This is a genomic window from Sulfuricurvum sp. (genome assembly GCF_049587615.1).
In the GTDB taxonomy this organism is placed as follows: Bacteria; Campylobacterota; Campylobacteria; order Campylobacterales; family Sulfurimonadaceae; genus Sulfuricurvum.
Genome location: NZ_JBAVEF010000036.1, coordinates 57,672 through 104,946, shown reverse-complemented (window position 1 = coordinate 104,946; position 47,275 = coordinate 57,672). Strand labels below are relative to the sequence as shown.

At 45.5% G+C, this 47,275-nt stretch carries 44 protein-coding genes, 1 tRNA gene and 1 other RNA gene (1 of these 46 running past the window's edge); 16 read left to right on the top strand and 30 right to left on the bottom strand.

The window, feature by feature from the left end; translation table 11 throughout:
* Positions 1–224: 224 nt before the first annotated feature.
* Together WB308_RS07195 and WB308_RS07190 are read right to left on the bottom strand one after the other, a co-directional pair.
* A complete protein-coding gene (locus tag WB308_RS07195; protein ID WP_424190408.1) occupies positions 225–2,318 on the bottom strand; it encodes a hypothetical protein in 2,094 nt (697 codons plus the stop codon).
* Positions 2,319–2,320: 2 nt separating this feature from the next.
* The gene (locus WB308_RS07190; protein WP_424190406.1) at positions 2,321–2,818 is read right to left on the bottom strand and encodes a hypothetical protein; all 498 of its coding nucleotides are present in this window, start codon (positions 2,816–2,818) and stop codon (positions 2,321–2,323) included.
* Between the two features lie 144 nt (positions 2,819–2,962).
* Here WB308_RS07190 and WB308_RS07185 point away from each other — a divergent pair, with 144 nt between their 5' ends.
* The 3 genes from WB308_RS07185 to WB308_RS07175 all read left to right on the top strand — a co-directional run bounded on the left by WB308_RS07185 (position 2,963) and on the right by WB308_RS07175 (position 4,544).
* A complete protein-coding gene (locus WB308_RS07185) occupies positions 2,963–3,748 on the top strand; it encodes an MBL fold metallo-hydrolase (RefSeq protein ID WP_424190404.1) in 786 nt (261 codons plus the stop codon).
* A gap of 114 nt (positions 3,749–3,862) precedes the next feature.
* A complete protein-coding gene (locus WB308_RS07180) occupies positions 3,863–4,432 on the top strand; it encodes a PhnA domain-containing protein (protein ID WP_424190402.1) in 570 nt (189 codons plus the stop codon).
* A 35-nt stretch (positions 4,433–4,467) separates the two neighbouring features.
* Positions 4,468–4,544 (top strand) — tRNA-Arg (locus tag WB308_RS07175).
* Between the two features lie 8 nt (positions 4,545–4,552).
* Here WB308_RS07175 and WB308_RS07170 read toward each other — a convergent pair.
* From WB308_RS07170 to WB308_RS07135, 8 genes are all read right to left on the bottom strand, one after another.
* Positions 4,553–5,362, bottom strand: a complete 810-nt coding sequence (locus WB308_RS07170; RefSeq protein WP_424190400.1) for a hypothetical protein — start codon at positions 5,360–5,362, stop codon at positions 4,553–4,555.
* Positions 5,359–5,613, bottom strand: coding sequence for a ribbon-helix-helix protein, CopG family (locus WB308_RS07165; RefSeq protein ID WP_424190398.1), 255 nt, complete (start codon positions 5,611–5,613; stop codon positions 5,359–5,361). The genes WB308_RS07170 and WB308_RS07165 overlap by 4 nt, the downstream gene beginning before the upstream one ends.
* 31 nt (positions 5,614–5,644) lie before the next feature.
* Complete coding sequence (locus tag WB308_RS07160; protein ID WP_424190396.1) at positions 5,645–6,235, bottom strand: ParA family protein; 591 nt, start codon at positions 6,233–6,235, stop codon at positions 5,645–5,647.
* Between the two features lie 116 nt (positions 6,236–6,351).
* Positions 6,352–7,563 carry an EAL and HDOD domain-containing protein gene (locus WB308_RS07155; protein ID WP_424190393.1) on the bottom strand — a complete coding sequence of 404 codons (1,212 nt, stop codon included), beginning with the start codon at positions 7,561–7,563 and terminating at the stop codon, positions 6,352–6,354.
* Between the two features lie 247 nt (positions 7,564–7,810).
* Positions 7,811–8,182, bottom strand: a transfer-messenger RNA (tmRNA) gene (ssrA, locus tag WB308_RS07150).
* Between the two features lie 91 nt (positions 8,183–8,273).
* Positions 8,274–9,158 (bottom strand): DUF3943 domain-containing protein, encoded by an 885-nt coding sequence (locus tag WB308_RS07145; RefSeq protein ID WP_424190391.1) that lies wholly within the window; start codon positions 9,156–9,158, stop codon positions 8,274–8,276.
* Positions 9,159–9,217: 59 nt separating this feature from the next.
* Positions 9,218–9,958, bottom strand: a complete 741-nt coding sequence (trpA, locus tag WB308_RS07140) for a tryptophan synthase subunit alpha (RefSeq protein ID WP_424190389.1) — start codon at positions 9,956–9,958, stop codon at positions 9,218–9,220.
* Complete coding sequence (locus WB308_RS07135) at positions 9,955–10,359, bottom strand: Hpt domain-containing protein (protein WP_424190387.1); 405 nt, start codon at positions 10,357–10,359, stop codon at positions 9,955–9,957. The genes trpA and WB308_RS07135 overlap by 4 nt, the downstream gene beginning before the upstream one ends.
* 134 nt (positions 10,360–10,493) lie before the next feature.
* Between WB308_RS07135 and panB the strand changes: the two genes are divergently transcribed.
* The 6 genes from panB to WB308_RS07105 all read left to right on the top strand — a co-directional run bounded on the left by panB (position 10,494) and on the right by WB308_RS07105 (position 15,733).
* Positions 10,494–11,282, top strand: coding sequence for a 3-methyl-2-oxobutanoate hydroxymethyltransferase (gene panB, locus WB308_RS07130; RefSeq protein WP_424190385.1), 789 nt, complete (start codon positions 10,494–10,496; stop codon positions 11,280–11,282).
* A gap of 11 nt (positions 11,283–11,293) precedes the next feature.
* Positions 11,294–12,301, top strand: a complete 1,008-nt coding sequence (ruvB, locus tag WB308_RS07125) for a Holliday junction branch migration DNA helicase RuvB (protein ID WP_424190383.1) — start codon at positions 11,294–11,296, stop codon at positions 12,299–12,301.
* Between the two features lie 10 nt (positions 12,302–12,311).
* On the top strand, positions 12,312–13,349 hold the full coding sequence (locus WB308_RS07120) for an AI-2E family transporter (protein ID WP_424190381.1): 1,038 nt from the start codon (positions 12,312–12,314) through the stop codon (positions 13,347–13,349).
* An 82-nt stretch (positions 13,350–13,431) separates the two neighbouring features.
* Positions 13,432–13,854: a hypothetical protein gene (locus WB308_RS07115; RefSeq protein ID WP_424190379.1), complete on the top strand. Its 423-nt coding sequence runs from the start codon at positions 13,432–13,434 to the stop codon at positions 13,852–13,854.
* A gap of 2 nt (positions 13,855–13,856) precedes the next feature.
* Positions 13,857–14,519, top strand: a complete 663-nt coding sequence (locus tag WB308_RS07110; protein WP_424190377.1) for a response regulator transcription factor — start codon at positions 13,857–13,859, stop codon at positions 14,517–14,519.
* The gene (locus tag WB308_RS07105; RefSeq protein ID WP_424190375.1) at positions 14,516–15,733 is read left to right on the top strand and encodes an ArsS family sensor histidine kinase; all 1,218 of its coding nucleotides are present in this window, start codon (positions 14,516–14,518) and stop codon (positions 15,731–15,733) included. Before WB308_RS07110 ends, WB308_RS07105 begins: the two co-directional genes overlap by 4 nt.
* On the opposite strand, the gene lgt is transcribed toward WB308_RS07105, so the two are convergent.
* Genes lgt through hemN form a run of 5 tightly spaced genes read right to left on the bottom strand, consistent with a single transcriptional unit; the run spans position 15,697 to position 19,991 of the window.
* Positions 15,697–16,521 (bottom strand): prolipoprotein diacylglyceryl transferase, encoded by an 825-nt coding sequence (gene lgt / locus WB308_RS07100; RefSeq protein WP_424190373.1) that lies wholly within the window; start codon positions 16,519–16,521, stop codon positions 15,697–15,699. The two genes, WB308_RS07105 and lgt, sit on opposite strands and share 37 nt — an antisense overlap.
* The gene (locus WB308_RS07095) at positions 16,521–16,856 is read right to left on the bottom strand and encodes a DsrE family protein (RefSeq protein ID WP_424190371.1); all 336 of its coding nucleotides are present in this window, start codon (positions 16,854–16,856) and stop codon (positions 16,521–16,523) included. Before WB308_RS07095 ends, lgt begins: the two co-directional genes overlap by 1 nt.
* The gene (locus WB308_RS07090; protein ID WP_424190369.1) at positions 16,849–17,346 is read right to left on the bottom strand and encodes a HugZ family protein; all 498 of its coding nucleotides are present in this window, start codon (positions 17,344–17,346) and stop codon (positions 16,849–16,851) included. Before WB308_RS07090 ends, WB308_RS07095 begins: the two co-directional genes overlap by 8 nt.
* Positions 17,343–18,620: a (Fe-S)-binding protein gene (locus WB308_RS07085; protein WP_424190367.1), complete on the bottom strand. Its 1,278-nt coding sequence runs from the start codon at positions 18,618–18,620 to the stop codon at positions 17,343–17,345. Before WB308_RS07085 ends, WB308_RS07090 begins: the two co-directional genes overlap by 4 nt.
* 3 nt (positions 18,621–18,623) lie before the next feature.
* Positions 18,624–19,991: an oxygen-independent coproporphyrinogen III oxidase gene (gene hemN, locus WB308_RS07080; protein WP_424190365.1), complete on the bottom strand. Its 1,368-nt coding sequence runs from the start codon at positions 19,989–19,991 to the stop codon at positions 18,624–18,626.
* A gap of 183 nt (positions 19,992–20,174) precedes the next feature.
* Here hemN and WB308_RS07075 point away from each other — a divergent pair, with 183 nt between their 5' ends.
* Positions 20,175–20,924 carry a response regulator transcription factor gene (locus WB308_RS07075; protein ID WP_424190363.1) on the top strand — a complete coding sequence of 250 codons (750 nt, stop codon included), beginning with the start codon at positions 20,175–20,177 and terminating at the stop codon, positions 20,922–20,924.
* On the opposite strand, the gene WB308_RS07070 is transcribed toward WB308_RS07075, so the two are convergent.
* The 4 genes from WB308_RS07070 to WB308_RS07055 all read right to left on the bottom strand — a co-directional run bounded on the left by WB308_RS07070 (position 20,925) and on the right by WB308_RS07055 (position 25,836).
* Positions 20,925–23,201 (bottom strand): ATP-binding protein, encoded by a 2,277-nt coding sequence (locus tag WB308_RS07070; protein WP_424190361.1) that lies wholly within the window; start codon positions 23,199–23,201, stop codon positions 20,925–20,927.
* A gap of 71 nt (positions 23,202–23,272) precedes the next feature.
* Positions 23,273–24,079, bottom strand: coding sequence for a peptide deformylase (locus WB308_RS07065; protein ID WP_424190359.1), 807 nt, complete (start codon positions 24,077–24,079; stop codon positions 23,273–23,275).
* An 87-nt stretch (positions 24,080–24,166) separates the two neighbouring features.
* A complete protein-coding gene (locus WB308_RS07060) occupies positions 24,167–24,334 on the bottom strand; it encodes a hypothetical protein (protein ID WP_424190357.1) in 168 nt (55 codons plus the stop codon).
* A 32-nt stretch (positions 24,335–24,366) separates the two neighbouring features.
* A complete protein-coding gene (locus WB308_RS07055) occupies positions 24,367–25,836 on the bottom strand; it encodes an NAD(P)/FAD-dependent oxidoreductase (RefSeq protein ID WP_424190355.1) in 1,470 nt (489 codons plus the stop codon).
* A gap of 340 nt (positions 25,837–26,176) precedes the next feature.
* Here WB308_RS07055 and WB308_RS07050 point away from each other — a divergent pair, with 340 nt between their 5' ends.
* Positions 26,177–27,346 (top strand): NAD(P)/FAD-dependent oxidoreductase, encoded by a 1,170-nt coding sequence (locus tag WB308_RS07050; protein ID WP_424190353.1) that lies wholly within the window; start codon positions 26,177–26,179, stop codon positions 27,344–27,346.
* A gap of 27 nt (positions 27,347–27,373) precedes the next feature.
* Here the strand turns inward: WB308_RS07050 and WB308_RS07045 are convergent, their stop codons facing one another.
* The 3 genes from WB308_RS07045 to pepN form a co-directional block, all read right to left on the bottom strand.
* Positions 27,374–28,294 carry a GGDEF domain-containing response regulator gene (locus WB308_RS07045; protein ID WP_424190351.1) on the bottom strand — a complete coding sequence of 307 codons (921 nt, stop codon included), beginning with the start codon at positions 28,292–28,294 and terminating at the stop codon, positions 27,374–27,376.
* Complete coding sequence (locus tag WB308_RS07040; RefSeq protein ID WP_424190349.1) at positions 28,282–32,979, bottom strand: PAS domain S-box protein; 4,698 nt, start codon at positions 32,977–32,979, stop codon at positions 28,282–28,284. The genes WB308_RS07045 and WB308_RS07040 overlap by 13 nt, the downstream gene beginning before the upstream one ends.
* A gap of 124 nt (positions 32,980–33,103) precedes the next feature.
* Positions 33,104–35,704: an aminopeptidase N gene (pepN, locus tag WB308_RS07035; protein WP_424190347.1), complete on the bottom strand. Its 2,601-nt coding sequence runs from the start codon at positions 35,702–35,704 to the stop codon at positions 33,104–33,106.
* An 82-nt stretch (positions 35,705–35,786) separates the two neighbouring features.
* Between pepN and WB308_RS07030 the strand changes: the two genes are divergently transcribed.
* Entirely contained in the window at positions 35,787–36,977 is a 1,191-nt protein-coding gene (locus tag WB308_RS07030) for an EAL and HDOD domain-containing protein (protein ID WP_424190345.1), read from the top strand.
* Here WB308_RS07030 and WB308_RS07025 read toward each other — a convergent pair.
* Both WB308_RS07025 and WB308_RS07020 read right to left on the bottom strand, forming a co-directional pair.
* Positions 36,967–37,386, bottom strand: a complete 420-nt coding sequence (locus tag WB308_RS07025) for a methyl-accepting chemotaxis protein (protein ID WP_424190412.1) — start codon at positions 37,384–37,386, stop codon at positions 36,967–36,969. The two genes, WB308_RS07030 and WB308_RS07025, sit on opposite strands and share 11 nt — an antisense overlap.
* A 700-nt stretch (positions 37,387–38,086) precedes the next feature.
* Positions 38,087–38,473, bottom strand: coding sequence for a PAS domain-containing protein (locus tag WB308_RS07020; RefSeq protein ID WP_424190343.1), 387 nt, complete (start codon positions 38,471–38,473; stop codon positions 38,087–38,089).
* Between the two features lie 265 nt (positions 38,474–38,738).
* On the opposite strand from WB308_RS07020, the gene WB308_RS07015 reads away from it, so the two are divergent.
* Genes WB308_RS07015 through WB308_RS07000 form a run of 4 tightly spaced genes read left to right on the top strand, consistent with a single transcriptional unit; the run spans position 38,739 to position 41,689 of the window.
* Positions 38,739–39,371, top strand: a complete 633-nt coding sequence (locus WB308_RS07015) for a response regulator transcription factor (RefSeq protein WP_424190341.1) — start codon at positions 38,739–38,741, stop codon at positions 39,369–39,371.
* Positions 39,358–40,413 (top strand): sensor histidine kinase, encoded by a 1,056-nt coding sequence (locus WB308_RS07010; RefSeq protein WP_424190339.1) that lies wholly within the window; start codon positions 39,358–39,360, stop codon positions 40,411–40,413. Before WB308_RS07015 ends, WB308_RS07010 begins: the two co-directional genes overlap by 14 nt.
* A 43-nt stretch (positions 40,414–40,456) precedes the next feature.
* Positions 40,457–40,837 carry a hypothetical protein gene (locus tag WB308_RS07005; protein ID WP_424190337.1) on the top strand — a complete coding sequence of 127 codons (381 nt, stop codon included), beginning with the start codon at positions 40,457–40,459 and terminating at the stop codon, positions 40,835–40,837.
* A 57-nt stretch (positions 40,838–40,894) separates the two neighbouring features.
* Positions 40,895–41,689: a DUF3187 domain-containing protein gene (locus WB308_RS07000; protein WP_424190335.1), complete on the top strand. Its 795-nt coding sequence runs from the start codon at positions 40,895–40,897 to the stop codon at positions 41,687–41,689.
* An 18-nt stretch (positions 41,690–41,707) separates the two neighbouring features.
* On the opposite strand, the gene WB308_RS06995 is transcribed toward WB308_RS07000, so the two are convergent.
* From WB308_RS06995 to hypD, 6 genes are all read right to left on the bottom strand, one after another.
* Positions 41,708–43,120 (bottom strand): NAD(P)/FAD-dependent oxidoreductase, encoded by a 1,413-nt coding sequence (locus WB308_RS06995; protein WP_424190333.1) that lies wholly within the window; start codon positions 43,118–43,120, stop codon positions 41,708–41,710.
* Between the two features lie 65 nt (positions 43,121–43,185).
* Positions 43,186–43,332, bottom strand: a complete 147-nt coding sequence (locus tag WB308_RS06990) for a hypothetical protein (RefSeq protein WP_424190331.1) — start codon at positions 43,330–43,332, stop codon at positions 43,186–43,188.
* 3 nt (positions 43,333–43,335) lie between these two features.
* A complete protein-coding gene (gene hypA / locus WB308_RS06985) occupies positions 43,336–43,677 on the bottom strand; it encodes a hydrogenase maturation nickel metallochaperone HypA (RefSeq protein ID WP_424190329.1) in 342 nt (113 codons plus the stop codon).
* Positions 43,677–44,669 (bottom strand): hydrogenase expression/formation protein HypE, encoded by a 993-nt coding sequence (hypE, locus tag WB308_RS06980; protein WP_424190327.1) that lies wholly within the window; start codon positions 44,667–44,669, stop codon positions 43,677–43,679. Before hypE ends, hypA begins: the two co-directional genes overlap by 1 nt.
* Positions 44,670–45,896, bottom strand: coding sequence for a P-loop NTPase fold protein (locus WB308_RS06975; protein WP_424190325.1), 1,227 nt, complete (start codon positions 45,894–45,896; stop codon positions 44,670–44,672). It lies immediately after the preceding gene.
* A gap of 304 nt (positions 45,897–46,200) precedes the next feature.
* Positions 46,201–47,275: the 3' portion of a hydrogenase formation protein HypD gene (gene hypD / locus WB308_RS06970; protein WP_424190410.1), read on the bottom strand. Its footprint extends 44 nt past the window's final position; 1,075 of the gene's 1,119 nt are visible here — the last part of the coding sequence; the start codon falls outside the window, past its right edge — the gene reads right to left on this strand; its stop codon occupies positions 46,201–46,203.

Here is a 47,275-nt window from a genome sequence, read left to right as displayed (position 1 = left end):
TTTGACCTACTTAGTTTTCAATGATCTCAAACTCAAACTTAACCCTTCTTTCGAAGCGTCTCATCGTTTGTGGACGGGAATTATAGGGGAAATCAATAAAGATGTCAAGAGGTTTTCGAAAGAAATTGCAAAATATTTATTTACTATTATTTTTAGTAATAACGTTTTACATTATATATAGACAAATCCTCTTTTTTCCCCTTTTACTCGATTGATTTTCTATTTTAATGCCGCTGTGTTTGCCCAATTGATTTATTATCCACTACGAGTAACAGTACGGGAAGGATAAATAAATCGCTCATTAAGGATATAAACATCAAAATCGCTCCATACGCACCGATCAATTGCAGTGATTGCAGCTGGGTCAAGGTCAAAAGTGCAAAAACAGTCATTAATACTATGGCGCTGGTAATCGCGGGAACACCTGAATAAAAGAACATTATCTCCAATGCATGTTTTTGGGTTCTACCGAAATATCGGCTTCTAAAATATTTGTAACCGAAATGAATAATCGTATCGGATGTCAATCCGACAGATATCGTCATGGCGATCAGTGCTTCAATACTCAGCTCGAAATCAAATACCATCATAAACAGCGTGAACCATATGATAGGCACCGCATTCGCAACAAAACCGACAAAACCGATTCTAGCCGAGCGAAAAATAATCCCCATGATCAGGCCGATCATCAAAAGAGCGGAAAGTGAAGACAACGCCAAGAGAAGCGTTTTATCCATTTTTGAACTCTCCGACAGACTTTCGATATCAGTAAAATAAATCGTAATCCCCTTATACTCTTCCAGCCATCGGATAACCGCTGACTGATCCGTGTTATGAAGAGTAATCGAGATATTCAAGGCATTCTTATCGATGTAGGCTTGCTGAAGATCGTAGAGTTCAAGAAAAAAGAGTGCTTGCAATAACCGCTGTTCATCAAAAGGAGTTTGCGGTTTATTCGCCATATCCAACCGTTTTAAAATTGCGACAATCGAATCGACCTTCTCTATGCCATCGTTATGGGTACGCAGTTCGCGCTCAAAAATTTCGATTTTATGCAGAGTATCCAGATCGATTTCTTCGAACGGAACTTTTAGAGTAATGGTATTTTGGGCAACATGCTTATCAAAAAATCCATCAGGAGCCATTGTAAGACGGATAACAATGGTCAAAAGTATGATCACGGTTAAACCCATAAACCCTTTTAACACTTTAGGACTGTAATGAATTTCACGATTTGCAAACCAATAACATATACGCGCGAATCCTATTCTTGGGTGGCTGACCGAAAAATAGCTCAACAATGCAGGAAGAAAGACTATATTGATAATATAGGCTACCGCCGATGAAACCATCAGACTCAAACTCAGCATCGTCACAATCTTCGAATCGGCAAAAAGCAACGACCCTAAACTCAGTATCAAAACCGGCAATGTCCAAACAGCTGGATGGAGATTTCGATTTATACTTTTTTCAAGTGCACGATTCGGATCACTTTTAAATTGAGAGACATGCCATCGATAATAAAAATAAAGATAGTGCCCGATCGAAATACTGACGACCATCAAGCTCATGGCAATATGTATTTGTTTACTTCCGGTCAACAGATACATAATAGAGAACGTCCATATCAATGTCAATAAGGTGACGATGATAGCCCCAAGTGCCGCAATATAGTTGCGAAATAAAATCCGCGACATCAGCATAATAACCAAGACTATCACACCGACATACCAAAGGTAATGCCCCAACTCCGCTTCAACAATCGGTTCAGAGTAATGGTATTCAAACGGAATGGTCATTCGATCAAAATGGATAGGACTTTGTGAATGGATGATGAAATGGAACTCCGTGAAATCATCACTCACAAACTGCGTATACGGTTCCGGGAATGATTTCACAAAGGCCATCATCTTCGGTGCTGTTAACTGCCCGATAGGCAATGCTTTGACAATCGCAGATTCTTCTGATGTTTGATCGTTGTAGACCATATGTGCAGCAAATAGCGATTCCACTTGCTCAACATCCGGTTGATTTTCAAGCTCGGCTTGCAGCGATTGCAATTGAAATTTTGTCGCCTCGCTGAATGCAGCTGTCTTGACACTCAGTCGCCCGATATAGGTCGTAGCGTATTCGCGCTGTGTTGTTTTTTCAAATTGTTTGGACTCGCTCAGCCAAAAAAAAGTATCCGAAGAAATCAATTCGGGCTTAATCAATGCAAAAGCAGCAATGGAAAGCACTACAAACAACGCAATGATCAACGCCCGAATCCGTCGGATAAACAGAACAAATTTTGAAGTATTTGGCGTATGGTAATACATAATTAATCCCACTCTTTTGCAATAATAAGATATGGACGTTTGGATACGCCGATCTGTTCGGCCACACGTTCAATATCATGAATCTTTTCTTCGATTCTAGGCTCAACACTAGGAAGAGTATCAATAACTTTTTTTCCGACCATTACTTCCAGCATCCGTTGTAACGGCGAAGGAGCCGTATAAATTGTCCCTATCAAAGCGTGCGAATTAAACCGTTTCAGTTCATAAAAAAAGATGTAATAACGGTATATCGTCCGCATTTTCGGACTTTCAAAAAGCATTGACATAAAATCTTGCGAATGGGGACATTTTGGGTCAATAAAAACATAAACTTTAATGTCACCCTCTCCATACTGCATTGCATGGTGTTCTATCGGCTGGAGGAGTGTAACCATTTTTTTGGTCGAAAGATCTTTCCCTGCAGCCTCTATAGAGATAAAGCACCATAAAGCAATAAGTACCATAATAAAAGAAGAGATCGGTTTGGATGGATGTATCATGCCATAATCATAAATCAAAAATATTACGATATCACTACGAATGTGATTAAAAAATAATCATACTCTATTTACAGCCGCTTAAAACCTCAATTAACATGAATCTTACTATAATTAACCATCTTTGATAATGCACAGCAGGAGATTATGGATACGATCAAATTTTTAGGAACTGGCGGAACCCGTACACCGACACAGGGGACGACATGCCTGCATGTCAGTGAGCACTGCGTCATCGATGCCGGAAACCTTATCAATACGTTTGGGAGCACGATTTTTACCATTGAGCATATCTTTCTGACCCATTCGCACCTCGATCATATTATCGATATCCCTTTCCTCGCTGACCTCTTCGTTACCCAAAAAAAAGTTTCTTTAAAAATCTATGGATTGAAAGCCACTCTCGATGATCTGCGCCAATGTATTTTTAATGATCGCATTTGGCCGAATTTCAAGGAGATCACCCTTATCGGACATACCGATAAAACGATCGAACTGATCGAACTGGAACTTGAATTGCCCTATCATGTCGACGGTGTTACCCTCACCCCTTTTAAAACCGATCATACGGAAGGAAGTTGCGGGTATATCATCGAAAAAAACGGTTCAGGGGTTTTATTTACCGCCGATACCTATCGGTGTGATCGGATTTGGGAGCTTTTGGATGAACGTCCTTACCTCCATACACTGATCACCGAAGTCTCTTTTCCCTCAGCCTTTGCAAAACTGGCATCAAATAGTAAACACCTCACCCCTTCCCTCCTCGCAGATGAACTGAAAAAATGTAATAGAGACAATTTCTCCCTCTACATCATGCACCTTAAAGCACTGTTTATGGGGACTATTCTCGAAGAGCTCGCCGTACTAGAGTTACTCCGCAACGGAGGGAAAGTACTCGTCGATGGGGATCAGATACATTACAAGATCCCCTGATACGCTATAATACGCTTCTTACATTATTCTGATGTTAGCATTTACATGAGCAAAGCCCATTTGAATGGCAAGGACACAGATGTCCTTTGCAGTTAATTTAATAAAGGTGTTATTATGAGTATGGAACAAACATTACAAGAACGTAGCGGAAATATTTGCGAATTGTGCGGAGCAACAGAAGGATTGAGTGTTTTTGAAGTGGCTCCGAGCGACGGTTCTGCGGATCAATCCGTCTATATCTGCGAAACGTGCAAAAGCCAAATCGAAAATCCTCAAAATCTTGATACCGATCACTGGCGCTGTCTCAGTGACAGTATGTGGAGCCAGGTTCCGGCCGTACAGGTTATGGCATACCGTCTCCTCAGCGCACTCGGAGATCAAGACCAGCTCGATATGATGTATCTCGAAGACGATGTCAAAGCATGGGCTCAATCAGGTATGCTAAAAGCAGCTTCTAATGAGGAGGGGGGACCAGTCGTTCAACGTGATAGCAACGGAACAATCCTCGCCGAAGGTGACACCGTAACCCTCATCAAAGATTTGGAAGTTAAAGGGGCAGGATTCACCGCAAAACGGGGAACCATCGTCAAAAACATCCGTCTGACCGATGATGCACGATACATCGAGGGAAAAATCAACGGCAGCACGATCGTTCTCGTCGCCGCTTTCATGAAAAAGGCGTAAGCCTTTTTCCACTACTCTTTCATCCTCTTTTATACGCGTCCGTAGCTCAGCTGGATAGAGCATTGGTTTCCGGTACCAAGGGTCAGGGGTTCAAATCCCTTCGGGCGCACCATTCCTCTGTTATTTCTCCAACTGTACCGCTAATTCAGAATAAATCCGTGCTTTGGCTATATTATAGCGTTGCGCTTGTCCACTTTTTTCCAATGATACGATTTTTTGATTGAGCTGTGCCATACGGGTATTAATCGAATTGCGATTTTGAACCACCGTACTTTTGTCATCACGGCTAGGTTGTGACAACCCTACAAAATTTTTCGCCTGATTAACGTACCCTCCGGTCGTATCCAATGCATCGGCAATGCTTTGCGTTGTTGCCGCCATTGCCGCAGTCGATTCTGAAATATCTTTTAGAGAATTTTCAAGAGTTTTTGCATCGTTGAGCAATTTTGTATCCGCATATACCGCTAGCTTGGATATCTCTGCCGCACTTGCATTCGACGGATTGAGCGTATCGAAACCGGCTAGAAAATACTCGGTGCTATTCTTGTACTTATTCAATGCACTGGCTACGCCGCCTAGATTCAATGCGGTTTTGGAGATTAGCTTTGTCGTATTTGATACCTCTCCTGCATAGGGAATCGGTAAGAATCGGACAACATTGCTGATATAGAGGCTCGATTTGACCATCTCGGAATAGCTGTCCACCGTCCCTTTCATCGCATTGATAAACCCTTCGAACGACTCAATATTTTTTTTATCTTCGCGTAGCAGCTTGGCCACACGCGCAAGATGATCATAGCTGTATACATTGAGTTGTGTCGCACTCATGCACGCTTTCTGAGACGGTGCAATCGGCTGTTGAGTACACCCGCCCAACATCAAGAGTACCGATCCGAAAAGAATCGCTCGTTTAATCATAATTTTTTTCATATCATCCCCATCTCTTTGAGCGCTCGGCGTATCGCGCCGGCTATTGATTCGCCTGTACGCGCCGTATGCTCGTCAAGTTTCTCTTTTTCAGCCTTTGTAAGCGTCAAAAACACCTTTTCACTCTGTTTGATTTCATCACTCTTTTTAGGACGTCCGCCCGGATGTTTTGCGGTTTGAATCTCTTTGTGGGTTGAGAGTTCCCGCTGTGTCACCCGCGCTGCAAATTTATTTTCTTTGATCGGTTCTTCCATTATTAACCCTTTTTAACCTCTACGAAACGGTTTATATATTCTCATATTCTCGAATTTTCTCATGCAGACTACGGATCAGATTGGAACTCTTTTTATACGCATAGGCTTTGATCCCCCCTTGTTGCGAGAGCTCAATGATCGAGCGGTTTTCATTAATCGCCGTTTGCAATGCGACACTCATCGGGATCGGGAACATCTCGATCTCAAACCCAAGCGTCTCTTCGAATACAAATTTCGCGTCATTGATATCGTTCTCTTTTTGGCTCATATTCGGCACCATCAAGATCGGTTTGTTCGCTGATGCAACCCGGACTAATGTATCAACCGTCCCCTGAATCGTCTCCAGTGTGGGGATAAACGGGATGATGATCAAATCCGAATAGCTGATCGCCTGATCAAGTTTGATATCATCAAACCCTCCGAAATCGAAAATCGTCTCTTTGTCCGGCTGGCGAATCGATTTTTGCTGAATGTCAATACGTTCAACCCGCTCTGGCAGCCGATCCGAAAGCGAACCGTACGGATCGATCTCATATCCGTGAAATCCAAATCCTGAGATAAGCTGATGGGCGATCATCGATTTGCCCACACCCCCTTTAAAATTGACAATCGTAATATTCATCTATTTCCTTATTATAAATAACTGTAAATTACAGTATTTTACCTGTATTAAATAGATAAAGTCAAGTTTTATACAGTAAAAAACTATTCAATGATTTCTTCTAGGAAAGGGAAAGATTACAATTCGTTTTTGTTCATCTCGATACCGCTAAACTCAAGGGTATAAATCAATTCGACCGTATCCAATTTATCAAAATTGTCAAAAATCAGTTTTTTTAAATACTCTTTTTCCGCTTTTTCCGCTTTGATCAAACTGTGTGCAAATTTCCCTTTCTTTTCAATCACAAGTCGGGTAATCTCTTTATCCATCTGTACATATTTCATCAACTCTTTGACGTTGGTATCAAAAACTGCCCCTAACAGTGAAAACATCCCAGCCAAATAGGCTTTGTCTTTCTCCCTGGGCTCTGCATCCTTTTCCATCCGTTCAGCACGTTGCATTGCAAATTGTAAAATCGTTTTGGAAGCAGGATTGGTAGAAATTTCTGAATACAGATAGATCAACAACCATCTTAACAGTTTATCTCTGCCTAACAGTGCAATCACCTGCCCAACCGAATCAACAGGTGTCGTAAAATTTTCTTGATTATTTAAAAACTTGATTAATTTATAGGCGAGATCGGCTTTTTGGCGTATAAACATCTCAATTTTTGCCGTTTCATCATCATTTTTTATCAATTTGATCAACTGCAAGATAATCATATGGGTTACTTCTTTGTGCCCCTCGATTTCCACTGTTTGAGGGTGATGTAAAAAATAACCTTGAAAAAAATCAAATCCCATTTTTTTGCAATCGTCGTACGTTTCTTTCGTTTCAACTTTTTCCGCTAGAAACTTTATATTGATGTTTTTTAATTTTTTCATCACGGCATCGATGTTCTCTGCTGCCGCTGCAAGGATATCTATTTTGATGATGTTCACATATTTGAGCAAGGGAGCAAATTTTTTGATCATTTCTGCACTGCAGTCAAAATCATCTATCGCAATGGTATAACCGCGTTTGTGATACAGTTTGATCCGCTCGACGACATTTTCGGTTAAATCAACGGTTTCCAGAATTTCCAGAATAAATCTTTTTTTGTCCAGTACATCAACAATACCTGAAGTAAGCACTTTCTCATCAATATTGACAAATGCCTTCTCATTTTTTCCTAAAACATCATCGATATTTAAATTGGTCAGTGTATTGATAATGACATGGGAAGTTGCTTTCAAATTAGAAGGAAATTCTTTAATCCCCCACTCATGATCTCGAAACAGCAGCTCATATCCGAAAACCGTACCGTCACTATTGAAAATTTTTTGCTTACCCAGATACAACTTCGCCAAAAAAAACCTTCATGAAATTATTTTATATTTTTCGTCTTATCCCGTTGCCCAATTTTGCCTAAAAAACACTAAATGTAAAGACTTTAACATCGCTACATATTCTAAATATGCACAAATAGTTCTGGGCATGGCAAGAGTATAAATAAGGGAGGAACCGGATAGAGAGTGAAAAAATGAATTCTACGCGTCTGAAATAAAAGTTTATTGTGAAAAAGATGAATTAAGTGCCTGAAATAGGCTGAAAAGTTGGTGGAGGCGTCCGGGATTGAACCGGAGTCCTAAACCAAGGAAGTAAAGGCGTCTACATGCTTAGTAACGTTGTTTGTTTTTCAGATGACTATCACACAACGTGCAAAGCTACGTCATCCAATTCTCTAAATTCATTCAAGTCCGAGACATTCCAAGAATATAGCTATCACAGAGGTTATACGCCAAGCCCTTCCCGTTATAGCATAGGAAGGTAGCGCAGTCCTAAATTAAGTTAAACTTACGCTACAGCGTAAGCAGGACGGTAATTAGTGTTGTTTGCGTTTAAGCAAGTGTGAGCCGTATAACGGAGCTGCTCAGTCCGGCGATGCAACCTAAACCTTCTTGATCCAGTCGAAGCCATGTCGCCCCCTCGTGGATGACCGAAGTCAGAATGCAATTATAGCACTATTATCTGTTAATCAACGGTTTACAGGTGCGGAGGATTTTACAGCCTGACCGGCTCACTGAAAAGTTATGATAAACCCATATTCACGCTCTCGAACACGTATCGAATCTTCCGGAAAGGGGGTGAAAGGAAAGGGGTGCATTGCAGCGTAGGGATAGGTTCGAAACGTCATCGTTACCTCAGGTTCTAAATTCAACAAGATAAGGGTATTTCTCATCCAATCGGCGATACTGCCCAGCGGGTCCAGGAGGAAATAGCTTATATTTCCCAAAGTCGTGGAGCCGAAAACCACACCCCCTTGTTGATCCAGTTTTTTTTCAAGAACAAACATCCCTTCCCCCAAAATCGAACCGAATAAAGGGGTAACAATGAGATCTTGAATCGAAGGGACCTCAGCAAAAGATTCATACCCGTATTCCCAAAAAAAGGTGGACATCAAGGCTGAAAAAGCTGCTGATTCACCCATCGACATTCCGTCATTACGTGCCATAGTATAGTAAAATGCTCCCGATACCGGGTGACCGATATAGTTGATGACCCAATCATCATTGTCCCAAACGGGTGTCGTAGAGATATGCTCGTCCCAGCGCTCGTAAAGCGACTGTTCCTGGAGCTTTTCCGTATTCCAGTTCGTAATACTCTCAGGCATGGTAGACAAAACCCCGATGGATGAGAGCATCAGAAGTTGCAGGTAGATCGAGTCTTCGATCACTCGCTTGTAGCGGGAAGAGAGTTGTTCGTTGAGATTAATAGAGGCGGGGGAGTAGTCTTTTCCCTCGTCGAGTCGTTGAAACGGCTCTTTTAAATGCACTTGACGCGACAACATATCTTCACCGGATACCGATTCCGCAGAGAAATTAAAGAGGACCGGTTTCTGTAAATCGGAGTGTGTTTTCAGATGATCATAGAGCGTCCCCTCTGCCCTGATGGCTATGGTCATTGCGTATAAAAGTAGAATCCAATACCGCATTACCGTCCTATTAATACCTCTTACCCTCTTTACTCATTGATAAGCGATTTAATCGTGCGGGTTATTTCGCAGCATTTGGCAATTTTTTGGGTGTTGCTCAAGGTATCATCAAGAAGGACATTGACGATTGCCGAACCGACGATGACGCCGTCCGCCCCTTGCACTTTTTCGCGAGCCGTCTGTTCATTGACCCCGAACCCGACGTAAACCGGGGTAGCCGTATGCCGCTTGATCATTTCAAGTACGGGTGCGAGATCTTCGCTTTTACCGCTTCCGGTGATACCGGCATACGCAACAAGATAGATAAATTTACGCGCTTCGGCGGTAATCATTGCAATGCGCTCTTCTCCGTCGGTCGGAGCTACGAAGGTGATATTCGCAAGTCCTCGATCCTCGAAAAGGTTGTGATACGCTTTGGCTTCTTCATACGGAACATCAGGGATGATAAGGCCGTTGACGCCGATTGAGAGTGCACGGTCCAGCAGTTTCTCCATCCCGTACTGATAAAAAGGGTTGAAATATCCCATCCAGAGGGTATCAACCTTTGGGGCGATTGCCTCCGAAATGCTCAAAATATCGGCAAAACGAAATCCAGCCCGAAGCGCTCGCTCATTTGCCGCTTCGATTACGGGACCGTCGGCTACGGGATCCGAAAAGGGGACACCGAGCTCAAGTATATCCACACCGTTTTCACCGAGTGCCAATCCCAAATCGACGGTAAAGTTTTTATCAGGATATCCTGCGGTGATGTACGCTACAAGTTGTTTCACGCTTTCTCCATATCGGGTAAAATTAAAAGGGAAAAATGGATTTTACTCAGTTCGTTATCCATTTTGAGGTCTTCTTGCCACTGCATAAACATATCCGAAACATTGATCAGCCAGCTGATTGTCTCCTCGTTCACGACATTCTCACGCAACCGTAACTGCTCAAGGGCATCCTCCACAAAGGTTGCAAGACGCACCATCGGCTGAATCTGCAGATAGCCCGAAGCCGATTTGATATTGTGAAAAATCCGAAAAAGTTCTTCAATGCTGCGATGAACGCGCTCAATGTTACCCAAATCAATAATCAAAGGTTCCATATTTTCGCACATCATTGCATAATGGTCTAAAAATTCGTCAATAATTTCAAAGTCGAAATTAGCTTCTAAACCGCTTCTTATGCCCATGCGAATGTTCTCCTGTGGTAAAAAATTATAGCAATGTTTTGTTTAATCTCCCCTCTTAATTGGTATCGAATGGGTATGCAAACCAAATTTTGGGTAAACTATCTTATTTATACCACCTAAGAGACAGACCTACTATGAAAAAACTCTCTATCGGCTCTATTCAAAAACGCAAAGGTACTCAGCCTCTCGTCATGATTACAGCATATGATGCGCTTTTCGCACGACTCTTTAACGAAAGCGCAGACATCCTCCTTGTCGGAGACAGTCTCAACATGAGCTTTGGCGGCAACCCCGATACCCTCAGCGCAACGATGGATCAGATGATTTACCACACCAATGCCGTCTGCAAAGGGGCTCCGGCTACGTTTGTCATCACCGATATGCCTTTTGGAACGTACAGCAGCCATACAGCCGCACTTGAAAATGCGATCCGTGTTTACCGTGAAACCCCTGCCGATGCCGTCAAAATCGAAGGGGGATCCGATAAAGCACACCTCGTACACCATCTCACCTCCAATGGAATCGCCGTATGCGGTCATATCGGCCTTCTTCCTCAAGCGTTTCGTGCCGAGGGTGGATACAAAGTGAAAGGAAAATCTGAAGAAGAAGCGTTATCTCTTATCGCAGATGCGCAGGCTATCGAGAAAGCGGGAGCATTTATCCTCGTCATCGAAGGGGTCAAAGCTGACGTCGCAACGCGGGTTGCGCAAAGCGTCTCTATACCCGTTATCGGAATCGGCGCAGGAAACGGGGTGGACGGTCAGGTGCTCGTGTTCTCCGATATGCTCGGGCTTTATGAGCCATTCGTTCCAAAATTCGTCAAACAATATGTGAATGGTGCAGCAGCGGTGAAAGAAGCAGTCAAAGCTTATGCCGATGAAGTTCAAAACCGCTCGTTTCCCGATGAAAACTATATTTACTAGGATCCGATAACGTGGAACGTATTGTAGAAATCGAAAAATTTAACGCCGAAGAGGTTACCGAAACCTCATTGCGACCCAGTGCATGGGATGATTACATCGGACAAGAGCAGATCAAAAAAAACCTGGGCGTTTTTATCGAAGCAAGCAGTAAACGTCGTGAAGCACTCGATCATGTCCTCTTTTACGGCCCTCCGGGATTGGGAAAAACGACACTGGCTCTCATCATCGCCAACGAAATGGGGAGCAATATCAAGGTAACCGCCGCTCCGATGATCGAAAAGAGCGGTGATCTCGCCGCGATCCTCACGAACCTCGAAGAGGGAGATATCCTTTTTATCGACGAAATTCACCGTCTCTCTCCCGCCGTCGAAGAGATTCTCTACCCGTCGATGGAAGATTTCCGCCTCGATATTATCATCGGAAGCGGTCCTGCGGCGCAAACGGTTAAAATCGACCTCCCCCGCTTTACCCTCATCGGCGCGACGACACGGGCGGGGATGCTCTCCAATCCTTTGCGCGACCGTTTTGGGATGAATTTTCGAATGCAGTTTTATACCCCTGATGAGCTGTGCAGTATCATCACTCAAGCCGCTACCAAACTCGGTAAAGATATCGCAAAAGAGGCAGCTCACGAGATCGCCAAACGCTCTCGTGGAACCCCCCGTATTGCTCTTCGGCTCTTGAAACGGGTACGCGATTTTGCCGATGTTGCCAACGAGGATACGATTTTCCACGAACGTTCCCGCTACGCCCTTGATCAGCTCGGGATCAATGCGAACGGTTTTGACGAGATGGATATCCGCCTTCTCAAACTGTTGATGGATGCCAAAGGACGGGCGATGGGACTTAGTACGATTGCTGCGGCACTGAGCGAAGATGAGGGGACGATTGAAGACGTACTTGAACCGTATCTCCTCGCAAACGGTTATCTGGAACGGACCGCACGCGGGCGATTGGCAACCCCGAAAACCTACGAACTTCTCAAGTTCGGAACTCCACAAAACGGACTGTTTGCCTAAGGAAATATAGATGAAAAAAGAGTACTTTACCCTGATATTGCTGCTCCTTGTCTCGTATGGTATCTATCAGCTTTATCAACCGTTTTGGATGAGTATTATCGTCGCTTCGCTTTTAGCGATTTCCACCCACCATATTCAAATGGGGTTTTTTCACCTTACCCGCAGCCGTTTTTGGGCATCAACCTTATCGACCCTTTCTCTGGGTATCCTCTTTTTCGCTCCGCTGGGCTATTTTCTGTTCCATTTTTCGTTGCTGCTCCAAAACCTCGATCCCGCCGTATTGACGAATATCGAAATAAAACTTCGGGAGTGGCTGAGCCATCTTCCTCCCTCGTTTTCGCAAATGGAAGGGAAAATCGAAGCTTCCCTTAGCCAGTTTGATGCGGGGGCGTTCACCCAGCATATCCTTGACTACGCCGGGCAAATCGGAAGTTTTGCGATGTCGTTTCTATCCGGAACCGTTTTTATCCTGATTTTCTATTTTGTCGCCCACTATTACGGAAAAGATATTTTCGAATTTTTCAAACGCTCCGCCCATTTTCCCCAGCAGGAGAGTACGCTGATCCTATTTGAGATGCGTTCGGTACTCAGCGTCGTGTTCTATTCGACACTCGCCACTGCAGTGCTGGAAGGGGCATTATTCGGCGTTGCCGTAGGATACCTGGGGTATAACGGACTGCTGTTTGGGATCATGTACGGGTTTGCCTCCCTTGTCCCCGTCATCGGCGGCGTCATCATGTGGTTCCCCTTCTGCCTCTTTGAACTCGCTTTGGGAAATACCGAAAATGCGATCTTCATTGCCCTCTACACCATTATCGTCATTTCCGTGATCGCAGATACCTTCATCAAGCCTTTTGTCATCAAACTCATCAACCAGAAATTCATCAAACCCGAAGAAAAAGTCAACGAGCTGATCGTCTTTTTTGCCATTATCGCCGGACTCGCAACCTTCGGATTTTGGGGGATGATCATCGGTCCGGCGCTCACAGTGCTGTTTCTGACCCTGCTGCGAATCACCGAAACCCAAAACGACGAAGAGATCCATTAATCCCGTTAACACTGAGTTGATACACGGTTGGGAAAGAAGCTCTATGATGTCAGAGTACAAACCTACTCAATGGAGAAACAAAATGAAAAAGATCCTTAGTTTGGCACTCGCGCTGAGTGCAAGCGTATTGATGGCACAACCGATGGGCCAGGGAATGATGGAACGAGATTTTTATGGTCCGATGTGTAAAAGCGGATTGATGGAAAAATGCCAATGCGATCCAAAACAGATGCCTCGAGCCCTTGAAGCGCTCGAATTAAACGACAATCAAAAAGAACAGGTTATAAAGCTGCGTGAAGAGGGGCAGGCATTCCATAACAAACAGCACGAAAAAATGATGGCGGTTCTCACCCCTGAACAACGGGGCAAACTCGACTATATGAGAAAACTTAGAGAACTTCGCGGCGGAAAGATGCAAGGGGGGATGGGATGCCCGCCAAACGGGATGAATGCACCTAGAATGCCTCAGGGCGTAATGGGTTGTAAAAACTGCAATATGGAGTAAGTATGATTAAAATCCTCCTGATTGAAGACGACCTCGAAATATCGGATCTCCTCACGCAGTATCTGAGTCGTTATCAGATGGAGGTCATTTCGTATGCCCATCCCAAAAGTGCTCTCGCATCACTGGGTATTGAGTCGTATGATTTGGTACTGCTCGATCTCACCCTGCCTGAAATGGATGGTTTGGAGGTATGCAAAGCGCTCCGCGAGCGCAGCGACATTCCCATCATCATCTCGTCGGCTCGGAGTGATTTGGGAGACAAAGTAATCGCACTGGAACTGGGTGCCGATGACTATCTCCCCAAGCCCTATGAGCCGCGTGAACTGGTCGCCCGTATCCAAAGTCTGCTGCGCCGTATCAACGGAAAAACGATCCAAGCCAGCAGCGATATGTTCCGGGTAGATGAAAACGGAATCTACAAAGACGGAGAGCTTCTTCCCCTGACGCGGGCTGAATTCGAACTCTTGAGCCTCCTGATCAAACATCGCCGTCAAATCATCTCACGTGATTTTATCGCCAATAACGTCGAATCCATCGGATGGGAGAGCTCGGAGCGGAGCATCGATGTCCTGATCAGCCGTATCCGCCAAAAAGTCGAAGCCAACCCCAAACACCCTACCCTCATCCGCTCCATTCGCGGTATGGGATATCAGTTTACCCTATGATTTCGCGCCGCCATTCCGTTTTTTTCAAACTCCATGCCTTCTTTTTTCTGGCACTCATCGTGTTGTTTTTACTCTTTATGTCCGCACTTCATGAGCAGGAACAACAAAAATTTCACCTCCTGGCTCACCGGTCTATGGAACTTTCCCGCATTATCGATGAAACAAAAGCACGCACCTGTATGGCAAAAAATCAGGAACTCTCCGAAGCGGGATTTCAGGTCATCAAAGCCAAAACACCCAAATGCGAAGCAATCAAACTCCCCGCTCCGATGCAGTCGAAACTCCGTTCCCGCAATGTCAAAGTGACCATTTATAAAGACGATAGCGGATTCATCTACGAACTCGCTGAGGGGCATTGCACGATGCTCTATCGCGATACTGCCGAAAGCAAAACCTATTATTTCGTCTGGTTTTTATTTTTCGCCCTTTTAGGCGGATTGGTCAGTATGTATCTGCTGCTGTGGAGCAACCTCAAGCCCCTCAAACATCTGTATGAGCAGATACAACGCTATGGAGAAGGAGAAGAGATTGTAAACACTCCCAACCTCGGAAAAGATGAAATCACTCTCATTTCCAATGCCCTTCATGACGCATTGGAAAAACAAAACAAACTCAAAAAATCCCGCGAACTTTTTTTACGTAATATCATGCACGAGCTGAAAACCCCTATTACAAAAGGGAAACTCATTGTCGAGCTCGAAGAGCCGAGTGCCAACCGCAACTTGCTCGCCAAGCTCTTTCATCGACTCGAACATCTGATCCATCAAATGGCCGCCATCGAAAAAATGCACGCTTTCTCACTAAGTAAAAGTCCAAAACATCTGGAATCGATGATTCAAACGGCAATGGAGAATCTGATGATAGAGGAAAATCGTGTTCAGATGAGCGGATGTGATCAAACTATCATGGTCGATAGCGAACTCTTTACCAGTGCGCTCCAAAATCTGATCGACAATGCAGTGCGTCACGCTACTTCGTATCCGATCCATATCGATTGCGACGGGGAAACAATCTGTATCCGAAACAGCGGTGAACCTCTCAAACGACCTGTGGAAGAGGCGTTGCAGGCATTTGTTACCGAGCGGGGAGACGGAGGATTAGGATTGGGGCTATATATTGCCCAGTCGGTGTGTGATTTACACCGGTTTGATTTGCAATACGGTTACGAAAAGGGGGTTCACAATTTTTGTATTTGGTTCCGCGAACGAAAATAAAACCACAGCAGAGCTGAGACTGCCGCCATGGCCAAACTGAGAGCCATTCCCAGGGTCATCCATTGACCGACAAGATAACCTATTTGCGGATCGGGGGCACGGTAAAACTCGACCAAAGCACGTCCGATTCCGTATAAAAACCCATAGAGTAAAATCAACTCTCCTTCGAAAGCTTTTCGTTTGCGATACGCATAGATAATTACAAAAACGACAATCCCCTCCACAAACGCTTCATAGAGCTGTGAAGGGTGACGGAGGACATCGTATACATAAATTCCCCACGGCACGTCAGTCGCACGTCCGACGAGCTCCTGATTGAGAAAATTTCCGATCCGACCAAACACGTATCCCAAAGGGACCGATACGGCGACAAGATCCATGAGCAATCCGAAAGAGACTTTATGACGGAGATGATAAAGATACGAACCGATCAAAAAGCCCACAATCGCCCCGTGAAAACTCATCCCACGAATCCCAACAAACTGCCCGTCGATAAACGGATTAAAAATCTGCCACGGCTGCGTGAGATAATACATCGTATGGGTATCGTAAAAGAGGATGTACCCCAATCGCGCTCCCAGGATAACCCCGATTTCGGCATAGATGAAATAATCGTCCAGCTGATCTTTGGAAATGGCAATATTGTCTTTTTCGACAATCCATTTTGCGATCACGAGCGCGCTTAGAAGTGCGAGAACATACATGAGCCCGTACCAGTGGACGGGAATCGAAAAGAGGTTGAACGCTACAGGATTAAAATGCTCATAAATGTGGTTCCAAAATTCCATCAGAAGGTTACCACTTTCCAGTCGCTTTTCAGTGCCTCTGTTAAAAATTCTCCCGTATGCATCGGCTCCACGCCCAATGCTCTGAGCTGATCGGTCACTCCGTAATCCTCACTGCAGACAACACACACCGAGGCTTTTACCCCGCTCTCAATCACCTGTGCCAACATGGCCTGCATCTCGCTGTTTTCCGCCAACAATTTCGCCGAAGGGCCCCACACCATCAGATGGGCTTCATCCCAATAGCCGCGAGGCAAAATAACGCTGCCGTAGAGCAATACCAATTTTTTAGCAACTTCAATTTCTCCGCTGCTCCATACGATCAGAAGTTTATCCATGGCCGTGACCTCGCTGATGGTTTCCCATAATGTGGGCCGTCACTTCCAAATTTTCATCCAAATGATACGCTTTGCCAAACCCCATCACGACATTGCCTCGCAACACAGAAAGCTTAAAGAGGTGGAAATCTCCCATCTGAGAAAGCGATGTCACCAGTTCAGAGTCAAAGTGGGCTTTGAAACGCTCTATCGCGTGTAAAAACAGTTCCTCGTCGCGCGTGATTTCAGAGGCCTCCGCTTCAATCGTCACCCGTTTACGGGCAAAGGGCTGTACACATTGGGATTCATCTTCGACAAAAAGCAAGGAGACTTTTGAATGTACCAAAAGATTGCGTCCATGCTGAGCGACGGTGCTGATAAGGATGTAAAAATCATCTCCTATCCGGATATAAGGAGCCGTGCTGGCATACGGGTCCCCCTCAGGGGTTAATGAGGCCATAATAAGGGTTTGAAAGGTCTCTAAAAAAAGTTCTACTTCCTGGGTTGTCATTGTCTCAGTGCCTCGGCGATCAGTTCGATCGGATTTTTAAAGACAACATTCACATCGGCTTCATTCATCGAGTTGTTAATCTGCATACGGCATGCACTGCACTCGGCAGTGACGATTTGTGCCCCTGTTTTAGCGATCATGGCCGCTTTGGGTTTCCCCGCCGCCTGGGCAAAATGGAAATTCTCCGTCTGCATCGTCACTCCGCCGAATCCGCAGCAGGCATTCGGATCGCTCATCTCCGTTATCGTGTAGTTCTGGCTCACGAGTCGGCGCGGCTCCTGATAGATTCCCTGCATTTTACGGGCATGGCAAGGGTCATGATAGGTCACACGCAGATCACTGCGCCCTTTCGAAGCCAGTAGAGTTTTCAGCTCGGTTTTCTGTTCCAGCCATTCGGTTGCCATAAAAATTTTGCTTTTCAGTTTTTTGGCACGCTCCAGCCACTCGGGCTGATCATGAAAAAAGTGCTCATAATCGACTTTGATCATTGCACTGCAGGTCGCTTCAGGGATAATGATCGCCTCGACGTCGTCGATAAAGCTCTCGAAATAAAGAATGTTCTTTTTGGCATTATGGTCTACCGTCGCAAAATCACCCGTAAAATAGGCGGGTGCTCCGCAGCAAAGCTGTTTTTTCGGGATAAAGGCATCGATATTGAGAGCTTCTAAAATTTCCAACAGCCCTTTGCCGATCTCGGTATAGTTGTAGTTCGCCAAACACCCGATAAAAATCGCAACCCGCCGTTTTCCGCCATTGGGAATATTTTCAGGATAGCTGTTAAGAAACGAGGTTTTCCCCATCGCCGGAAGGAGACGATCTTTTTTGATGATGGGAAGATTAAATCTCGGCTCCATCGAGCTGATCTCGGATTTGATTTTAAATCCGCATGTCTGGAAAACATACCCAAGCTTGAACAAGATATCCATGGTGGTACGGTGGCGGAGAAGATAGAAAAATGCCCGTTTGAACCATGCAATCCCAAACTTATCGGCGATATCGGCACGTACCTGCTCGATAATCATATCGGTCGGCAGCTGTTTCGGACACACATCGACGCAGTTGGTACAAAGAAAACAGCTCTCAAAAATCGCTTTGGCATTTTTGTCTAATTCCAGCTGCCCCCGCTCATACGCCCCGAGAAGATCGATAAATCCGCGCGGGCTCGTAACCTCATCGGCATTGACGTTGTGGATAGTGCAAACGGGGATACATTTCCCGCATTTGATACACGCATCGGAAGTTTCGGTAAAATGAAAGAGTTCGCGTTTTTCCATGCATTACACCGTTTTACTAAATGCTTTGTCAGAGCTAGTGTGACGTTTCATATACGCATCAAACGCCATTGCTATGTTGCGGATGAGCAAAGTCCCGGTCACGGAACACTCTATGGACGTTGGACTCAGGCTCACTAATCCATCCGCTTCGAACGGCTTCAGTGCCTCAATCGCATCGGCAAAATATTCTGCGAATTTCACGCCGTAGAGCCGCTCGAATCGGACGATATCAAGTTTGAAATTAGACATCAGTTCCATAATGACGTACTGACGGATACGGTCATCCTCGTTGAGTGCTACCCCCCGCTCGTACGGAAGTTTTCCTGAATCGATAGCCGCTTCGTAAGATTCCATATCTTTAAAATTCTGGGCGTAGTAATCCGCCCCCTCTCCGATAGAGGTGAGGCCGATACCGATCAGATCCGCACCCCCTTTGGTCGTGTAGCCTTGAAAGTTGCGGTGGAGTTCCCCTTTTTCAATCGCTTTAAAAAGCTCATCTTCGGGTTTGGCAAAATGGTCCATCCCGATCATTTTATAGCCGTTGGACTCCATATGATCGATCGTATAGCGCATAATGGCAAGTTTTTCTGCCGGATGGGGGAGCGTTGTCTCATCAATTTTGCGCATCGTCTTTTTCAGCCATGGTACATGGGCATAGTTAAAGACGGCAAAACGGTCAGGATCCAAAGAGAGGGTGAGATCCAGGGTCTTTTTAAACGTCTCCAAACTCTGGTACGGCAAACCGTAAATCAAATCGACGTTGACGCTCACCATGTTGTATTTTCGGGCCAAATCCATCGCCGCTTTGGTAATATCATAAGGCTGGACGCGATGTACCGCCACTTGCACTTTGTCATCGAAATCCTGAATCCCGAAACTGACACGGTTAAATCCGGCGTCACTGAGGACCTTCATCTGCTCCTCGTTGATATGACGGGGATCGATCTCGCAGCTGATCTCAGCCCCTTGCGCAAAGTTTTTAAAATGGCTTTTAATCGCGGTGATAATACGGTGCAGTTGATCCGCATCAAAAAATGTCGGAGTACCCCCGCCAAAGTGGAGCTGGATAACGGAACGGTTAACATCGATATGTTGAGAAAGGATCTGGAGCTCACGCGTCAGATAATCGATATAACGCTCTTTTTTATCCTCTTTGGAGGTAAAAACGACGTTACAGCCGCAAAAATAACAGGCATTTTTACAAAACGGCAGGTGAAAATAGAGCGATAACGCCCGGGTCGGATCTTGGGCATGGAGCTTTGCGAGATAGCCATCATAATCAAAGGTGTCACTGAACTCTAATGCAGTCGGATAACTGGTATAGCGCGGTCCCGGTTTAGAATATTTGGTAAATTTATCAAAGTCAAGCATAGTGCGCATCCCCAACAGGTATATTATTCGCGATTATACTCTTTTGGATTGAATATCCCCTAAAAATCCTATGTTACGAAGAGAAATAGAGGCGATAAAATCATCCCTATTCTTCGTCATGTTCTTGCTTTTAAATTTTAATGTGTTAAAATCATCACAAAATATGATAATTCAAGAGGGCTTATGGGTGCCATCAAAGTACTGGTTGTAGAAGACGATGTAGTTACCGCTATGAATTTAAAAATGTCTCTGGAAAAACAGGGGTATGATGTTGTCTCTCTAGCGGACAATGGGGTAAGCGCACGCAATAAAATCAAAATTTATAACCCGGATATCGCTTTGATTGACATCGGATTGCAAAAAACGATGGACGGTATCGAACTGGCGCAGTACATTCGGGATAAACACCCCCTCCCGTTTATCTATCTCACGGCCCATTCGGATAATGATATGCTCTCCAAAGCCAAAAAAACCGAACCTTACGGCTATATCGTCAAGCCGTTCGATCCGATCAATCTCCATACTACGATCCAAATGGCACTCTATCGGTTCAAAGAGGAGAAAAAGCGAAATTCCAATATCGATGAACTGAAATCCGATCGTGAGGAGCTCGAAAAACTGGTCTACGCTAAAAAACTCTCCGACAAACCGATCGTCGAATTCGGCGACGGATATCGCCACGATACCGGGTTGGGAGAGACCTTTTACCAAAACCAGAAAATCAAACTTACCAAGAAAGAGAACGCTTTTATCCGATTGTTAGTTGCGCAGCTGGGAAGTGTGGTCGATTTTGACCAGGCGATCAATTACGTCTGGGAGACCAAAGGGGCGACCGACAACAGTGTCCGGACCCTCGTCTGGAGACTCCGGAGTAAACTCCCTACCGATGTCATCAAAAATGCTTCGGGTGTGGGCTATTACCTAGAAGAATAGTTATTCAAACTGTTTTCTAAAACCGGATCGAAGCACCTCATACGCTTCGGTAAAATCAAAATCTTCATCCTCTTCGACTGCCGACTCTTCGATGACATAGGAGAGTCGTGAGAGCTCATCGAAACGAAAATTGGCACTGGACCCTTTGATCGCATGGGCAATGAAAGCGACCTGTTCGTAATCACGTTGCTCGATCGCAGCACAGAGCTCTTGCAGCGAATGTTCCATTCTTTCCAGATAGATGTCCAAGAGATACTCGATCTGATCTTCTTCCAGCATCAAAGCACTTTTGAGATGGTGCATATCGATATTCCCCCACTTGGACGCTATCTCCTTGGTCGGTTCGCCGAAGGGGAGCACCACCGGTGTCAAATAACGCTCAAACAGCTGTTCGATCTCTTTGAGGACGATCGGTTTTCCCAAAAAAGCGTCATAGCCGTTCTGAATGGAACGTTCACGAGACCCTTTCATGACGTTTGCCGTCACGGCAGCGATCGGTGTATGCTCCATCCCTCTTGCTTGCTCAAAAGCCAAGATACGCTCTGTCGCTTCATTTCCGTTCATGTGCGGCATCTGTTCATCCATCAGTACCATGTCGAATACGTCAGACTGATAGCACTCCAATGCTTCTTCACCGTTAGAGGCCATCGTGTACTCCAAACCGTACCGTTCCAAGATAATTTTAATGAGTTCCTGATTCGCGAGGTTGTCTTCCGCCACAAGCACTTTGCCCTTAAATCCCCGTCGTCCCTGAGTCCTTTCTATGGTGGCGATATGAGGGGTATTCACCCCCAAAACTTCATTCAAAGCACTTTGAAGCTTCGTACAGTAGATGGGAAAGGTCAGCGGTACAATCGTCGTAATGGCATCATACCGATCATCTAAAAAATCGAGGATGGCGACCGAGGGAATTTGATGGCGGATAATGGTCTCACGCGCCGTATCGTCCATCGAACTTTCCAAAAAGATCAATAAATCGCACGTATCTTGAACATTTTCAACAACCTGTACATCCAGTCCGAAATAGTCCCAATAGCGCTGCAGAGATTCGAGTTTGTACCCCTCAGAGATATCGTAGGCGAGAAGGCCGAATCGAATCCCCTCAAAGATGGAAGCGTCAAATTTGGAAACCTCACATTCACGGTTGGCAACGACCGGAATTTTAAGGGTAAACAGGCTCCCCTCGCCCACCGTCGATTCCAACTCTATCGTCCCTCCCATGTGGATTGCCAGTTGCTTGCATATCGAAAGCCCCAATCCCGTCCCCTCGTTGATTTTCATCGTCCCCTCTTGTGCCTGGGAAAAGGCATCAAATATTCGTTCCTGGTCAAACAAAGCGATTCCGATCCCCTGATCTTGTACAGATAGCGCAAGAATCCCCTCCTCACAGCGTGCTTCAACGTGGATCGCTCCGGCATGATCACTGAATTTAATGGCATTGCTCAAAAAATTGCCGACAATCTGTTTGATCCGGAATGCATCCGCTACAATCTCATAAGGGATAGAGGGATCGATAAAACTGGTGAGGGTAATGCTTTTGGAATTGGCACTCGGAACGAACAATTCCATCGTATGCGATATTTGGTCATGGATATTGAACGGCTGGGGATCAATGGTAAATTCACCGCTGCGAAGTTTTGAGAAATCGAGAATATCGTTGATGATGTGGAGAAGATTTTCACCGCTGTTTGAGATAATATCGAGGTATTTCTGATACCTCGGGTTGGTTGTCTCATCCTGCAAGAGTGAAACAAACCCCAAAATTGCATTAAGCGGAGTCCGAATTTCATGGGACATATTGGAGAGAAAATACTCTTTGGCCTTAGAAGCGTTGATCGCTTCTTGCTCTTTTTGGTAAATTGTATCGGTATAGAGTTTTAATACACTGGCAAAATTTTGATCGAACAGATAGCTAATCGCGGTGAAAACGGTCTGCTCGTTAATCCCCAAACGGTAAGTTCCGTTTAAAACAGAGCGTTTAAAATGGGTACATAACACAAAAAGCTCATCGGCACGCAGGTCTTTGTTTTTTAGATAGTCGATCAGTTCTGCGATGACCGGACATTCGCCGATCGCCATCTTTCCCGAAACTACCCCCATAAAATAATCAAATACACTCCCGGCATAGTTCTTTTTAAAAAAATCTGTATCAATGCCGTGCCGTTCTAAAATCGATGCACATAACTCTTCCGACACCCATTCATCTAAAATCGACTCTTTGGCCGTCATCAGCATCTCTTTGGATCGGTATAGATTCGATATATCCGGAAGACTCATGCGGGTTCCTTGACCAAAATAGTTTTACAAATATAATACTCAAAAAGGGTTTAAAATATAATTTTTTATTATTACGGTGCCATCCAGAAAAAAACCCCGAGAGAGACAACGAGGAGCTGAACTGCCATGATTGCTGTCGTACCGATAATATTTCCCGTCTGACAACTCGTACACTGTTTATAGAGACGAGATTCATACAGAGCATAGAAAAAATAAGCGATCATCAATAAAGGGACGCCGATAAGTGCATATTTATCGAAAGCATAAGCCCACCCGCATACTTTGTCTGAAGCAAACAAAGGGAGGATAAAGGTCACTGAAATCATTCCCATTGCATATTTTGCCCCCCGCTTAAAATAATCACGGACAAACACTATCGGGCATGCGCTTGAGCCCTTTACCAGTCCGTATTCCAAATGATCGTTAATCCGTTGCTTCATCTCCCGATCCACCCGATCGACAAACGTACTGCCATAACAATAATCGAGCTGCTGCTGGAAAACACGGGCCAAATCGCCGGTAAGATCACGATGGTGCGGCTCGCCGAATTCATCCTCGTAGATAACGGTGACGTTTTCGTAGCGGTCAACATCTACGCTGATCCCCTCATAATAGACACTTCGCTCGGTTTTCGTAGAGACTCCGGCATGTTTAATCAATCTCGCATTAATATAGGGGGTATAAGTATCGGCTTCTTTAAGGAGGATAATATTGTATTGGATACCAATCAAAATAGCGCTCAAGGCATCCAAATCATTGGCCCTCATCGTATCGGCCATATCGCCGATCCATTGTCGGAGCTCATCATTAAAGAAACGGACATTAGCGGAGATTAGACGGATATTAGGGTCAGGGTATTTGAGTAGTGGTTGAACCATAGCAGATTACTTTACAAAAAAATCTGCCTCGAAAGAGGCAAGCGTAGCCAAAGGGATGCATCCCTTTGGCGTTCTACATTCAGATAGTTAGTGACTTTTACTCACAACTACCAGCATTTTGAGGTTGATGATGATGAAACGGATAAACTGCCAAATTTTGCAGGTACGCATAAATCGTGCCCATTTTCCAGGAATCATCGCGGTGTGAAATTTATCATTCTTTGCGAAGTTAAATTCTTCAGGTTTTACTGCCATTTTTTCTCCTTGGTATGATGTTATTTATTTAATTATTCCGGAATAACTTTCCAGAATGGTTTGAGTTTTGCTTTGTAAAGGAACAAAAAGTGGAGAATGTGTTTAATCCAGTGACCCGCAAGTCCGATTTCACCAAAGGTATAATCGGTATCACGGCCCGTTCCCGGATATTTTTCATAGTCGGGAACTACCGGATAAACAGTCATTGCTGCCGCTTGACCGTCTAACCACCCTTTACCAGCGGATGCAACACACGCCGCACCCATCTCTGCCATGGAAGCTTCGTGCAAGTGTACGCTTGGCCCTTTTTTGATCAAATCGCAGATGCTGTGAGCAACCGCTTTTCCGATGATACCGCTCGGCATACCCGTACGTGGAGGAGTCGGGTTAATGACGGTCCCGTTCGGTGATTTCATCGGCTTAGAGATGATGTGCGGAGGCGCAAACGCGATCCCGGCTGCAAAAAGATTTTTGTAGGTCGGGTTTTGGTAGGTTCGAGGCCAATCAGATGCTTTCCACTCTTCATACGGTTTAGGGGTATAGTTGGCATCAACTTTCATAAAGCCGTTCGGTGCGAATACCGTATCGGTAATATCTTCACCCGCTTTGTTATACGCTTTAAGACCAACACCCGCGAACGGAGGGATCAGCATCGAGAAATCAAAGCTCTCTTCACCGGTAGAACCGTCAAGAAGCTCATACGTTACCTTCCCTTTTTCAACACGGTTGACATGTGCGCCGGTAATGTACTCAACACCCCGTTCTGCAAACAAAGATTCCGTGAAGATACGGCTGCTGACAACGTAACCGCCCACTTTCATGTGCAATCCGCCCATACCGAAGTCACCCATGAATGACTCATTCGAGATCCATTTGATATCGGCCATATCGCGAAGACCCGCTTTACGTACTTCATGTTCGACATTGAAGATATATTCAAATGCCGCACCTTGACACGTACACATACCGTGACCCGTGCCGATCAGGATTTTTTGACGCTCCCCTTTGCGCATTTTGTCCATAATCTTTTCAAGCTCATGCGCCGCATGCTCCGCATGGTCTGCCGTACATACGGAAACCGTATGCTCGCCTAAATTTGAACCCTCGCCCAAGCCCGGAGTCGCTCCGAAATTCAGTTTCGGTCCGGTTGCGTTGATGAGATAATCATACGTCATCTCTTCGCTCTGCCCTGCTTTGCCTTGACCAGTATACTCGAACGTCACAAACGGCTTATCGCTTTTAGCATTTCCCTCGGGGTTAATGCTGACCGCTTTGGCTTGCTTATAGGTAATTCCCGCTTTTTCATACACAGGAGCGAGATCAAAAGTAACCTCTTCTTTGGACATTTCGCCGACACCAACCCAAATATTGGATGGGATCCAGTTCCATTTTGAATTTGGGGTAACAACTACCACCTCATGTTCACGACCTAGCCAATCTGCTGCGAAAGTTGCAGCTGTATGTCCGGCAACACCGCCGCCGAGGACAATTAATCTCGCCATATCTTCTCCTTGAATGAATTCCATAAAACCAGATTATAATACCATTACATCACAATTATATCACATCCTTAAAATAACCATTGCAATTTAAACTAAACATTTTAGAAAAGCAAGTAGTGTTACATTTTTTCTCAATCTGTTTAAAAAATATCTTCTTTATCCATCTACTTTTTTTCACCCAAAAGGTCTCTCTTTTTATACCGGTTAAGACAACGAAATCATCCTACCAAATTGACTTGTAACGTCGTTACCATTATAATTGCAATAAATAATAAATCACCAGAACGATAAGTTGTAGTGATAGTACTTCGGTAGCTTCAGGTTATGAAAGGGAAAATCTATGAAACATGTTCTTATCATCGGCGGTGGAATCGCCGGCGTCGAGGCGGCTATCCATTATCGCAAAGAGGGGTTTGAGGTCGAACTCATCAGCGATCGTCCCTATCTTTTTATCTATCCCATCGCCATTTGGATTCCGGTCGGAACGACTGCCTTTGAAAATGTGGCATTTCCTCTCGACAAATTAGCCAAGCGTCACACGTTTACCCTGACCCTTGACCGCGTTACGGCTATCAACGCGCACACTAAATCCGTCACCCTTGAAAAGGGGGGGGAACGTACCGTATCTCATCTGGTCATCGCTGTCGGTGCGGGCAAAATGCAGCCTGTCGGAATCGAGCATACCCTCTCCATTTGCGGGGCACCGGAGCAATCTCTCCTCCTCAAAGAGAAAATCGATGCACTGATAAGACGAGGCAGCGGCAAAATCGCGTTTGGTTTCGGCGGAAATCCGAATGATTCCAGCGCGGTACGGGGAGGACCGGGATTCGAGCTTTTTTTCAATCTCCACCACCGTTTAACCACACTCGGTATCCGCGACAATTACGAGATGACTTTTTTTGCCCCCATGGCCGAACCGGGGGTACGTATGGGGAAAAAAGCCCTCAAACTGATGGAGACCCTTTTTAAAAAGAATCGATTCGCTTCCCGTTACGGTAAAAAGATTACCCGTTTTGAAGAGAACCGTGTGGTGTTTGAAGACGAAAGTACCCTGGAGAGTGATCTAACGATGTTTATCCCTGCCGGTAACGGACAGCTGTTTATCAAAGAGTCTGATCTCCCTCTCAACAACGCCGGTTTTATCCGCATCAATGATTATTGTGAAATCGAAGGGGTAGAGGGATGGTATGCGATCGGTGACGCTAGCGCATTAGAGGGACCCGACTGGAAAGCCAAACAGGGGCATATCGCCGAGGTAATGGCACGCAATTGCGCCCATAACAGCGCCATTGCATACGGTCTAAAAAACGGAGACAAAAAGAGCTACCGCAAACATCTCACGATCCTATGCCTAATGGATATGGGCAAAGCGGCAGGCTTCGTCTACCGTGATACGTCCAAAGCGATGATGATCCCCCTGCCGATTGTCGGGCACTGGCTTAAAATCGGATGGGGGTGGTACTATAAACTCTCAAAAATGGCCTATATTCCCCGTCTTCCGGGAATGTAATCTTTTAAAACAGATTGCTTTACCGGCTCATAAAATGGCAATCTTGTTTCTGCCCCTCTCTTTTGCGAGGTAGAGCGCATCATCGGCACATTTGATAAGTTTCTCTTGGGAGACGTTGCTCTCTTTTTCTTTGAATGCCAATCCGACACTGACCGTCACATGATCGGAAACGGTTGAATATTCATGTACAATCCCCAGTGCGCCAACCGCTTGGACCAAGCTTTCCGCTACCTTCGTCGCCCCCTCGATATCAATATCTTGAAGTAACAGGACAAACTCCTCTCCGCCGTAGCGGGCAACCATATCAGAGGGCCGCTTAAGGGTGCTTCTAAGCGCTCCGGCAATTTTAATCAGGCACTGATCCCCTTTTCCGTGTCCGTAGTGATCATTATAGAGTTTGAAATAATCGACGTCGAGCATCAATACCGCAAGCGTTTTTTTATCCCGCATCGTTTCTTTGTATTTTTTCTCATACATCTCGTCGAAATAGCGCCGATTGGGGATATGGGTCAGTCCGTCGTACATCGAAAGTTCTTCAAGCCAATCGCTTTTGAGTTTGAGAGCAATATGGTTCTTGACCCTGATTTTGACGATGGTGGGATGAAACGGTTTGGAGATGTAATCAACCGCCCCCAGATTCAACCCGTACTCTTCGTCTTTGACATCCGTTCGTGCCGTCACAAAGATCACCGGTATATTATTGGTTAACGCGTTGTTTTTTAACTCTTTGCAAACCTCATATCCGTTCATTTCGGGCATCTCGATATCGAGGAGAATCAGATCGGGTTTCTCTTTCCCTTTCGCAATCTCTAACGCTTTTTGACCGCTTTTCGCCACTTTTATTTTGTAATCATCCTGAAGCAGATCGGAAAGGATCGCGATGTTGGTCGCCATATCGTCAACGATCAAAATGGTGGGTTTCGATTCAACCTCTCTCATAGTTTCCATGTGTTCATTACCTCCAGGGCTTTGTCATAGTCAAACTCTTCCATCGCCTCTCTCCACATCATCAGCTCTTTCGGATTGAGTGATTCGCGGAGCCCTTCGGTAAGACGTTGCTGATCTTTTAATTGTACCATGTTCCCCTCTTGAAGATCGTTTTGAACGTCTACAAAGAGAGATTTGAGCTCTTCCGTACTGAGTGCCGGGGCCAGGTTGATAGGAATCTCTTCATTTTGTAACACCACTTTGATCCGGTGTTTCAATGCGGCTATCGCCGCTTCCAGTCGTCGGGTCTCTTCTGCAGCAATTGCCTCACCGGCTTTCAGGAGCGTATCAATTCGGCTGCATTGCGCCGATAGAACTTTTGCCCCCAGATTTCCACTCACCCCTTTAAGGGCGTGGATCAACGAAGCGGCGGAAGGGTCGTTCTCCGATACACGAGCCGCCACATCGGCAAACTCCCCCTCGAGCTGAGAGAGGAGTTTGGAGAGGAGTTGATCGAGCAATTCCTTTTTTCCGCTGACAATGTTCAAAGCATATTCCACATCCAGATCAACATCTTCATGAGTGCGCTGCGAATGCGGTATTTCGCCCGATTCAGGTGTGGAGAGATGACACCATTTGGCAATCGTTTTGTAGAGCTCTTCCATATCAATCGGTTTACTCAGATGGTCGTTCATCCCGGCTTCGAGTGCTTTTGCCTTGTCTTCGACCATCGCGGCGGCCGTCAATGCGATAATCGGTATTTGCGGATCGTGTTCACGAATAATCGCCGTTGCCTCGTATCCGCTCATAATCGGCATTTGCAAATCCATCAAAATCAGATTAAAGGCATCGGGATTCGCCAAAAAAAGTCCAACCGCTTCTTTACCGTTTTGTGCTGTTTTCACCTCAATCCCCACTTTCCGGAGCATCATGGTCGCCACTTCCTGATTCAGTTCATTATCTTCCACCAGTAAAACGTTCAGGCTGCTCAAATCGGGAAGGCTCTGAGGTTCTTTTATACTCATGACTTGATGGATACCGTTTTTGGCGGTCGCGAGGGCATCAAACAGCGTTGAACTCGTCACCGGCTTTGCCAAATAGGCTTCTATCTCGATATCCTCGGGATGGATCTCCTCTTTGGAATGGGCGCTCACCATCAAGATGGAAGGAACTTTTGTTTTGAGGATACCTTCCCGTTCCATTTGGTTGATCTGTCGAATCGCCTCTTTTCCATCCATCCCCGGCATATTCCAATCCATAATGACAACGTCATAACCGCTCTGCGCCGCATCTGCCGCAAGGATCATCCGGAGTGCTTCATCCCCGCCGAACGCTTCCTCTGCTACACATCCGAACCCCTCGACAATATTTTTGATAATAATGCGTGAAATCTCCTGGTCATCGACAATCAGAATTTTATACGCCTGCCCTTCCAGAACCGGAGGATTCTGCGTCCACGATACCACTTCGACATCGATGTCAAAACTAAAGGTCGATCCCTCGTTCTTAACACTTTCGACGGTGAGTTCACCCCCCATCGCATTGACCAGTTTTTGCGATATCGCCAGACCTAGCCCCGTCCCGCCGTATTTGCGTGTCATTGAACTATCGGCTTGGGTGAAAGGCTGAAAGAGTTTGGTGATCTCTCCCTCGCTTATTCCGATTCCCGTATCGCTGAGACTAAATCCGATGAGGGCATGATTTCCTCGTCTCTCCTTTAAAGCTATCGTAAGGGTAATCACCCCTTGATGGGTAAATTTCAGCGCATTGCTGAGGAGATTGGTGAGTACCTGGTCGAGCCGCAGTTCATCCCCGACAATTATCCCCGGGACATCATTTTTCATATAAAAATAGAGCTCAAGCCCTTGTTTTACCGCACTTTGGGTAAAAAGAACCCTCAGCTGGGCCAATACATTTTCTAAATCGAAACTTTTTTGTTCAAGTTCGAGCTTATTCGCTTCAATCTTAGAATAATCGAGAATATCGTTGATGATCCCCAAAAGCATTTTAGAGGAGGCATGGATTTTATGGAGATAATCTTGCTCTTTCGGATGTAAATCGCCATCGAGCATTAACTGACTGAGCCCTAAAATAGCATTCATCGGGGTCCGTATCTCATGGCTCATGTTCGCTAAGAATCGGCTTTTGGCAATATTTGCTTTTTCGGCCTGTTCTTTAGCAAAGACCATCTCCTGCTGTGCCTGTTTGAGCTGCGTTTGATCAAACATATAGCCGTGAATCGAAACAGGTTCCCCCTGCTCATTACGAATCAGCTGGGTAAAATCATAAAACCACCGGTACTCGCCATTTTTTAATCGGATACGGTACGATTGTTCATACGTATCGATCCATTGGGCCGTATTGTGCTCCACTTCCTCAAAGATACGGTCGTTATCTTCGGAATGAATGAGATCGGTGAACCTAAACGTCTCTGAGGCCATCTCCTCGGGAGTGTAGCCCAGTATTGCTTGAACGTTTTCAGATACATAGCGGATAGGCCAATGTTCGGAGTGTTCCCATTCGATCATAATGACAGGACCTTCTGAAAAAAGATCACGCTCGGCTTTGAGCGCTTCTTCGGCTATTTTTCGTTCGGTAATGTCCTGAAGCGTCCATATAATCCCCTTCGACAAATCCGTTTCATCGAGCGGTGTCCCCGAAATCATGCACCACAGGTGTGTTCCGTCTTTTTTGACAAACGGATATTCTACGTTGGTTATACCATGTTCACGTAATTGTTGATACTGCGCAGCGAAATTGTTAAACTTCTCATCGGAGATGTGTATCAGCCTGAAACTGCTCTGTACCATCTCATCGCGTTCATAGCCGAACATCGCACACGCTCTTTTACTGGTTTCCAAAATAATGCGCTCAGGGGAAGCGAGGAAGATTCCGACCGCACTGTTGTCCAGCAACGCTTTATTGAGACTTGAGGCGGCCAGTAACTCCTTCTCTGCCCTTTCTCGTGTCGTAATATCAAAAATGATCGAAAATAAGACAACCTTGTTTCCGAGCATAAACGGAGAAGCGTGCACCTCGACACTTTTAATCTCTCCACTTTTCAGTTTATGTTTAAATACAAAAAAGTTTCTCTCCTCCGCTAAAGCCGATTCCATTTCCCTCTTTAACTCTTCTTTGCTGAGGGTGTTAATCTCATCAATCGTCATCTTTTCCATCTCGTCTGCCGAATAGCCGTAAAACTTTTCAGCCGCGAGGTTACTATCCAATATAACCCCCTTTTCTGGATCGATCAGGAGCATCGGAGCATCTTGCTTTGTAAACATGCTGCGGAATTTTTCCTCACTGTGCCGCAGCTCTTTTTCTGCCTTTTTACGATCGGTAATATCCAAAACACTCCAGATAACGCCTGCGTTATCCTTTTCAATCTCAATTTTCGTCCCTAAAAATTCACAAAATACCTCATTGCCGTTTTTGTGTTTAAAGAGGTACTCGATTTTGACCCTCTCCCCGTTTTTGGCTTTTAAAAAATTAGGGGCAAACGAAACATAGCTCTCATCACTCATATGGAGCAAAGAGGCATTTTGACCGATAAGCTCCGTTTTGGTATAGCCTAAAATGTCACAGAATCGTTGATTCGAGGTAATGATGTTTCGTTTTTGATCTACGACAAAAATTCCTGCCGCATTGTTTTCAAAGATGTTGTCCAATAGCTGTTTTTGATGAGAGAGTTTTTTAGTCATCTCCTCGGCGAGCCTTTGCACCCTCTCTTTGGTTTGGATAATTGAGAGCATCACTCCGAAAACAGTAAAAGAAAGGAGAATTCCGAACAGTAAAACAAACCATGCCTCATGGCTTCTCCCTTCGTCCACAAATCCCTGGAGCGGTCTAAAATAGAGGGTCCAGACCCTTCCGTCAATATTGAGCCGCGTTTCAACAAAAAGCGGATCGGCGTCAAGGACTTGCGACGGGTTGCCAAAAAGAAGATTGCGCTTCTCCCTCTTCTCGCCGTCGTATATCTCCAGCGCTACATCTTTGTATCGATTACCCAACACTTCCTGCATCAGATCGTTTACCCGAAACGGAGCGTACACGAACCCTTTTAGCGCCGCTATTCTCTGTTCTGTGTTCTTTAACGGCATACCAATATGATAGACCGGCAGGTACATCAAAAAGCCCGCTTGTTCATCGACGGTATTTTCCTGCAGCAGCCGCACTTTACCGCTCGCCGCCGCTTGACCCGAGGATGCCGCCTTGATCATCGCTTCTCTGCGCACCTGCTCGGAGAACATATCGAAACCGAAGGCCCGGCGGTTTCGCTCGTCGAACGGCTCAAGGTAAATAATAGAGGTGTAGAGCTCCCGTTTCCCTCCGGGTCTTATGGCATAATCAGCAAATCCTTCCCCCCTCATCCTTGCCGTATGCTTCTCTTTTTCCTCCGGACGGACGACTTCGCTGAATCCCAGCCCCTGTATACCGGGAAAGTTTTCGTCGATTTTGAGTGCCTTGACAAAATCATGCCACTCATGACGCTCTACGCTGTCGGAAGAGGCGTAAAGCCCCACTCCCGCATAAAGGGTCTCACGATACGCATCCATCCTCACTTTTACGAGTGTTGTCGCTTGTTTGGTAATGGCTTCGAAACGGAGCTGCTCTTTTTCTTTTACATTTTCCGATACATACCAAAAAGCGGCAATGCTAAGGGCGATGCCGAAGAGGAGAATAGTATAGGTGATTAATCGTTTCATGGGGCAAAATACCTGCTTTTTTATCGGATACGTTTTATTCTAGCGTAGATAGCGTGAAAAAAGCTTGCAAGCAGATATTCATAAATCGATAATCTAACAGTAGAACATACGACGCTCCCCTTTTTTAGTCGCCCACTATCTTAGTGACGATTTCATAGACATTGTTGGAGCACTCAGGATGATTTTTGATCCTCTCAAGTTCCCCTCTCATTTTTACCTTTTGATCGTTATTCAAACGCGAATAATTTTTAAACGCCCCCGCAAGCCCTGAAGCAATCTGCGGATTAAGCGCGTCGATCTCGATCACTTTATCCGCGACAAATTTAAAACCATCGCCGCTTCTTTCATAAAAAGCGACCGGATTGCGGGCAAAGGATCCGATCAAAGAGCGTACTAAATTTGGTACTTTGACATCATACGCAGGATCTTCTTGGAGTGCGATGACTCTCTCGAGTGTCCCCTCACGGCGGGAGGATGCGCGGACGGTAAAGTATTTATTCATCACCAGCGTTTGGTCATTATAGCGATGGTAAAAATCCGCCAACGGTGCGTGTGCTAATTCAGGGGCGTAGTTCTCTAGTAAATCCAACGCCGCTAAACGCTCACTCATCGAACGTGACTCATAGTAATGTTCTTGGCACATCTGAGAAATCGACTCATCCCCCAAACTCATCAAAATCCCCAGAAATCGATTTTTCAGAGCACGCTTGCCGATGCTGAGACCGTCAATATCGGTGTTTGTTGGGGTGTACAATACACGAATGCTCTCTTGGAGTTCACTGAAATAACGCTTTGCCAATACCCGTTTTAGCTCCTCCTGAGCAGTGAGTATGGCGACCACATCAATCGTCTCTTGACGCTGCATCATGGTCGTGATGCTCGGGAGTTCTAACACTAGCGATTTGAACATCGGATCCATGGTACTATCACGCAACAAAGCTCCGTAACTCTCGATATAACGTTCATTTGCCGCAGCACCCGCCATCATCGATTCTAGGGTTTCGATACCGAAACGGTTGGCCGCTTCATAGCGTACAAATCCATCCCGATCATGTGCCATTAAAAAGGGATAATCGGTTTCATCACACTCGATAATCACCGGAGCGCTGAAATGACGGTTCAATGAGAGTTTAGGTTCTGAGGAGATCGCACTGAATCTCACTTCGGTGACCTCATCCGTTAGCCACAGAATATTCTTGTGCAGGAGGATACAATCGGAGGTTATCAGATCAAACTCCTCTCCACTTTCGGATAAAAGGGCGATGCTCAGAGGCAATGCATAAGGGAGTTGTTCTTGATTTTTGGTATTTTTCGGAATCTTTTGAACGATTCGCAGTACCAGCTCTGAGGAATCCTGAGAATATTCGCTGGAAATATTTAACGTCGGAGTACGCTCTTGTGAATACCACCGTTTAAACTGGGTCAAATCGATAGGGCTCTCACTCTGCATCGCCCATAAAAATTCCTCCGTCCCTACCGCATCTCCATCAAACGTATCGAAATAAAGATCCATAGCACGGCGAAACCGCTCCGTTCCCAGTACCGTGTGCATCATCCGAATCACTTCCGCACCCTTTTCATAGACGGTAGCGGTGTAGAAGTTGTTGATCTCCATATAATGGTCCGGCTTGATCGGATGGGCGGTGGGACCCGCATCTTCGACAAACTGCCGCTCTCGAAGTGCACGTACATCATCCAGACGCTGCGTCAGAGGAGAATTCATATCGGCACTGAAACACTGATCCCTAAACACCGTCAATCCCTCTTTGAGGGTCAACTCAAACCAGTTGCGGCAGGTAATCCGATTCCCCGTCCAGTTGTGAAAATACTCATGGGCGATAACGCTCTCAATCCCCAAAAAGTCTGTGTCTGTCGCTGTCTCTTCATTGGCCAGAACATAGTGGGAGTTAAAAACATTAAGCCCTTTATTCTCCATTGCCCCCATGTTAAAACTGTCCACTGCGACGATGTTATACACTTCCAGATCATACTCACGCCCATAGGTAACTTCGTCCCACTCCATCGACTTTTTGAGACTCCGCATCGCGTGGTGACATTTCTCCTCATTCCCTCGGTCGCAATAGATCGCCAAATCGATCTTTTTCCCGCTCATCGTCGTGAAGGTATCGGTGATGCTTCCCAAATCTCCCGCCACAAGGGCAAACAGGTAGCACGGTTTGGGGATCGGATCTTCCCAAAGCACCAGATGCTTGCCGTTCTCCAGAGTTGCCGTCCCGCGTAAATTGCCGTTACTGAGCAACACGGGGCATTTCTCTTTGGAAGCAATAATCTTCGTCGTAAAACGGGTCATCACATCGGGACGATCGATGAAATAGGTGATCCGACGGAACCCTTCGGGCTCATTTTGGGTACACCAGATACCGCCGGAACGGTATAACCCCTCTAATGCCGTATTTTCGTCAGGGTAGATGCGGTTGATGATACGAATGCGAGCCTTATCGCAATCAAGGGGAAGAATCAGAGCATCCTCCTCTTTGACGTACATATCCTCTGAATAGAGGATGTCATCAACCCACAACAATTCCAGATCGAGCATCTCGCCATTAAGTCTCAGCTCTTTTGCACTGGGATCTTGCCGCCGAATTTCCATGATGTTTTCGACCCGTGTCGAACTCTCTTCAATGATAAATTCAAGCGTACACTCTGTCACCGTGTAGGGACTAGGGGAATAATCTTTAAAATAGACAGTTTTATGTTCTTGCATTAGGGTATATCCGGTTTATAGTTTTTTGAAATAATACTCAAATTACGCTACACTTAAGGCATTAAAATATAAAGCACTATTGATGAATAATAATCTATACCTCGCACGTCAACCCATCCTGAACCGCGCAGAGACAATTATCGGATACGAATTTTTCTACCGTAATACGTACGGGGAGTGTGTGATCGATGATCCGCGGCACGCTACGGCATCGGTATTGGTCAATTTACTCAATCATATCGGCTCATCTTCGGCATTTGGAGAGTCCCTGGCATTTATCAATACCGACGGTCCCCTGATGCTGACCGATATACTTCGTACCCTTCCCAAAGAAAAATTTATTTTCGAGCTTTCCGAAACGATGAAAATCACTTCCCGTATCCATGAAGCGATCCGTTATTATCACTCGCTCGGATATCGTTTCGCTTTGGATAACGCCTCCTTTCACCCTCACTATTTAGACTCCTTTCTCCCCCTTTTTCCTTTTATCGAGTTTGCTAAATTTGACGTTACCCAAACCGACATCGAACAATTTTCCCTGCAGCCCAACCCCTATGGAAAAATGAAACTCATTGCCCAAAAAGTTGAATTTTATGAGATGGCAGAAGCCTACGAACAACTCGGTTTTGACTATTTTCAGGGGTTTTATTTTGCCCGTGCGCACATCATAACCCAAAAGCGGATTGACCCTCAGTACATGGACGTCATGGAACTTTTTACCCTCCTTCAAGATGATGCACCTATGGACGAGGTATGCGATTCGTTTAAATACCAGAGTATTCTTGCGCTCCAGCTTTTACAATTTCTTCGGTCAGTCCATCCCGAACACATCGAGGGGACCCTTTCGATACGGGAGATGGTCGAGCGGTTTGGGAAAAGTGCGCTGATGCAATGGCTGCTGCTCATTATCTACTCCAAATCAGGGACCAAAGCAATCGATGAGAAAAACCCTCACGCCGTTTTTGCCCAAAGCAGAATCAATCGGATGCTCTCCTTATTGGAAAAAATCATCCCGGACCCTACCGAAAATCAAATCGAACAAATCCATTTGATCGCGATGCTCTCATTGCTGGAGGGGTTGATGAACGTTCCGATGGAGAGTCTCCTTCTTACCCTTCATCCAAACCGTGAAATCGAAGATGCCCTGATAACCCATACCGGGATGCTGGGGAGAATTTATGCCGCGTCTCTCAAACTTGAGACGGGCGATGTGAACGGCGCGGCAATATTACTGAAATCGTATGGGATCACCCCCGAAGAGATCAGCTCATAGCATCCATTGCACAAAGAAGTTCATCCATTTTTTTATCTACGGTCCCGACATACTGAGTCAGATCCATCATCTCATCCATATTCTGGTGCAGGGACTCGCTGTTATCGTTAATCGCCTGGATCAGGACATTAATCGTGGCAGAAATCTCGGCAAGGCTTTTTTGCGTTCGCTCGGCAAGCTTTCGGACTTCATCGGCGACAACGGCAAATCCGCGGCCGTGTTCACCTGCCCGGGCCGCTTCGATCGCGGCATTCAGCGCCAATAAGTTCGTCTGATCGGCAATATCGCCGATCGTCACCAAAATCGCTTTCGTCTCTTGGGCATTCCCGACGAGAGCTTGGAGATTTCCGGAGAGCTCATGCTCTTTTCCGGCGACGCTTTGAATCCGCTCTACGGTAGAGTTAATCATTCCGTTGAGTTCAACAAACTTCGTAGAACGGAGATCTTCTATCGTCGCTTTGAGATGCTTGGTATTATTATCAAGGATCTCTTTGGCTTCGTTATTTTGGTGTTCCATCGATTGCAGCGCCCGACCCAAATCGTTGATTTTCTCCAACATTGTCGCCATTTTTCCCTCGACTTTTACCTCGACGCGGGTGTCAAATTTCCCTTCGCTCAACGCTTCAAGAACGCGAGTCGCCGTGTCAATATTCACTTCAGTCGCATCCAGCATCGAATTCATCGTTTGACGGAGCAAATGGACATGCGGCGTTTTCGTATCGCTGATGACACGACACTTATAATGCCCCTGCCGTACTTTGTCCGCCAAAAGTACCATTTCACCGGCTACCAACGTATCCGCGAGCAACATCTCCTCATGGGATTTGGTAAGTGCATTGAGGCGATCCTCGATACTTCCGGGCTTCGCATCCAGCGGACTTAGGCGGTTGCGCTTAAACTGCATCAGGTGTAAAAAATCATCCAGTTGCTTATGAAGATTCTCCGCTCCCGCAGAGGGAGAGGTTACCAGCCCTATCGAGGCGATCATCATAATCACGACCGCCCCTGTGAGTACCGCGATGCTTTGCGTTATCACTCCGATGATGGTTCCTGCAAGGGCTAAAATGACGAGTATGGTTATTTTTACCGAATTTTTCATCCTGATATCCTTATCGCATGGTTTTATAGAGACGTTCCGCTTCGGCGATCTCATCCGAAGAGGGCTTGCGGCGGCATGATAAATATCCGCACACTCCGCTATCGCAGCCGATATTCGGATATACCGTTGCATATACCCAGTAATATCCCCCGTTTTTGGTCGAATTTTTAACGTATCCGGTCCAAATCTTACCGCTTCTGACGGTATCCCACAGATCTTTGAACGCCGCTTTGGGCATATCGGGATGGCGAACAATGCTATGCGGCTGTCCGACCAGCTCTTCGAGGGTATAACCGGCTACTTTACAGAAATCTTCATTGGCAAAAAGAATTTTTCCTTTATCATCTGTTTGTGATACCAAAAAATCGGTATCTCTCAATACATATTCACTGCCCATGTATCCACACCTTTTTAAGATTATTTGATTTTTTTATAGTAATGCAACTATTGTGCTTGCAGGTTGAAATGACGTAAATAATTATAAATTTATCATTAATATTGTCATTAATGTGTATTTGCGTAACAAAAATTATTTTAATTAAACATAATACAGTAGTATTCCTCCCCTCACGGTTGCGCAGCATCATCCCTTCGTTTAGCCACCATCACTTTGGAAAAAATGGTATGATGATACGTGTAATTAAGAGACGAAAAGGGTGAAGATGCGAATATTGCTGATGGAAGACGATCTCTCTTTGGGTGAAACTCTGCATGAACTCTTACAAGATGCCGGTTATGAGGTGGATTGGGCACGCGATGGCGACGAAGCGGCGGAATTGAGTTACGAACACAAATATGATTTGTACATCTTCGATATCAATGTCCCTCAGATCAACGGCTTCAAACTCCTTGAAGGGCTGCGGGATGCTGCAGACACAACGGCGGTCATCTTTATCAGCGCTCTGGTGGATTTGGCCAGCATCACCAAAGCCTTTTCCCTGGGAGCGGATGATTATTTGAAAAAACCGTTTTTCCCCGAAGAGCTTCTTTACCGCGTCCGCTCCAAACTTTCCCAGAAATCAGCCCCTCTTAGCTGCGGGGGGATCACCTACGATTCCATCACCAAAGAGGTAAAATACAACGGGGCCTTTATCTATCTCGGAGAAGTCCAGCAAGCGCTATTGCTCCTATTTATCACCAATATCGGCCGGACATTGGATAAAGAGATTCTCCTAGAAGCACTCGAGCATCCCAGCGATACCGCATTGCGTGTCCACATCAACAAACTCAAAAATACAACCCATTGGGAGATCACCAATGTGCGGGGGATAGGATACCGTCTTGAAACGTGTTGAAACGGAATCGTTTGTCAAAAGTTTTCTCCTTTTTTTCCTCTCGCTCGGACTCTTGAACACCTTTTTGTTCGTTTTCGAATACCGGCAAAAAAAGCATGATCTCGGAGAAAAAGTACTGACGCAGATGAAATTGTGCAGTTTCGATCTCAAATGCACCCAGTTTGACATTGACTTTGTGCCGCTGAAAACCCAAAATCTTTACAAGCTGTTCCAAGATGACGCGGGGTTGCACTCTTTTTTCTCGATTCCCGGAAGTGAAAACTACTCCATGAAACTGACCCTTCCTCAAAAACATTACCGGACCATGGTAGGGGAGATTCAAGAGGAGCTCATCCGCTATTATCTCATCGTTTTGCTCTGTATCGGAGCGGTCTCCGCCCTTTTTTCTTGGTATGCCCTCTATCCTCTCAAACGTGCACTCCATCTTACCGAAGAGTTCAGTAAAGATATTCTGCACGATTTTAATACTCCGCTCGCTTCTTTACGGCTCAATATACGGATGCTCAAATGCCCTCCGAGCGAACAGAAAAAAGTTCAGCGCATCGAACAAAGCATTGAAACCATACTCGCCTTGCAGGACAATCTGCGCAGTTATCTCGAAGAGCATCAACTGCAAAAAGAACCGTTCAACGCCTACGCCGTTATTCAAGAGCGCCTCTCCCTGATGCAAAAAATCTATCCGGATATCAGGTTTAGCGTTAAGGGAAAAGCGTTGATGCTTCGGACCAATAAAGATGCTTTTATCCGTATTCTGGACAATCTTTTGAGCAATGCCGCCAAATACAATCACACCAACGGCACCGTAACCGTTTCGCTCGATCCCGCAGATACTCTCTTGAGGATTGAAGATACCGGAAAAGGGATTGCCAATCCCAAGCGGGCGTTTGAACGCTTCTACAAAGAACAGGATCGGGGGATCGGCATCGGGCTTCATATCGTCAAAAAATTATGCGATACGATGGAGATTCCGATCTCTCTGGAAAGTGCACCGGGGAAGGGATCGACCTTCACCCTCAATCTTCGTAAACTAATTGACCGCTAACACTTTCACGTTACACTACGGTTATCAAAAAAAAAGGAGCTATATGAAAAAGGTACAATCCGTCATTTTAGGAGCGCTTTTAGCGGGAACGTTTACACAAGGAAGTGCAGAAGAGACGATTGATTCACAGATTGCCGAAATTCAAAAAGCACCGAGCGCACAGCGGGTTCAATTAATGAACCGATTCAAGCAAACGCTTGCCAACATGAATGAAGAAGACCAGATGAAAGCAATGGCGCAGATGCGTGAACGTCTCCAGATCCGCAGCAAAGCCGGAAATATGGCATCACAAAGTGCGCAAAATGCCCAAAAACGGACCAACCAGATGAATCAGGTTCAGCACATGAATCAAATACAGCACCAAAATATGATGCAAATACAGAATATGAATAGCGGTGGGTCAATGCAAGGTTCAAAACGATAATATTGTAGTTCACAATCGATCATACATAAGCAGAGCTTGTGGGAAGTGGAGTGGATTATGAGATTTTCATTTATCGTGATACTCGCGTTGTCAACGAATCTATCGGCCTATACCGATAGCGATTTGGATGGAGTCGAAGATGCGCTGGATCGGTGCCCGGAGACACTTCTTAATGAATTGGTCAATGCGCAGGGGTGCACGATAAAATCTCTCGAACATCACTATGACATTATTGTTGGTGCCGGTTATTCACAATTGAATTATATAAGCAATCAAAAAGAGGATACGTTTACGACCACGCTCCAAGCAGATTATTATACGAAAAACGTTTCTGCACAAATCATTGCATCCCACTATGTATCGAACAATGACAACGGGATGAACGATACCGTGATTGCCGGGTATTATCAATTTCCGTTGGATAATCAGCTGAGTGTGAAAGTCGGAGGAGGTATCTTGTTACCGACCTATGAAACCGGCTATGACAACGAAGCGACCGATTATATAGGGTCTCTTTCCCTGACCTATTTGGCTGATTCGAAAATAGCCCTCATCGGCGGATACAGCTACACTTTTGTAAATGATGCCGATGTAGCCGGCGCGCTTGCCTATCAAAACAGCGAAGCCTATTATGTCGGAGTCAACTATTTGGTTGACAATAAACTCTCTCTTGGCAGCACCTACCACACCAGCGACAGCATTTACCGCGATGTCGAACCCATCGAAAAAATTTCTCTCTACGGTATGGTCCGCTTTGATGCGCATTGGTTTGGAAATGCGAATTACGCGTATGGCTTGAGCGACTCAGCCAGTGACCATGCACTAGACCTACGGATCGGCTACTCCTTTTAAGAGAGGCTTTTCCTCTCCTTACATCAATCCATTCAGCATCAAATAGCGGTACATCGGCTGAAGCATATACAAATCAAACATCCACCAAATCCATCGCGGCTGTGCCGGATCGAGAGGAAATGACGGTGCCAGCCCGTCATAGTTAAATTCGGCCATGATGATCTCACCGTAGGAGGTTTTAAGCGGGCAGACCGTGTAGCCGTCAAATTTCAATACCGGCTCTTTTTTCTCCATGACCGATATCAGGTTTCCGACGACAATCGGCCCTTGGTGACGTGCGCTTCCCCCCGTTTTTCCGATCGGAATGCCGCATACATCTCCGATTCCGAACACATTTTTATAACGGCGGTGCTGAAGCGTCTCACGATCCACTTCGAGCCACCCTTTGGCAGAACCTTTCTGCCATCCCAGAGGGGAATTGGCAACCGCATCTACCGCCGCACTCGGAGGAGAAATATGGATAAAGTCGTATTCTAGCTGTACCTCTTCTTCTTTGTCGATCATCTCGTACTCTTCGTATACTTTGTCGTATTCACCCTGTACTTGATACTTATGCAAGAAGGTAGCGATTTTTTTCTCTGCATCGATGGCAATCAGCTCATGTCCGAATTTGTTCGTGATGTTCCCGTAACTTTTTTGTACCTTATTCAACGCTTCATCGATTTCAGGGAGGCTGAACAGTTTTTCTCCCGCTGTGGCAAAGGTAAAGTCGGCGTTTAGTTTATCGCGCTTGAGAAAATCATCGGCTAGATAGAGAATTTTCTGCGGTGCGCCGCCGCATTTGAGCGGAGTAGAGGGCTGGGTACAAATGACGCGCGGTTTGGAGGTTTTAGCCGCTTCTTTGAGGGCGTTGAACCAATCACGGGTGATGACTCCCCCCTCCGCCGTTCCGGCGGCAAGATCATTATGATACACACTCGAGATACCCTGTTTCCCGAGCATATCGACACTCAATCCTGCTATCTGCTCATAATGGTACTGGATCCCCGTCGCGACAATGAGATAATCGTACTCGACTCTCTTGCCCCCTTTTGTCGTTAAGGAATTCGTATCAGGGTCGAAGGTTGCCGCTTCGTCTTTGATCCAGGTTACATCTTCCCCAATATAGCCGGTGTTGTCGAAAATAATATCTTCAGGAGCATACTCGCCTGCCGCCACAAAAATCTGTCCCGGCTGATAGACGTGCTTGTCATTGGGAGCGATAATCGTAATATCCGGGTTGCTTAAAGCGCGGCGGAGACGGGCAAGAACCATAAGGGCACCCGCTCCCCCTCCGACTATAACGATTTTCCCTACGGCATCGGAAGATGAGGCCTGAAGAGTTGCAGGAGCTGCAGAACCGGCAAGCACCGATGCGGCAATCGGTGACAATGCCATCATTTTCAATGCACCACGACGCGAAAGACCTTCGTGCTCTTTAATTTTCTTCATTACCACATCCTGATCCATTATCTGACTCCTGTAAAGTTATATTTTTTATTATCACGTTAGAATGATTAATACCTTCTAAATTTCAACCACATGATAAACCCGACATAATATTTATCCTCACTCGGCAACTCCACCGAAATCCCCGCATTGACCAACACCCGATCGACAGCGCCGTCGATCCACTTCACATAGAGTTCCCAATACTCCTGCATCCCCTACTCCATTTCCAACGACATTAAAAACATATCTTCGCCGTCGATTACTTTGACATCCAGACTCTCGCATGCGGGGCATTTGTAATAAATCTCTTCCAAAGTCGTCTGTACACCGCACCCTTTACACTCGATCACGAGCGGCTGAACGTTCATCACAAAATCCGCTCCTTCACACACCGTCTTTTCTTTGAACGTATTAAACGCGATTTCGAGCAAGTGCGGTTCAACGCCTGACATTTTGCCGATCTTTACAACGATTTTAGAGACCGATTCGGCTTCATTCTCACGTGCTAACTCTTCGCACTGGGTTAACAGTGCTTGTACAATCGAATACTCATGCATTAGCATATCCTCGGTAGCAACTCGCCATTAGGGGTCTCTAAAAACCGTGACGTCCCCCACGGGCTTTTCAATATCACTTTTTGCGGGTATTTTTGAGTTACTTCTCCCACGCGTGATGCCATCGCGCACACCTCGAAACTCTTTAGTATCTCTATCGCTTTTGCGGCGGAATCTTTGTGGATCGCCAACACAAACGTCCCCTCATTCGCCAATGCCGTCGCTTCGAAGCCCAGCATCTCGCAGATCCCTTTGACCTCATCGCTCACGGGAATCTTTTCTTCTTCCACTTCGATACAGACGTTCGACTGTCTCGCCCACTCATTCAGCACCGCCGCAACCCCTCCGCGCGTCGCATCGCGCATCGCCGTAATCCGCACCCCCGCATCCATGAGGGCTTTCACCTGCGGATAGAGCGAGTTGCAGTCACTTTTGAGGGTACTGCTCATCTCCATCCCCTCCCGCGCGGCGAAAATCGTCGCACCGTGGCACCCGATGTCACGGTTGATGAGGATCACATCTTCTTCGCTCACATTGTTCGAGCTGATCCCCGCTTGGACGATCTCACCCAGCCCTGTGGTGTTGATGAATATCTTATCCACGCTCCCTTTCGGCACCACCTTGGTATCCCCACTCACGACCACCGCACCGTTGATCGCTAACTCGCTTCTCATGCTCTCAACGATCCGCTCTAGTGATTCAACCTCAAACCCCTCTTCAATGATAACGCTGCACGTCAGATATTTGGGCTGTGCCCCCATCATCGCAAGGTCGTTGCATGTGCCGCATACGGCAAGTTTACCGATATCCGCCCCCGCAAAAAAGAGGGGACTCACCGTAAAGCTGTCGGTGGTCATCGCCAAATTCCCGATCACCGCCGCATCTTCACTTCGTTCCAATATCTCGTTTTTAAAAGCTTTGTAAAATACCTTTTTAATCAGCTCGTTGTTCTCTTCGCCGCCGTTGCCTTGGGCGAGGGTTATTGTTTTTGTCATTTATAATATCCCTGTTTCAATAAAGTCATTTATCTGTCTAATACTTTTTTCATCTATATTTTTACGATACTCTAATTTTATTTCTAATCTCCAATATGACCAAATAACATCCGCATATTTATTTACAATTTTTAAATCATCAGTCAATTTTTCAGTTGGTTTCGTTTCTGCATTTTCACCCGATCTATTAGTAGATTTATACTCATTTGATACAAAACTTGTTAAAAATTCGAGCATATCTATCCGTACTTTAAATCTATCTTTTGTTTTGAAACGTTCATGACTTACAGCATTGATCAAACGCACATAAAAATCTTTTTGCTCAACAAAAAAAGTGGGGAATTTCAAACTATTTTCAAACGTCTTATCGCTGTAACCATAAAATTTGAATACAACATGATAAAGATTAAAATTAATTAGAGTCAAAACAAAGTATCGTATTTCTTGGTCTGTTGTCTCTCGATTTTTTTCAACATATTCTTGAAGATTTCCCAAAATATTTTCATAAATACGAGCATTCAATAAACCAAATTCATTAATGGCATCGAGAATAATTGTTTTATACTTTTCATCTAAAGTATTTTTATTGAAAATAATCTCAAATAATTCTGTAGATGTAGGGGTAAACTTTAAATATTTTGAGACTGTTTTCTCTTTGACATTAATAAATACTTCCTTCTCTTTTCCATCAAAAACGTCACTATTCAATATCAAAATAACTTTGCAATTGAAATTCAGGGCAAGTTGAGTTATGAAACCAAATAAATCATTCAAATCTATCTCTTTTGATTTCCTCTCAAAGTCATCAAAACATATAAGCGCATTTTGATTTAATGCTTCTATCGCTTTTTTATGCTTACTTGCTAAAACTGCTTTTTCACTTTCTCCTGCATCAATAATCGAGATAGGTTTCAGTACTCTTGCATACGTTGAAATTAATGTTGAGGAAGCCTTACTGATAAAATCTCCTTCATTGTTTGTATTGCCATAAATTTGCATATACAAATCATTTTCTATTGAGGAGATAGATGTTTTACCATATAAACTTACATACGCATAAGGCTTTTTTTGAAATTTCGGTTCAATCTCATTTTTCCAAAAATGGGTTTTTCCGCTTCCCCATTCTCCTGAAAGCATAATGACCTTACCGTTACTGATTTCTTTCAGTAAATACCCATCGTCATTGTCACCGATGAGATATTTTTTTAACTTTTCGACATTACTCATTTCATTCCTACTTAAGTATTGAAGTTCTTGCACCGTTCGTGGTGAGCTTGTCGAACCATGAACAACTCACCCTTCGACAAGCGCAGGGCGAACGGATACATATCAAACACATTGCAACAAATCTGTCGTAGTTTAATCATTGATCAATTTCACGATTTCCTCCAACGATTTTTAGGGACATTTTTAGGGACATTTTCACTCAAAATATTTTCAGTTTTGAGGATAATTTCCAACATAAATTCTATAAACGGCGTACTCTCTCCCGTGTCTTCCAAAGCCTTATTTAGATTCGTATCTTTATAGATTATACCAAATTCCCATACTTATAATACGCCGAACACGCCCCCTCAGAGCTTACCATACAGCTTCCCACAGGGCTGCTCGGTTTACACGCGGTGCCAAAGATAGAACACTGCGGCGGAGATGCTTTCCCTTTGAGAATGTCACCGCAGATACAGAGTTTGTGATCGTTGATCTCCTCTTTGGGGAGGATGAGATCATAAATCTTCTCGGCGTTGTAGCGATCATACTCAGGACGCAGACCCATCCCGCTTTGGGGAATGTCGCCCAAACCGCGCCAGCGAAAGTCCACTTTTTGGAAGTATTTATCATTCAACGCTTGGGCTTTGAGGTTCCCCTCTCGCGTCACGGCACGTTTATACTCTACTTCCATTTCGCATCTGCCCTCGATGAACTGTTTGACGATCATACTGATCGACTGCATCACGTCCACCGGCTCGAAACCGCTGACGACGACGGGTTTATGCCAATCGCGGGGGAACTCTTCGTAGATTTTGCTTCCGCTGATAACGCTGACGTGAGATGGTCCCAAGAACGCATCGATGATACACGCTTCATCGCTGATCAGAGCGCGCATCGGTTCGGGTACGGTGACGTGGTTGACATGTAAGAGGATATTTTTGACATCTTGGCGGATCACCGTGTCCAATAGTGCGGCAGTCATAGGGGTCGTCGTCTCAAATCCGATGGCAAAGAAGATCACCGTTTTATCAGGGTTCTCTTGAGCGATTTTAAGACAATCCAGAGGCGAGTAGACGAAACGGACATCCGCACCCTTGGCTCTTGCATCTTGCAAACTTCCGTTACTTCCGGGGACTTTGATCATATCGCCCAGAGTGACGAGAATGACGTTAGGCTGCTGACTCAGAACGTAGGCATGGTCGATCCGCTCTTTGGGCATGATGCACACGGGGCATCCCGGCCCGTGGACGAAATGGATGTTGGAGGGGAGCAGTTGCAACACACCGTATTTCATGATGGTGTGGGTATGACCGCCGCACACCTCCATGATATTGATCGGATGGGGGAGTTTTAACGCATCTGCGGCGATGATCTTCGCGTATGCTTTTATCGTGTCC

Excerpts from the sequence above, each read along its gene's own strand:
- WB308_RS07195 (WP_424190408.1), bottom strand. The coding sequence starts at position 2,318 with ATGTATTACCATACGCCAAATACTTCAAAATTTGTTCTGTTTATCCGA.
- WB308_RS07190 (WP_424190406.1), bottom strand. The coding sequence starts at position 2,818 with ATGATACATCCATCCAAACCGATCTCTTCTTTTATTATGGTACTTATT.
- WB308_RS07185 (WP_424190404.1), top strand. The coding sequence starts at position 2,963 with ATGGATACGATCAAATTTTTAGGAACTGGCGGAACCCGTACACCGACA.
- WB308_RS07180 (WP_424190402.1), top strand. The coding sequence starts at position 3,863 with ATGAGTATGGAACAAACATTACAAGAACGTAGCGGAAATATTTGCGAA.
- WB308_RS07170 (WP_424190400.1), bottom strand. The coding sequence starts at position 5,362 with ATGAAAAAAATTATGATTAAACGAGCGATTCTTTTCGGATCGGTACTC.
- WB308_RS07165 (WP_424190398.1), bottom strand. The coding sequence starts at position 5,613 with ATGGAAGAACCGATCAAAGAAAATAAATTTGCAGCGCGGGTGACACAG.
- WB308_RS07160 (WP_424190396.1), bottom strand. The coding sequence starts at position 6,235 with ATGAATATTACGATTGTCAATTTTAAAGGGGGTGTGGGCAAATCGATG.
- WB308_RS07145 (WP_424190391.1), bottom strand. The coding sequence starts at position 9,158 with ATGACCATAGCCATCAGGGCAGAGGGGACGCTCTATGATCATCTGAAA.
- WB308_RS07135 (WP_424190387.1), bottom strand. The coding sequence starts at position 10,359 with ATGGGCATAAGAAGCGGTTTAGAAGCTAATTTCGACTTTGAAATTATT.
- panB (WP_424190385.1), top strand. The coding sequence starts at position 10,494 with ATGAAAAAACTCTCTATCGGCTCTATTCAAAAACGCAAAGGTACTCAG.
- WB308_RS07120 (WP_424190381.1), top strand. The coding sequence starts at position 12,312 with ATGAAAAAAGAGTACTTTACCCTGATATTGCTGCTCCTTGTCTCGTAT.
- WB308_RS07115 (WP_424190379.1), top strand. The coding sequence starts at position 13,432 with ATGAAAAAGATCCTTAGTTTGGCACTCGCGCTGAGTGCAAGCGTATTG.
- WB308_RS07110 (WP_424190377.1), top strand. The coding sequence starts at position 13,857 with ATGATTAAAATCCTCCTGATTGAAGACGACCTCGAAATATCGGATCTC.
- WB308_RS07105 (WP_424190375.1), top strand. The coding sequence starts at position 14,516 with ATGATTTCGCGCCGCCATTCCGTTTTTTTCAAACTCCATGCCTTCTTT.
- lgt (WP_424190373.1), bottom strand. The coding sequence starts at position 16,521 with ATGGAATTTTGGAACCACATTTATGAGCATTTTAATCCTGTAGCGTTC.
- WB308_RS07095 (WP_424190371.1), bottom strand. The coding sequence starts at position 16,856 with ATGGATAAACTTCTGATCGTATGGAGCAGCGGAGAAATTGAAGTTGCT.
- WB308_RS07090 (WP_424190369.1), bottom strand. The coding sequence starts at position 17,346 with ATGACAACCCAGGAAGTAGAACTTTTTTTAGAGACCTTTCAAACCCTT.
- WB308_RS07085 (WP_424190367.1), bottom strand. The coding sequence starts at position 18,620 with ATGGAAAAACGCGAACTCTTTCATTTTACCGAAACTTCCGATGCGTGT.
- hemN (WP_424190365.1), bottom strand. The coding sequence starts at position 19,991 with ATGCTTGACTTTGATAAATTTACCAAATATTCTAAACCGGGACCGCGC.
- WB308_RS07075 (WP_424190363.1), top strand. The coding sequence starts at position 20,175 with ATGGGTGCCATCAAAGTACTGGTTGTAGAAGACGATGTAGTTACCGCT.
- WB308_RS07070 (WP_424190361.1), bottom strand. The coding sequence starts at position 23,201 with ATGAGTCTTCCGGATATATCGAATCTATACCGATCCAAAGAGATGCTG.
- WB308_RS07065 (WP_424190359.1), bottom strand. The coding sequence starts at position 24,079 with ATGGTTCAACCACTACTCAAATACCCTGACCCTAATATCCGTCTAATC.
- WB308_RS07060 (WP_424190357.1), bottom strand. The coding sequence starts at position 24,334 with ATGGCAGTAAAACCTGAAGAATTTAACTTCGCAAAGAATGATAAATTT.
- WB308_RS07055 (WP_424190355.1), bottom strand. The coding sequence starts at position 25,836 with ATGGCGAGATTAATTGTCCTCGGCGGCGGTGTTGCCGGACATACAGCT.
- WB308_RS07050 (WP_424190353.1), top strand. The coding sequence starts at position 26,177 with ATGAAACATGTTCTTATCATCGGCGGTGGAATCGCCGGCGTCGAGGCG.
- WB308_RS07045 (WP_424190351.1), bottom strand. The coding sequence starts at position 28,294 with ATGGAAACTATGAGAGAGGTTGAATCGAAACCCACCATTTTGATCGTT.
- WB308_RS07040 (WP_424190349.1), bottom strand. The coding sequence starts at position 32,979 with ATGAAACGATTAATCACCTATACTATTCTCCTCTTCGGCATCGCCCTT.
- pepN (WP_424190347.1), bottom strand. The coding sequence starts at position 35,704 with ATGCAAGAACATAAAACTGTCTATTTTAAAGATTATTCCCCTAGTCCC.
- WB308_RS07030 (WP_424190345.1), top strand. The coding sequence starts at position 35,787 with ATGAATAATAATCTATACCTCGCACGTCAACCCATCCTGAACCGCGCA.
- WB308_RS07025 (WP_424190412.1), bottom strand. The coding sequence starts at position 37,386 with ATGATTAACTCTACCGTAGAGCGGATTCAAAGCGTCGCCGGAAAAGAG.
- WB308_RS07020 (WP_424190343.1), bottom strand. The coding sequence starts at position 38,473 with ATGGGCAGTGAATATGTATTGAGAGATACCGATTTTTTGGTATCACAA.
- WB308_RS07015 (WP_424190341.1), top strand. The coding sequence starts at position 38,739 with ATGCGAATATTGCTGATGGAAGACGATCTCTCTTTGGGTGAAACTCTG.
- WB308_RS07005 (WP_424190337.1), top strand. The coding sequence starts at position 40,457 with ATGAAAAAGGTACAATCCGTCATTTTAGGAGCGCTTTTAGCGGGAACG.
- WB308_RS07000 (WP_424190335.1), top strand. The coding sequence starts at position 40,895 with ATGAGATTTTCATTTATCGTGATACTCGCGTTGTCAACGAATCTATCG.
- WB308_RS06995 (WP_424190333.1), bottom strand. The coding sequence starts at position 43,120 with ATGAAGAAAATTAAAGAGCACGAAGGTCTTTCGCGTCGTGGTGCATTG.
- WB308_RS06990 (WP_424190331.1), bottom strand. The coding sequence starts at position 43,332 with ATGCAGGAGTATTGGGAACTCTATGTGAAGTGGATCGACGGCGCTGTC.
- hypA (WP_424190329.1), bottom strand. The coding sequence starts at position 43,677 with ATGCATGAGTATTCGATTGTACAAGCACTGTTAACCCAGTGCGAAGAG.
- hypE (WP_424190327.1), bottom strand. The coding sequence starts at position 44,669 with ATGACAAAAACAATAACCCTCGCCCAAGGCAACGGCGGCGAAGAGAAC.
- WB308_RS06975 (WP_424190325.1), bottom strand. The coding sequence starts at position 45,896 with ATGAGTAATGTCGAAAAGTTAAAAAAATATCTCATCGGTGACAATGAC.